Source organism: Psychrobacter cibarius (assembly GCF_904845955.1).
Classification (GTDB): domain Bacteria; phylum Pseudomonadota; class Gammaproteobacteria; order Pseudomonadales; family Moraxellaceae; genus Psychrobacter; species Psychrobacter cibarius_B.
The window spans coordinates 1-57,671 of the sequence record NZ_CAJGYX010000004.1 but is presented as its reverse complement, the minus strand read 5'-3'; the positions used below and the strand labels follow the sequence as shown (position 1 = coordinate 57,671).

At 43.0% G+C, this 57,671-nt stretch carries 46 protein-coding genes and 1 pseudogene (1 of these 47 running past the window's edge); 28 read left to right on the top strand and 19 right to left on the bottom strand.

All coding sequences use genetic code 11. The annotated features are described in order from the left end of the window. Together JMV76_RS09135 and JMV76_RS09130 are read left to right on the top strand one after the other, a co-directional pair. Positions 1 to 121 carry the end of a LysE family translocator gene (locus JMV76_RS09135; protein WP_201502465.1) on the top strand. 614 nt of this gene lie to the left of the window's left edge, so only the last 121 of its 735 coding nucleotides appear in the window; its start codon lies beyond the left edge, outside the window; the stop codon is at positions 119 to 121. A 131-nt stretch (positions 122 to 252) separates the two neighbouring features. Further along, entirely contained in the window at positions 253 to 795 is a 543-nt protein-coding gene (locus JMV76_RS09130; RefSeq protein ID WP_201502464.1) for a GNAT family N-acetyltransferase, read from the top strand. A gap of 141 nt (positions 796 to 936) precedes the next feature. Here the strand turns inward: JMV76_RS09130 and miaB are convergent, their stop codons facing one another. Further along, a complete protein-coding gene (gene miaB / locus JMV76_RS09125; RefSeq protein WP_201502463.1) occupies positions 937 to 2,427 on the bottom strand; it encodes a tRNA (N6-isopentenyl adenosine(37)-C2)-methylthiotransferase MiaB in 1,491 nt (496 codons plus the stop codon). 386 nt (positions 2,428 to 2,813) lie between these two features. Between miaB and JMV76_RS09120 the strand changes: the two genes are divergently transcribed. The 4 genes from JMV76_RS09120 to JMV76_RS09105 all read left to right on the top strand — a co-directional run bounded on the left by JMV76_RS09120 (position 2,814) and on the right by JMV76_RS09105 (position 8,116). Continuing rightward, positions 2,814 to 4,952, top strand: a complete 2,139-nt coding sequence (locus tag JMV76_RS09120; RefSeq protein WP_201502462.1) for a lytic transglycosylase domain-containing protein — start codon at positions 2,814 to 2,816, stop codon at positions 4,950 to 4,952. A gap of 720 nt (positions 4,953 to 5,672) precedes the next feature. Then, positions 5,673 to 6,314: a ribonuclease T2 gene (locus JMV76_RS09115; protein ID WP_201502461.1), complete on the top strand. Its 642-nt coding sequence runs from the start codon at positions 5,673 to 5,675 to the stop codon at positions 6,312 to 6,314. 370 nt (positions 6,315 to 6,684) lie between these two features. Next, positions 6,685 to 7,674: a malate dehydrogenase gene (locus JMV76_RS09110; RefSeq protein ID WP_201502460.1), complete on the top strand. Its 990-nt coding sequence runs from the start codon at positions 6,685 to 6,687 to the stop codon at positions 7,672 to 7,674. A 202-nt stretch (positions 7,675 to 7,876) separates the two neighbouring features. Beyond that, positions 7,877 to 8,116: a DUF2789 domain-containing protein gene (locus JMV76_RS09105; protein ID WP_201502459.1), complete on the top strand. Its 240-nt coding sequence runs from the start codon at positions 7,877 to 7,879 to the stop codon at positions 8,114 to 8,116. A 115-nt stretch (positions 8,117 to 8,231) separates the two neighbouring features. On the opposite strand, the gene ribF is transcribed toward JMV76_RS09105, so the two are convergent. Continuing rightward, positions 8,232 to 9,272 carry a riboflavin biosynthesis protein RibF gene (gene ribF / locus JMV76_RS09100; RefSeq protein ID WP_201502458.1) on the bottom strand — a complete coding sequence of 347 codons (1,041 nt, stop codon included), beginning with the start codon at positions 9,270 to 9,272 and terminating at the stop codon, positions 8,232 to 8,234. Between the two features lie 263 nt (positions 9,273 to 9,535). On the opposite strand from ribF, the gene JMV76_RS09095 reads away from it, so the two are divergent. Beyond that, on the top strand, positions 9,536 to 10,135 hold the full coding sequence (locus JMV76_RS09095; protein WP_201502457.1) for a GNAT family N-acetyltransferase: 600 nt from the start codon (positions 9,536 to 9,538) through the stop codon (positions 10,133 to 10,135). Positions 10,136 to 10,269: 134 nt separating this feature from the next. Here JMV76_RS09095 and JMV76_RS09090 read toward each other — a convergent pair whose 3' ends face one another. The 3 genes from JMV76_RS09090 to ampD all read right to left on the bottom strand — a co-directional run bounded on the left by JMV76_RS09090 (position 10,270) and on the right by ampD (position 13,318). Next, a complete protein-coding gene (locus JMV76_RS09090; protein ID WP_201502456.1) occupies positions 10,270 to 10,881 on the bottom strand; it encodes a hypothetical protein in 612 nt (203 codons plus the stop codon). A 111-nt stretch (positions 10,882 to 10,992) separates the two neighbouring features. Then, the gene (gene murJ / locus JMV76_RS09085; protein ID WP_201502455.1) at positions 10,993 to 12,543 is read right to left on the bottom strand and encodes a murein biosynthesis integral membrane protein MurJ; all 1,551 of its coding nucleotides are present in this window, start codon (positions 12,541 to 12,543) and stop codon (positions 10,993 to 10,995) included. Between the two features lie 187 nt (positions 12,544 to 12,730). Further along, positions 12,731 to 13,318, bottom strand: coding sequence for a 1,6-anhydro-N-acetylmuramyl-L-alanine amidase AmpD (gene ampD, locus JMV76_RS09080; protein WP_201502454.1), 588 nt, complete (start codon positions 13,316 to 13,318; stop codon positions 12,731 to 12,733). Between the two features lie 243 nt (positions 13,319 to 13,561). Here ampD and JMV76_RS09075 point away from each other — a divergent pair, with 243 nt between their 5' ends. The 12 genes from JMV76_RS09075 to lpxC all read left to right on the top strand — a co-directional run bounded on the left by JMV76_RS09075 (position 13,562) and on the right by lpxC (position 28,988). Beyond that, the gene (locus JMV76_RS09075) at positions 13,562 to 15,664 is read left to right on the top strand and encodes an Lnb N-terminal periplasmic domain-containing protein (protein WP_201502453.1); all 2,103 of its coding nucleotides are present in this window, start codon (positions 13,562 to 13,564) and stop codon (positions 15,662 to 15,664) included. Between the two features lie 83 nt (positions 15,665 to 15,747). Beyond that, positions 15,748 to 16,599: an NAD-dependent epimerase/dehydratase family protein gene (locus JMV76_RS09070; RefSeq protein WP_201502452.1), complete on the top strand. Its 852-nt coding sequence runs from the start codon at positions 15,748 to 15,750 to the stop codon at positions 16,597 to 16,599. 56 nt (positions 16,600 to 16,655) lie between these two features. Beyond that, on the top strand, positions 16,656 to 17,654 hold the full coding sequence (locus JMV76_RS09065; protein WP_201502451.1) for a hypothetical protein: 999 nt from the start codon (positions 16,656 to 16,658) through the stop codon (positions 17,652 to 17,654). A gap of 61 nt (positions 17,655 to 17,715) precedes the next feature. Beyond that, positions 17,716 to 18,438, top strand: coding sequence for an orotate phosphoribosyltransferase (pyrE, locus tag JMV76_RS09060; RefSeq protein ID WP_372886432.1), 723 nt, complete (start codon positions 17,716 to 17,718; stop codon positions 18,436 to 18,438). A 58-nt stretch (positions 18,439 to 18,496) separates the two neighbouring features. Further along, complete coding sequence (gene gshB, locus JMV76_RS09055) at positions 18,497 to 19,480, top strand: glutathione synthase (protein WP_201502450.1); 984 nt, start codon at positions 18,497 to 18,499, stop codon at positions 19,478 to 19,480. A gap of 338 nt (positions 19,481 to 19,818) precedes the next feature. Then, a complete protein-coding gene (gene murG / locus JMV76_RS09050) occupies positions 19,819 to 20,904 on the top strand; it encodes an undecaprenyldiphospho-muramoylpentapeptide beta-N-acetylglucosaminyltransferase (RefSeq protein ID WP_201502449.1) in 1,086 nt (361 codons plus the stop codon). Positions 20,905 to 20,987: 83 nt separating this feature from the next. Further along, positions 20,988 to 22,427, top strand: a complete 1,440-nt coding sequence (gene murC / locus JMV76_RS09045) for a UDP-N-acetylmuramate--L-alanine ligase (RefSeq protein ID WP_201502448.1) — start codon at positions 20,988 to 20,990, stop codon at positions 22,425 to 22,427. A gap of 26 nt (positions 22,428 to 22,453) precedes the next feature. Next, positions 22,454 to 23,461, top strand: a complete 1,008-nt coding sequence (locus JMV76_RS09040; RefSeq protein ID WP_201502447.1) for a D-alanine--D-alanine ligase — start codon at positions 22,454 to 22,456, stop codon at positions 23,459 to 23,461. Between the two features lie 544 nt (positions 23,462 to 24,005). Further along, entirely contained in the window at positions 24,006 to 24,800 is a 795-nt protein-coding gene (locus JMV76_RS09035) for a cell division protein FtsQ/DivIB (protein ID WP_201502446.1), read from the top strand. Positions 24,801 to 24,963: 163 nt separating this feature from the next. Continuing rightward, complete coding sequence (gene ftsA, locus JMV76_RS09030) at positions 24,964 to 26,256, top strand: cell division protein FtsA (protein ID WP_198329470.1); 1,293 nt, start codon at positions 24,964 to 24,966, stop codon at positions 26,254 to 26,256. A 235-nt stretch (positions 26,257 to 26,491) separates the two neighbouring features. Continuing rightward, entirely contained in the window at positions 26,492 to 27,697 is a 1,206-nt protein-coding gene (gene ftsZ, locus JMV76_RS09025) for a cell division protein FtsZ (protein ID WP_045454113.1), read from the top strand. A 373-nt stretch (positions 27,698 to 28,070) separates the two neighbouring features. Continuing rightward, positions 28,071 to 28,988 (top strand): UDP-3-O-acyl-N-acetylglucosamine deacetylase, encoded by a 918-nt coding sequence (gene lpxC, locus JMV76_RS09020; RefSeq protein WP_055124715.1) that lies wholly within the window; start codon positions 28,071 to 28,073, stop codon positions 28,986 to 28,988. A gap of 298 nt (positions 28,989 to 29,286) precedes the next feature. On the opposite strand, the gene JMV76_RS09015 is transcribed toward lpxC, so the two are convergent. Next, positions 29,287 to 29,802, bottom strand: a complete 516-nt coding sequence (locus JMV76_RS09015; RefSeq protein WP_045454117.1) for a hypothetical protein — start codon at positions 29,800 to 29,802, stop codon at positions 29,287 to 29,289. A gap of 262 nt (positions 29,803 to 30,064) precedes the next feature. Here JMV76_RS09015 and JMV76_RS09010 point away from each other — a divergent pair, with 262 nt between their 5' ends. Then, entirely contained in the window at positions 30,065 to 30,793 is a 729-nt protein-coding gene (locus JMV76_RS09010; RefSeq protein WP_045444182.1) for a CHAP domain-containing protein, read from the top strand. A 114-nt stretch (positions 30,794 to 30,907) separates the two neighbouring features. Here JMV76_RS09010 and JMV76_RS09005 read toward each other — a convergent pair whose 3' ends face one another. Both JMV76_RS09005 and JMV76_RS09000 read right to left on the bottom strand, forming a co-directional pair. Then, complete coding sequence (locus JMV76_RS09005; protein ID WP_201502445.1) at positions 30,908 to 31,636, bottom strand: hypothetical protein; 729 nt, start codon at positions 31,634 to 31,636, stop codon at positions 30,908 to 30,910. 223 nt (positions 31,637 to 31,859) lie between these two features. Next, positions 31,860 to 32,167: pseudogene (locus JMV76_RS09000) on the bottom strand (YhbY family RNA-binding protein). 343 nt (positions 32,168 to 32,510) lie between these two features. On the opposite strand from JMV76_RS09000, the gene JMV76_RS08995 reads away from it, so the two are divergent. The 7 genes from JMV76_RS08995 (at position 32,511) to JMV76_RS08965 (ending at position 40,187) form a co-directional block, all read left to right on the top strand. Next, complete coding sequence (locus JMV76_RS08995) at positions 32,511 to 33,143, top strand: RlmE family RNA methyltransferase (protein ID WP_045444188.1); 633 nt, start codon at positions 32,511 to 32,513, stop codon at positions 33,141 to 33,143. 401 nt (positions 33,144 to 33,544) lie between these two features. After that, the gene (gene ftsH, locus JMV76_RS08990; protein ID WP_055124711.1) at positions 33,545 to 35,440 is read left to right on the top strand and encodes an ATP-dependent zinc metalloprotease FtsH; all 1,896 of its coding nucleotides are present in this window, start codon (positions 33,545 to 33,547) and stop codon (positions 35,438 to 35,440) included. Positions 35,441 to 35,627: 187 nt separating this feature from the next. Beyond that, positions 35,628 to 36,524, top strand: coding sequence for a dihydropteroate synthase (gene folP, locus JMV76_RS08985; protein WP_201502444.1), 897 nt, complete (start codon positions 35,628 to 35,630; stop codon positions 36,522 to 36,524). A gap of 29 nt (positions 36,525 to 36,553) precedes the next feature. Beyond that, the gene (locus JMV76_RS08980) at positions 36,554 to 36,835 is read left to right on the top strand and encodes an FAD assembly factor SdhE (protein ID WP_201502443.1); all 282 of its coding nucleotides are present in this window, start codon (positions 36,554 to 36,556) and stop codon (positions 36,833 to 36,835) included. Between the two features lie 92 nt (positions 36,836 to 36,927). Next, entirely contained in the window at positions 36,928 to 37,371 is a 444-nt protein-coding gene (locus tag JMV76_RS08975; RefSeq protein WP_201502442.1) for a hypothetical protein, read from the top strand. Between the two features lie 302 nt (positions 37,372 to 37,673). Further along, the gene (locus tag JMV76_RS08970) at positions 37,674 to 38,423 is read left to right on the top strand and encodes a YidB family protein (protein ID WP_201502441.1); all 750 of its coding nucleotides are present in this window, start codon (positions 37,674 to 37,676) and stop codon (positions 38,421 to 38,423) included. 306 nt (positions 38,424 to 38,729) lie between these two features. Next, positions 38,730 to 40,187, top strand: a complete 1,458-nt coding sequence (locus JMV76_RS08965) for an anion permease (protein ID WP_201502440.1) — start codon at positions 38,730 to 38,732, stop codon at positions 40,185 to 40,187. Between the two features lie 64 nt (positions 40,188 to 40,251). Here the strand turns inward: JMV76_RS08965 and JMV76_RS08960 are convergent, their stop codons facing one another. The 3 genes from JMV76_RS08960 to trmB form a co-directional block, all read right to left on the bottom strand. Beyond that, the gene (locus JMV76_RS08960; protein ID WP_201502439.1) at positions 40,252 to 41,370 is read right to left on the bottom strand and encodes a regulatory protein RecX; all 1,119 of its coding nucleotides are present in this window, start codon (positions 41,368 to 41,370) and stop codon (positions 40,252 to 40,254) included. Positions 41,371 to 41,427: 57 nt separating this feature from the next. Continuing rightward, positions 41,428 to 42,480, bottom strand: a complete 1,053-nt coding sequence (gene recA, locus JMV76_RS08955) for a recombinase RecA (RefSeq protein ID WP_201502438.1) — start codon at positions 42,478 to 42,480, stop codon at positions 41,428 to 41,430. A 1,030-nt stretch (positions 42,481 to 43,510) separates the two neighbouring features. Further along, entirely contained in the window at positions 43,511 to 44,362 is an 852-nt protein-coding gene (gene trmB, locus JMV76_RS08950; protein WP_201502437.1) for a tRNA (guanosine(46)-N7)-methyltransferase TrmB, read from the bottom strand. A 300-nt stretch (positions 44,363 to 44,662) separates the two neighbouring features. Between trmB and JMV76_RS08945 the strand changes: the two genes are divergently transcribed. Next, positions 44,663 to 45,592 (top strand): pilin, encoded by a 930-nt coding sequence (locus tag JMV76_RS08945; RefSeq protein WP_201502436.1) that lies wholly within the window; start codon positions 44,663 to 44,665, stop codon positions 45,590 to 45,592. A gap of 73 nt (positions 45,593 to 45,665) precedes the next feature. Here JMV76_RS08945 and JMV76_RS08940 read toward each other — a convergent pair whose 3' ends face one another. The 8 genes from JMV76_RS08940 to gmk all read right to left on the bottom strand — a co-directional run bounded on the left by JMV76_RS08940 (position 45,666) and on the right by gmk (position 57,182). Further along, positions 45,666 to 47,552 (bottom strand): monovalent cation:proton antiporter-2 (CPA2) family protein, encoded by a 1,887-nt coding sequence (locus tag JMV76_RS08940; RefSeq protein ID WP_201502435.1) that lies wholly within the window; start codon positions 47,550 to 47,552, stop codon positions 45,666 to 45,668. A gap of 75 nt (positions 47,553 to 47,627) precedes the next feature. Further along, positions 47,628 to 48,332 (bottom strand): hypothetical protein, encoded by a 705-nt coding sequence (locus JMV76_RS08935; RefSeq protein ID WP_201502434.1) that lies wholly within the window; start codon positions 48,330 to 48,332, stop codon positions 47,628 to 47,630. Between the two features lie 579 nt (positions 48,333 to 48,911). Further along, a complete protein-coding gene (locus tag JMV76_RS08930) occupies positions 48,912 to 50,102 on the bottom strand; it encodes a cation diffusion facilitator family transporter (RefSeq protein WP_201502433.1) in 1,191 nt (396 codons plus the stop codon). Positions 50,103 to 50,320: 218 nt separating this feature from the next. Beyond that, positions 50,321 to 52,606: a primosomal protein N' gene (locus tag JMV76_RS08925; RefSeq protein ID WP_201502432.1), complete on the bottom strand. Its 2,286-nt coding sequence runs from the start codon at positions 52,604 to 52,606 to the stop codon at positions 50,321 to 50,323. Positions 52,607 to 52,855: 249 nt separating this feature from the next. After that, positions 52,856 to 53,236, bottom strand: a complete 381-nt coding sequence (locus JMV76_RS08920) for a RidA family protein (RefSeq protein ID WP_109589603.1) — start codon at positions 53,234 to 53,236, stop codon at positions 52,856 to 52,858. Positions 53,237 to 53,486: 250 nt separating this feature from the next. Then, positions 53,487 to 55,685: a RelA/SpoT family protein gene (locus tag JMV76_RS08915; RefSeq protein WP_045444214.1), complete on the bottom strand. Its 2,199-nt coding sequence runs from the start codon at positions 55,683 to 55,685 to the stop codon at positions 53,487 to 53,489. A gap of 412 nt (positions 55,686 to 56,097) precedes the next feature. Further along, positions 56,098 to 56,358, bottom strand: coding sequence for a DNA-directed RNA polymerase subunit omega (gene rpoZ / locus JMV76_RS08910; RefSeq protein WP_045444217.1), 261 nt, complete (start codon positions 56,356 to 56,358; stop codon positions 56,098 to 56,100). Positions 56,359 to 56,555: 197 nt separating this feature from the next. Beyond that, complete coding sequence (gmk, locus tag JMV76_RS08905) at positions 56,556 to 57,182, bottom strand: guanylate kinase (RefSeq protein ID WP_201502431.1); 627 nt, start codon at positions 57,180 to 57,182, stop codon at positions 56,556 to 56,558. Between the last annotated feature and the right edge of the window lie 489 nt (positions 57,183 to 57,671).

The window sequence follows — 57,671 nt, the reverse complement described above, 5'->3', positions numbered from 1 at the left end:
GCTGGCAAGTTGGCTCGATGTTGGCAATCGTTTAGCGTGGCTAAATCGTGGTTGCGGCGTTATATTTATCATTATTGCAGCCGCTTTATTGGTTGAAGTAATAAATGGTTTTGTGGTTTAAAAAACGAATCTAATGGGTTACGTTTTATCGGCGCTTTCTACGTGAGCTTGACAAAAGTAATTCACCCTGCACACTGAGACAGGTAGCTTAGTTTGATCTATTAGGTATTTTATGATTGGGCAGATGATCGTATGTTAAATATTGAGATAAAAATTTTAAGTGTTAATGAGCTTAACGATTTCAGAACTATCAGACTTTCAGCTCTAGAAAAATCTCCAAGAATATTTGGGTCTACATATGTAGCAGAAGTAGCAAAACCACCAATTTTTTTTGAAAATTGCTTATCAAGTTCAACTGTATTTGGCGCCTATCATAAAAATAAAATCATAGGTTTAGCCACCTTCACACAAGAGACTGGAATAAAGTTTTCTCATAAAGCGTATCTATCTAGTGTATTCATTGAACCTGAATTCCGAGAAAAAGGCATAGCAAGTCAATTGCTTAGGGAAGTTATGGAGTATAGTAAAAAATATGTGGAACAAATTTTACTTACTGTAGCTGATGATAATAAGCCTGCTATTAATTTCTATAAAAATTTTGGTTTTCAAGCTTATGGGTTAGAACCAATGGCATTGAAAGATAATGAGGAGTATATTAACGAGATCTTAATGAAGCTTTTTGTGTATAGCACTTTTATTGTGTTCATAAGTCAATATCTTAATATGCCCTTATAGCAATCATTTCGAAAGTTAAGTATCGTTTGCACTCTCTTTGAGAGCTTGATAAAACTAACGCACTTTATCAATAAAAAAAGCCGCTCACTATTTATAGTGAACGGCTTTTTCTTATTTTTACTCAGACTTAAAAATTAACAGTTACGCCAATACTTCGATTAGCTCACCTTTTACCATGTGCGGGCTGACGAAATCAGTAATACGTACGCTCACGAGTTTACCCAACATCTCATCCATTTTGTCTTCGTCATAAGGGAACATGACCGTACGAGTGTTATCCGCTGTGCCGATTAAGCAATCAGGATGGCGGTTGGCAACTTGTTCCACCAACACACGAGTCGTGGTTCCGACCATCTCGTGGGTTTTGGCAAGCGTTGAGTCAATGATGACTTTTTGAAATTCAGCCAAGCGTTCTTTTTTAGTTTTGAAACTCACGTCATCTGGCAACTCAGCGGCTGGCGTGCCCGGACGTTTAGAGTAAATAAAGCTGTAGGAGTGATCGAAATTTAATTCTTTTGCTAGATTTAAGGTATCTTGGAAATCTTGATCAGTCTCGCCAGGGAAGCCAATGATAAAGTCACTCGACAAGTGAATATCAGGGCGAATGGCTTTAAGCTTATTAATTTGATTGATATAGACATCAATCGTGTGATTGCGCTTCATCGCTGCCAAGATAGCGTTTGAGCCGCTTTGAACAGGCAAGTGCAAGTGTGATACCAGCTCTGGCAATTGTGCATAGGCATCAATGATGTCATCAGTGAACTCTAGCGGATGGCTGGTCGTATAGCGAATACGCTCGACACCATCGACATGCGAGACATAGTGCAACAGCTCAGCGAAACGGCAAATGCTGCCATCGTCTTTTTCACCGCGATAGCCGTTGACGTTTTGGCCCAACAGATTGATTTCACGTACGCCTTGCGCTGCTAAGCTATCAATCTCTGCCAAGACATCATCGAGTGGACGCGATAATTCTTCACCGCGGGTATAAGGAACGACGCAAAATGAGCAATACTTTGAACAGCCTTCCATGATAGAGACAAACGCTTTAAACCCTTCTACTCTTGGCTCAGGTAAAAAGTCGAATTTTTCAATACTTGGGAAGGATACGTCAACTGTGCCGATGCGATTTTTTGGTGCAATCTCACGCTGCTCATGTGATTGATCATACAGCTCTGGCAAACGGTGTAGTGTCTGTGGGCCAAATACCATATCGACGTAAGGCGCGCGCTTTTGAATGTTATCGCCTTCTTGAGAGGCCACGCAACCACCGACACCAATGACGAGGTCAGGGCGTTTTTCTTTTAGTTTGCGCCAGCGACCCAATTCTGAAAATACCTTTTCTTGCGCTTTTTCTCGGATAGAGCAAGTATTCATCAGCAATACATCAGCTTCGTCAATATCATGAGTCACTTCCATACCGTGTGAATCACCGAGCACGTCCAGCATTTTGCCAGAATCATAGACATTCATCTGACAGCCCTGCGTGGTAACAAAGACTTTCTTAGTCGCTGTTTTGACAGGTGCTTGGGCTGAACTTGATTCTTTGAGTGCAGTGACAGCAGGCGCAGTAGCGGTTGTTTCAGCGACAGCAGCGTCATCGATGCGGGGATTAAATACAGTAACACTCATAAGGATAAGTCCATGATTGACTAAAAATATAGCATGATAGGTGATTAACAGGTGGCGTATTTTATCACAACCCTATGACAATGTGAAAAATAGCAGGGTCAATTGTTGGTCGTTATGATCAATTATTTATAACAGTATCAATTGTTTACTGCTACTAGTAACGCGTTTGGCAAAAATTATGGCTTGCTATCACTTCTATGTTACACCGTGCTATCGTATTTATTAACAAAAGGTAAAGGTGATGGTTGAAAGTGCAACGAGTATAGTATGATGAATTCGACCATATTAGCGCGATTGATTAAATCGCGATTTACGCCGTTTTGGCATTGTTATTCTAAACATATTATTTAGCCAAATCATTTGGACACATTACAAAGAGAGTCAGTATGACAAAGCCGCAGGTTGCTCATAGCATCAAGGATAGAGAATCTATTAAGCAAAATGAAGATGCAAAACGAATGAAAGCAAGGACGCTACGAGTCAGTGCGTTAAGTTTGGTGACAGCAATGAGTGCGCTAGGATTGTCACAGGTGGCTTGTGCTGAGCTGACGTGGGGCGAAGAGGACAGTTATCAGCAAGAAGGCAGCTATCAACAAAACAGTGGCTATCAGTCGGACAATGGTGTGAGCTCATTTACAGCAGCGGCAATTGCGGCAGAACGCGGTGATGTCAGTGCCTTATACAATTATGAGCAAGCAATGAGCGGCGGTTTGTTTGCCATGTATCCAACTTATTGGCGGATGAATTTAGATCTTAATTCGCAAAGTTCGGCGGCAGTGTCACAGTTTGTGCGTCAATATCCAAATACGGTAATGGCAGTAAAGCTGGTGGCGGATTTTGCTGAGACTAAAGCAGGCTCCAATGATTACGCCTCAGTACGCCAAGTTGCGAATTTAATTACCAATGCGGATGCCAGTGAGCGCTGTGCGGTTGCGCTTGGTTTCAATAATGGTGGCGATACTATGCGGGCTATGGCAGCCAAGTCTGAGGTTTGGCTGACGACCAAAAAGCAGCCAGCCTTGTGTGACCAGCTCGCGATGGAGATGAATAATAACGCGCTGATTAGCAATCAGGATCGCGCGGCGCGACTCAAGCGTATGCTACGTAAAGGCAAAACGGGTGACATTATGGCATTGTCATCACGTTTAGGAACGCCCATTGTTTATTCAGCATTGAGTGAGATTCAACTGAATCCGTCTGCTTTTTTTAGCCGTTTTAGTCGAGAGCCTGCCAGTCAAAACAATCAATACCTATATCTATATGCCATGGGACGCGTTGCTGACAAGTCTTACCGCGAAGCTGCATTACAGTTAGATTTCGATGTTAAGCAAGACAATCAGCGTTCAGTTAAATTGTTGAATGCCGAGACTCGTCGCTATGCGTATCGCATCCTTGGGGTGCAACGTATGAATCATAATACGGATGATGGTTTTAATGCTGAGGCGGTTGACTGGTTCCGCAATAGTCTAGACGAAGATTTTAATTTTGAAGAAGCCGAAGATTATGCCATGGCAGCGATTCGTTTTAGCCGCTGGGATGATGTGGTCGAAGCCATCTCAAAAATGGAGGCTGAAACTCAAAAAAGTGATCAGTGGCAATATTGGCTGGCTCGCGCTTACGAGCAATCAAGCGATGCTAACAAGCGTAATACTGCTAAAAAAATGTATCAAAACTTGGCAAAAAATAATGACTATTATGGCTTAATGGCAAAGGATAAAGTGGGTCAGCGCTTTGATGCCAGTCGTTTGGGTGGTAATAACTTACCAAATATCAGTACCGCTGATCGCGCACGTGTCATGCAAGATGCCAACTTTGCGCGTGCTTTTGCTCTATATAATGCTGACGCCAGCCGTGCCTATGCCAATCGTGAATGGAACTGGGCGGTAAAGCAAGCGCGCGACAAGCGTGATGATAACTTGATTATTGCCGCTGCTCGTCAAGCCTATGATATGGGCTGGCTCGACCGAGCAATTTATGCCGTTGATAATACTGATAGAGTAGACAGCTTAGCGTTATCACATCCGATGCCGCATCAAGATGCAGTCGTACGTTATAGTCAGTCTGCTGGTATCGATCCTGCTTGGGCTTATGGCATTATGCGTCAAGAAAGTCGTTTTGTTGCATCAGCACGCTCAAACGTTGGGGCTAGTGGACTGATGCAAGTCATGCCTGATACGGCGAAATATATTGCTCGTAACTTAGGTGAGACCTATAGCGCCAGCCGTGCCAATAGTGGCGATACCAATATTCGTTACGGCACATGGTATATGGGTGATATTTTCGGTAAATTAAACCGTCAACCTGTGTTGGCAACGGCTGGTTATAATGCGGGACCGAACAATGCCAAGCGTTGGCAACCAGTATATGGTTCGCTCGCAGCCGACCAGTACGTCGAGTCGATTGCCTTTCCTGAAACCCGTAATTACGTTAAGCACGTGATGGAAAATGCCACCATTTATAGCAGTCTATTAGGTCGTAGTCAGCCTATTAGCCAGCGCATGGGCACGATACCTGCCGCGCTCTAAAATGCTAGGGCGTGTCTTCAATTCACTCGATAGTCCTCTAAATGGGCTAAAAATGGCTAAATCTTGCCAAACATCGTCAAATAGCTGGTTAATATCCCGATATTATCTGCACTATTTTCCTTGTTTGACGGCAATTTATCTCATTTTTATCACCATTTTTGAAATGAAGACACGCCCTAATGTATAAACCAAAAAAACCATTCGTGAGCAATCATTAATGGTTTTTTCATGTCACTTTATGTCACTTTTGATCGTGCAATTAAAGCTAGTTTTGTCTTGACGCGATGTCTAATTCGACGCCCAACCTCGCTGATGATGACATGCTAACGTTGCGATATTTTTGTACTATTGATGCTATCATTAGCTTATGTTTACGTTTCTGCTATAGATTAAAAAAAACGTTTTGCTACCATTACATCAATTAGTGTCTTTTATACGTGCTTATAATAAGTGCTTATCAATCGACGCCCACATTGCACACATTTTTGTTAGCTCTATTCTTAGTTTTATCAGTGTTCATACGTCGAACACTATGAGCTAAACGATAGCCCATGTTTTTATCATTGCTAGATGCCTTCAGCCCCTATGATCAAAAAATATTTCAATCTGTCCCTGTTATCCAAAGTTAGGCATCAGTCATCTATTCAGCAGATGCAGGTGCGCTCGCCATCTAATCTAACGCCAGATTTAAACCAATCAAGCTCGATAACCAATACATCTATGGATAAACTAAATACGATGCTAAGTATCGGTGCATTAGTGATGTTGCAAGGCATTATGATGATGCCGGTACATGCCGCGAGCGCTGTTAAGAACGGACAGCGTGTGTTGATGATTGAGATGACGCCAGCATTGTGTAGCATACAGCCGACGCGTGCCCGTATGCGTCAATGCTTGGAAGGTTATTCGTTGACAGTATCAGGTTTAGATATGGGCTATGGTGAGCGCTGCGGACGTGGTAGTGAGCCACGGTTGACACCGTTACAGTTAAAAGTCGTCAACCGTATCATGCCTGATACGACAGTACGTAGCCAAGCTTGGCAGCGTTATGGGGCATGTAGTCCACTCAGTGCCAGTAGTTATTTTCGCCAGATTACCAATTACGCTGGCGCATTAAAGCTGCCTAATGAGCTTAATACAGGTAATAGCTATACGGTTTCTAAATCTCGATTTATAAGTCAAATGACTCAACTCAATAGCGGTATGTCCTCAAACAGTATTGATCTGATTTGCCAAGCGGGTAGTCGTCGTCAATCAACATTGACGGATATCCATATTTGTTATGAAGGGAGCGAATTTGGCACATGTCATAATGTTGTGAATAATTGTGGCAGTAAGTTTGTCATTTCGGGTGGAAAATAGTTTTTTAGCCCATTTAAATGTTTATTGTTTGAATTGAGGACACGCCCTAATAATATTCGCTTATCTTAAGTGTTATATCACTGTATGTAACGCTTCTCAATGCTGTTATCAGCTGCCTTTGATTGCTTTCTAGCGCTGTATCCATATAGGTTTACAGTAGGTATAAAAATCCTCCCGTATAAAATGTAACAATATAATCGGTGGTCGGCGTCTTATTGTCTCTAGACGATTTGCTGAACGAAGTGCTACACTAGCTCTCGGTTTATGACTGCTATATTCAGTAGGTAAGTCGCTATTTACAACGATAGTCATCAATTAGAACCATCAATCAGAATCATGAATTATCTAATCTATAATTAGGGAGTATTCAATGTCAATGAAACAGCCTTTACGTGTTGCCGTCACTGGTGCAGCTGGTAATATCAGCTATGCTATGTTATTTCGTATTGCATCTGGCGAGATGCTAGGTAAAGATCAGCCAGTTATTTTGCAATTGCTTGAAATCGCTCCAGCACTTGACGCCCTAAAGGGTGTGGTCATGGAATTAGAAGATTGTGCATTCCCTTTATTAGCAGGTGTTGTGCAGACTGATGATGCGACCGTTGCATTCAAAGATGTTGACTATGCTCTGCTAGTCGGTTCACGTCCTCGTGGTCCAGGTATGGAACGTAAAGATTTGCTAGAAGCCAACGCTGCGATTTTCTCAGCACAAGGTAAAGCGCTGAATGACGTTGCAAGCCGTGACGTAAAAGTATTGGTTGTCGGTAACCCTGCCAACACCAACGCCCTTATCGCTCAGCGTAATGCACCAGATCTTGATCCACGTAACTTCACTGCGATGACTCGTCTAGATCACAACCGTGCCATGGCACAGTTGGCTGGCAAAACTGACAGCACAGTAAATGACGTGAAAAAAATGATCATCTGGGGTAACCATTCATCAACGCAGTATCCTGATCTGACTGCTGCTACTGTCAACGGTAAGCCTGCGTTGGATTTGGTTGATCGCGAATGGTACGAAGCGACTTATATCCCAGAAGTACAACAACGTGGCGCTGCAATCATTAAAGCACGCGGTGCATCATCTGCCGCTTCTGCTGCCAACGCGGCCATTGCACACGTACGTACGTGGGCATTGGGTACTGATGAGAATGATTGGGTATCAATGGGCGTTTATTCAAACGGCGAATACGGTATCGCAAAAGGCTTGATCTACTCATTCCCATGCACATGTACTAACGGCGACTGGTCTATCGTAGATGGCGTTGATGTGTCATCAGATTTCTCTAAAGAGAAAATGGCAGCGACTGAGCAAGAGCTTAGCGAAGAGCGTGATGCGGTCGCTCATTTACTACCATAAGTTAGTGTTTTGCATTACTCGTTCTTAGTTAAAAAAGCCCTCTAATGTAGAGGGCTTTTTTGTGTCTTGTCTGCCTATCAAAATACAATTGATAACGTTAGATACACGTTGATTAACAGCTATTAAAATAAAGCTTGCTACAATAAATGTATCAATTTAGATAATAAACACAAAGACACTCGTACCATTTAAGGAGAGAAATATGTTGGGTGAACCAGAATACAATATGAATGAATTATTTGCACAGTTGGGACTTGATAGCTCAGATGCAGCGATTGATAGTTTTATTGAAAAGAATCAGTTGGATAAAGAAGAGAAGTTGATAGAAGCGAGCATTTGGACAGACAATCAACGTGCTTTTCTACAAGAAGAATGGGAAAAAGATGCGGAATGGGTAGAGGTCATCGATGACTTAAACGTACGTATGCATCCAGATGCTTAGAAAAAAGAACTATTAAAAAACGAATTATTAAATAAAAACCCACTAACGTTATAAACGCTGTGGGTTTTTTTATAAATTATAAATATCGACGCCTGCATTTAAGCTTACTAGCAATCTAACTGGACTGCTGCTCTCGCCACTCAATTAATGCTTTTACATCATTATGGATGCCTGTTTTTAATGCTTCTAAGCCATCATAATGTCGTTCACCATGTAAATAACGCAAAAATCGAACCTGTAAAGTCAATCCATATAAATCGGCATTTAATTCTGGGAAATGCACTTCCAAACGCCAATCATGTTGTTTATCGACAGAGGGTCTAGTGCCGATATTGGCTGTCCCAAAGAGGCTATTGGAACGTAATCCTGAGATACCTGATTTGCCATCTATAGCAAGTGCCGATAAGCCATCAGCAATCACTTGCCCATCCTCGTCGAGGCTGACGACATCAACAGCAAAGATACCATGCAGGGCAGGTTTTAAACGCTGTAGGTCAATATTCGCAGTAGGAAAGTCCATGGTGCGACCTATTTTATCGCCACCAACGACCATTCCTGTAATCGCATAATCGCGACCAAGTAGCGCATTAGCAGCGTCAATATCACCAGCCAATAGTAAGTCTCGAACGCGAGTAGAGCTGATACGTGCCGCTTTACCACTATCATCGATGACGGTATGTAGGTTGGTCACATCTAAGCCATAATTCCGTAAAAACTGACTGTCACCAGTACGGTCATGACCAAATTTGAAGTCATCACCTAACACCAACGCTTTGACATTTAAGCGCAGGGCTAAAAGATCGGCAAATGCTTGGGCGGATAGCGATCGAAACTCTGCATCAAATCCTGCCACAATCAAGGTCTCAACGCCATATTCTGCTAACAAAGCTTGTTTTTCAGCGAGATTGGTGAGGCGAGCAGGCGCGGTGGCTGGCGCAAAAAATTCACGAGGCTGTGGCTCAAATATCATGACAGCAGAACCAAGATTTTGTGCATGGGCAATATCACGGACTTGTTCAAGCATCGCTTGATGACCAAGATGGACACCATCGAAGTTACCGATAGTAAGCACACAGGGCGCTAAATCTACTGGGCTAGTATTTGCAGTCAAATTACTTGGTGAGGCAATCAGTTGCTCAAGAAAATAGGTGTTCATAAATTTTCAGCTATGATAGATAAAACCAGATAAAAAACACACCCGTACCAAAATCAATGTGTTTAAAATCAGCCATTATAAAGTAAAATGACCACACTAACATCCTATAGTCTACTGACAATAAAAGTATGGCGCTATCCGCTCTGTCATCTTAAAATACCGTGATGTTTGTCCACATACTTTTGTAATGACCCTCTGTATAGATGGATCATCTTGCAACAATTATCACTCATAGACTATTAATTAATAATTACGGAGACCTTATGTCCGTTGCTGCCTTGAATGCTGTATCAACTGTTTTATTAGAACACTATCTCACTGATGAGTTTGTCGTGCAGCGTGCAAGTAGAGATGACTTGTCAAAGATTTTGGCGATTTACAATCAAACTATTGCAGGTAAGCAAGCCACTGCCAATCTTACCCCAGTGAGTTGTGAAGAGCGTGCAGATTGGTTTGATGAGCATATAAACAGTCCGACGCGTCCTATTTATGTGGTAAAAGCGATGCATAAGACCACGCAGAATGCAGCGAAAACAGAGACAGCAGCAATCGTTGCATGGGGCAGCTTTAGCGATTTATATGCACGACCGGCTTATCATATCAGCACTGAGATTAGTATCTACTTGCATCAGGATTATCACGGTCAAGGATTGGGCAGCTTATTGACCTGCTGGATGTTGACACAAGCGCCAAGCCTAGGCATTCATAATGTGATCGCACTTATTTTTGCGCATAATCAGCCAAGCTTAGGATTGTTCCGTAAGCTTGGTTTTGAGCAATGGGGATATATGCCAAAAGTGTGTGATATGCAAGGCTTTATCGCTGATGTTGTGATGCTTGGCAAGCCAGTGTCGTCAGATTAATATTAAATTTTGATTGGTATCAAATAGAGATTGGTATCAAATAACATTATTGAAGATAAGATAGCTCAAGTTCGAGTGACTTAAGCTAAAATAACTTAAGCTAAAGTGATTTTAAATGAGGACAGAAAGGCGTCTTATCCTAGGATCTTCCATTGACCTTCTATCTTCTGCAGCTCATAAGTCAACGGTGCAGGCGCACTTTGTCCTTTTAGCATCAGCTCCCCAATGATGGTGGCACGGGTTTTATCATCGTTGTATTGAGTATCGGTGATAGTGACGCCATCGACGGTTTGCTGAAAGGCATACTGGGTTTTAGCCAGCTCTTCTTCGAAGTTTGCCATATCTACTTTATAATATTTAACGGCTTCCTTTACCTCGCCATAATACAAGCCATCTAATGCTCGTTTGACAGTATCTTCTGGTGTGCCAGCTTGGGTCGTATTGGTTACGAGGCTCTTTTTCTTGGTCGCAGAAGTGACTGGGTTGATATTATCACTATCAATCGCCGTTTCATCGTTACCACTGTCAGCCGCCTGCTCACTTTCCACAGCTAATGTTTGATTAGTAGTATCGTTTTCAGCATCAATGCTTTCATCAGAGCTGCCTTCAGCGATGGCTGCCGTATCTTCGGCACTATTAGCTGTCTTATCGTTATCGCTACAAGCACTTAAAAGCAGTCCAGTGCTAAGGACACCAGCGGTCAGTATGGTTGGTAAGCGTAGTAAGGTTACTCGTTTGGTTATCATTATTAGCCCTCAGATTTCATTTATTCGTTAATGGCTAATTATGGCAACTATCCGCATCATTCACTATCCATTCTCTTACTAAGCTTGTTTTGGTTTCGTAAGTGAAGCTGCTTAACCATGCTTTAGCTGGCGAGGACGGAAACCAGTGGCTAGTAATACCACGCCATAAACCAGTGCTCCCACGGCACACATAATGAGCAAAGCGGCGATACGTCGCCATTGAGCATCATCGCTAGGGAAATAAGGCAGCATGACATAAAGTACGCCAATCATAGCGCTAGTCGCAATCGCAAACTGGGTGAATAGTTTTTTCCAATGGCTGCCAAAGCGGAAAATATCACGTTTATGTAAGAAGTAATATAATAAGCCGGCGTTAACAAAGGCCGCGCCCGTGGTTGCTAAGGCCAAGCCGCCATGTAGTGGAATCTCTAAGAAATAAAATATACCGATGAAAATGACACTAAAAATCATGTTAGCAAAGACAGAAATGATACCGATTTTTACGGGTGTTCTGGTATCTTGACGGGCAAAAAAAGCAGGGGCAAAGATTTTAATAAGCATAAAGCCTAAAATACCACCAGCCATACTACGTAATGCGAGCGAACTCATCTGCGCATCGCGTAAGGTAAATTCACCGCGCAAAAACAGTGCTTGCATCAGTACATCGGCAAGTATAAACAACGCTGCTGATGCCGGAACACCGACTAAAATGATTAAGCGTGCCGCCCAATCGATGGTTTTTTTAAAACTAACATCGTCTTTTTGCGCCTCACTTTTTGATAAACTGGGCAAAATGACTGTACCGATTGCCACGCCAATCAGTCCTAACGGCAGCTCACTCATACGCTCTGCGGCATACAGCCAAGAGACCGAGCCGCCAATCATCAATGACGCAAAAATGGTATTGAGCAGCAGATTAATCTGAGTGACAGAGACGCCAAAGATTGCAGGCAGCATGAGTTTTAAAATACGGCGAACGCCTTCATGCTGAAAATCGATCTTGGGTGCGACCAGCAGCTTTTGTTGCCATAGCTGCGGTAGCTGTAGTAAGAATTGCAACAATCCTGCGATAGCGACCGCGTAGCCTAGCGCCATGATAGGAACATCGAACATAGGGGCAAAAATTAGCGCGCCACCAATCATACATAGGTTCAATAACACGGGTGCAAAAGCAGGCGCAGCAAAGCGTCCGTAGCTTTGTAAAATGCCACTGGCAAAGGCGGTCATAGAAATAAATAGCAAATAAGGAAAGGTCAGACGCAGTAATTCAGCGGTAATAGCAAACTTACCTGGTTGATCCGCAAAACCAGGCGCGAATAAAGTCACGACCCACGGTGCCATTAAAATAACAACCACAGTAAGCATCGACAAAATTAACAACAGAGCGCCTGAAGTACGACTGACTAAGATTTGTACCTGCTGCAAACTATATTTTTCTTTGTATTCGGACAGTACAGGGACAAAGGCTTGACTAAAGGCACCTTCTGCAAATAAACGCCGCAAAAAGTTTGGGATTTTGAAGGCGACTAAAAAGGCATCCATCAGACCACCAGCGCCAAAGACGCCTAACAATACGACATCGCGTACCAGACCTAAGATACGAGACAGCATGGTCATACTACTGACCACCATGGTTGAACGAAATAACCGACTTTTTGCCATGAGAACCTATTGTGCTAATTTGTTTAATGAAGGTTGTTTACTGATGGTTGTCTACTAAGTTGCTGCTATCAAAAAGCTGACGGATTATAGCATTTTCATAATCGAGATAAATGGATTGGATGTGGAATATGCTGTGTACAGTTAATAGAGCTTGTAACAGGACTGACAAAATAATTATCCATATGACTTAACCCTCAAGAATGTTGGCGACCATCTCACGCAATTTTGCCCATTCAAAATAATCACCAGGATCTGTTTTGCGACCAGGGGCAATATCGCTATGACCTGTCAGATGACGACGAGTTTTGGGATAGGCGGCATAAATGGCACAGACTATTTTTGCAAGTACCTCATATTGTTCGGCGGTGAAGGACACAAAATCAGACCCTTCAAGCTCAATACCGATGCTATAATCATTACATTCAGGGCGACCCAAGTAGCTAGAGCGTCCAGCATGCCACGCGCGCTCATTAAAATTGACAAACTGAGTCATCGTGCCATCACGCTCGATAAATAAGTGAGCCGAAACCTCCGCGCCTTTAATCGTTTGAAAATAGGGATGCGCCGCCCAGTCTAGCTGATTGGTAAATAATGCTTTAACGTAATGGATGCCGTCAGCATCAGATGCTCCGAACTCGTTCGGCGGTAGGCTGATATTATGAATAACAATAGTATCAATACTCATATCTCTTGGTCGCAGATTGCAGTTTGGTGATGCAAGGTATGTGGCTGCAGATAATCTGCCATCGTTAATCGTTATTGGTGTTATGGACATAATATTCTCTTTTATCATGATATTAATAAGTGGGTATTGACCGCTGGTTGCTAGCCATTTTTATCAATCAATAGCCATTCTGATAATAGCTACCTTGATAACAGCCACTTTGACTAAGATATTTCAATGATCTAGCTCGTATATGGTTTTTGAGATTATTTCAGTGGACGATCCAATCAGCATTATCAACCAGCCATCAATCACGCTATCGGCGTATGAACAATAACGTGCGAGGTTTACCCCATGTCTCTAAAGCCTAATTTTTTATCTTTAGATTGTACCCTAACTACTATGAGTCAACGAGCGCGTTTACCACTTGCTATTGCAGGATTGCTACTCTCTGCACAAACACAAGCTTTTTTACCAACCCCAGCATCATTAGTAACGACAGGGGCATTAGCGCCTACGCCTCAAGTTGTTGCAATCGTTAGTAATACGCCAAATAATGACGCTCCAGAAGATACCCAAGGGCTAGAAAAAAGTAACGCTGAGCAATTATTAGCCAAGTGGCGTGAACAAGCAGCAACACAAAATTTAGCCCAAGATACGACATGGCGACGTTTATTATATTTCTTTGATGATCAAAAGAATTTGATTGGTAAGAAAAAAGACACCAGCATGGTTGATGAGGCCGACTTTTTTTTAAGTGGGAATGGTCGGCAAGACTCGAATGCCGAGCTTGATGCGTTACTCGTCGCCCTCGCTAATGAGGTAGCGACAACGAATAATCGTACTGTAAAAAAAAATACTGCCAACAGTTCGGTATTATGCCGTTTTCCAGCGCGTGTACAATGGTTGACCGATATATTGAACATTGATAAAACGACGCTACAAGTTGACTGTCCGGAGTTGAATGAATGGATGCAGAAGATTGCTCCCGAGCAGCTATCTATCATGTTTGCCCAAGAGTATTTAGACAACCCTTTATCGGCCTTTGCTCATACGTTATTGCGTATCGACTCAAAAGCCAGTGTGGCTGATCCGAGCCAAATTCATCATGCGGTTGCGTTGAATTATACGGTTGGTGGTAATCCAAAAGACAATTTTGTGGTGTATGCCATCAAGTCAATGACTGGTCGCTATGATAATTTAATAGAAATCGATCCTTATCCGGCAAGGCTGGCCAAGTATCTGCAAGAAGACGAACGTGACGCATGGACGTATCAATTGGATTTGACTCCAGCGGAAGTGCAGCAGATTATGTTGCACGTTTGGGAAACCAAAGATTTAAAATTGCCGTATTACTTCACCACAGATAACTGTGCGTCTGAGATTTTACGCTTAATTGATGTGGTGCGTCCGCAGCAGCACTTATTGAGTCAGCTGCCTTATGCGGTTATTCCTTCAGATGTCGTGCAGTTGCTTGATGATGAAGGCTTACTTGCCAGCACCAACTATACCCCTGCTGATAGCACTTTACGCCAAGCGCAGTTAAACAAGGTTAAAGAGCAGCGCGAGCAATTCGGCTATCACAACAGCGCAAAACAGACGATTAATGAGGTTAAATCTGCCCAACTCAATACGGTTTCGAGCATGTCAGCTGATGGACAGACGTTATTGCAGCCTAATATAGCAGTATCAGATAACAATCCAATAGACAGACATCCGCTGCAACTGGCTCATATGGGACTAGGGCAGCGCGGTGATAATAACTATATCGATTTGGGCTTACGAGCGGGCTATCATGATATTCTCGATCGTCCCTCAGGATTCCCACAGTTTTTTGACTTAGAAGGCGCATCTGCGACTTTGCGCCTGTACGACACCGATAATGACAAAGCCAATCAGCCAAACAGTGTGGTTTTGCAAAATGTGACATTAATTCGTGGGCGCTCATTTAATCCGGTCAATTCTGCCAAAAAAGGTAAAACCTGGGGCGCAAGTATTGAGGCGACACGCGTGAACGACGGCTCCCAGCAAGATGGTAGCGATCATTTAGTCGGCAGTTTGGGTTATGAGACGGGTTGGTCGTGGGCATTTGGTACGCCTCGCACAGGTACAGGCGAGATGCCGCCGCAGCTATGCTATACCTTTTTGTCCGGCACAGCGCAAGCAGGACGCGGTATCAATAAAGGCTTTCGCGTTGGTGCTGGCGTGAATGCAGGCTGTCGTTATCAGATTAACAATCAGTTACGTGCGCAGGCTGAATTGCAACTGCCATATTGGTATCATGGCAGCAGCGATGAGTCTAATGTCCGTGGTCATTATTGGCAGCCGATATCGACATTAGGGCTGCAGTATGATATCGATAAAAAACAAGCGTTACGTATCAATGCCAACTACGAATGGCAAGATCGTGTTGATGCCAATGAAGACGTACAGCTGTCGTACAGGCGCTATTTTTAACATTTATTACTAAAAAGATGTATAGGTTATTAAAAAGATGTATAAGCAGTCATTAGAAATGGCGTTCGAATAAAGGATAAATGATGAGTACGCAAAATTTATTGATTATTGGTCAAGGTGATATTGGTTTGCCAGTCAGCAACCAGCTGGCACAGGACGGCTTGAATGTCACAGGTTTGGCTCGTGGTGAGCGCCATCAGTACTCTTTGGATGATCACGCTGAATTTATGCAAGCCGATGCATTGATTCTGACGGCTGAGCAGCTGCGAGATTTTACGGCGATAGCAATTATCGTTACCCCCGATGATTATTCGACCAGTGGCTATCATAATAGCTACTTAGCAATTAGCCAGCATTTGGCAACGCTTGCGGACAAACTCACCAACCTTTCACGCATTGTTTTTATTTCGTCAACGGGTGTTTATGGGCAAGATAATGGCGAATGGATTGATGACAATACCGCGCCTGTGACGCCAGAGCGTGAAGCCTCGCAAGTGATATTGCAAGCAGAACAAACACTCCAACAAGGCTTTGGTGATAAAGCCATTATCATTCGTCCAAGCGGTATTTATGGCCGCGCGCGTATCATGCGTCTGCGTAAAGCCCGCGAGCCACAAAAGGAAGCAGTGGCAGCCGCGCATTGGAGTAATCGGATTATGGATCGCGATTTGGTCGCTATCATCGCTAACGTACTGACTATCGATGCGCCCAAGCCCCTTTATATTGCTACTGATTATGCGCCAGTCACGACTTTTGAGTTGGGCGTTTGGTTAAGTCAGCAGATCAATGAAACGCCTCCTGCTCTTGACGATAAAAAAATAGCGGTTACGGGAAAACGCTTGCACAGTAATATTCCATTAGCTTGGTTGGCATATCCTGATTGGCAAGTCGGTTACCGTGATATTTTGCGTCATCAAGAACAATATCAAGAGTAATATTCCAGTTTGATTTAATTAGAATTGTTTTATATTTTATAGCCTATGGAGATTTCATGACCCAGCCTTCCACTTCTGACACTCATTTACCCAGTGCTGATATTACAGCAGTAGGCGGTACAATTTCAGAAGGCAATGCTGAGCAGTCGTCTATTTTGCCAGATAGTACCCAACCTGCGATTGTACATCCTAATTTTGACCCGAGTCGCTTGGCACTTGATCCTGCCAGACCCTTGAGCGATATTCCAGAACCTGCTAGGCGCTTAAATGGTCAATTGCAACGACTCTATGGTCGCTCTGCGCGTTTTTACCAGCCTAAAGAACACAGCTTGTCAAAATGGTCGCTGATTGCTTCAGAAGTACTGGGCGAGCATCTGTCATTACTGCGGGCAGCAGAGCTTGTCGAGTTTCCAGACAGTTTTTATCACAATCACAGCGCGCAACCATTATTATCATCATTAAATGGTATGACTTTGCTCGACATGGCCGATATTCAGCAGGCGCTTCGTGCTTATCCAAAACTGCATCGTTACGGTTTTATACTGAATGGCTCTTCTGTAAGCACCGATACGAGCGTTAGTAGTAATGCTGAAAACACACAGGCTTCTTTACGTGTATTGACCAAACGGTATAACCCAGATGAGTTGCTCAATAGTGTTTACGCCGAAGATTGGCAGGTGGTGTTGCAGCCGCAACAATTTGAGACAGGTGAGGGCAGTTTGGCTACTGACATTATGGCGTGTAGCGTTGCTGTTCATGCATTGAGGCAGTGCGAGACACGCAAAAGTATCAATCACCGCTATAGCGCCGCGCAAATCTGTCAGCACATACGCAGTTATCTGCTGAGTCAAATCATTTGTGAGCCATCGCAGCGTCATCCATACCGTCAAATACGCATTTTCACAGGACATGTTATTGTTGCCGCGTATCATTTAGGGTGGGAGATGCAAGTGAGTGGTGACGGTCAGTGTTATTTTAATCTCTCATCGCGCAGTGGCCTATTGACTCGTTATCCTAACATGCAGGATTACGACATCAATGGTTGGTCAAGCTGATCAATAGTGCGTACAATAACGCCAATTTTTTGCTCTTCTTTTTGTCAATAGGAACGCTTCCATGCTTAATGCCTCAATGCCTAATGCGCAACACCCTTCTTTCTCCTCACATCAATTTATCCAACTGGCTTTAGACAATCAAGTTCTCAAATTTGGCGAGTTTGTCCTCAAGTCTGGTCGCATCAGTCCGTATTTTTTTAATGCAGGCTTGCTGGCGTCGGGTGAGATGTTGTCGTTGCTCGCGTGTGGTTATGCTGATGCCTTGGCTGAGCAAATGGCTGCTAGTCATAACGGTACAGATGAGCAGGAGCTGGTGATATTTGGGGCAGCGTATAAAGGTATTCCTTTTGTGGCAGCAACCGCGCAAGCCTTATGGATTCATCATGGTATCAATGCTAAGTGGGGCTATAATCGTAAAGAAGCCAAAACTCATGGCGAAGGTGGCAACTTAGTAGGCGCTGACGTTAGTGGTAAAGCAGTCTGGGTACTAGATGATGTCATTACCGCTGGTACGGCGATGCGTGAAGTGGTTGAGATTTTAGAGCAAGCGGGCGCTAGCGTTGCTGGTATTATCGTTGCCCTTGACCGTAAAGAAAAAGGTCAGGCTGAGCATTCTGCCATTCAAGAGTTGGCGTCGACATTAGAGGTACCAGTGCGCGCGCTCGTCGATATCGATGATTTAATCAGTTATTTGGCAGATGACCATGGCGTACAAAGCGGTCAGCATAAAGATGCGACCCAACTTGCCAAGATGCAACATTATCGCGCGCAGTACGGCGTATAGTTGGGCACTGAGTTCGAAGCTGTTCTACATTAATAATATAACGTAAGTGAGCTTTATTATGAGCCAAGAAAATCAAAAAAAATCGTTAAACATACTCGTTATTATGGATCCTATCGAGCAAGTTAATTATAAAAAAGACACGACCCTTGCGATGATGTGGTCGGCACAAGACCGTGGGCACAGCCTTGGCTATTGTCAGATCCATGATTTGTGGTTGGATCGTGGGCAACTGATGGTTGATACGCAGTCAGTGACCGTCAAGCGTGATCCTAAAGATTTTTATACACTAGGGGATAAAGCGACAGCGCCAATCAGCAACTATGACGTGGTGTTGATGCGTAAAGATCCGCCGTTTGACATGCGTTTTATTTATGCCACTTATATGCTTGATTATGCCAAAGCTGCAGGTGTACTAGTGGTCAATGACCCACAAGCGATACGTGATTGTAATGAAAAGCTCTTTGCCACGTGGTTTAGCGATTATATGAGCCCAACGATTGTGACCAGTAAACAGGCGCATATTCGCAAGTTTATCGCTGAGCAGCAAGACGTCATTGTTAAGCCATTAGATGGTATGGGCGGTACGGGGATTTTCCGTTTGACTGCCGATAGTCCAAATATCGGTGTCACGCTTGAGGTTTTAACCGAGCTTGAAACCTTGCCGATTATGGCACAGCGTTATTTACCAGAGATTAAGGAAGGTGATAAGCGCGTGTTGATCGTTGATGGTGAAGTGGTCGATTATAGCTTGGCGCGTATTCCTACCAAAGGCGAGACCCGTGGTAATCTTGCGGCGGGTGGTAGCGGTGTTGCGATGCCGCTCACCGATGTCGAACGTCAAGTGGCAGAAGTCGTGGCACCTATTGTTAAAGAAAAAGGTCTCATGTTCGTCGGGCTCGATTTAATCGGCGGTCGTATTACCGAGATTAATGTCACCAGCCCAACGTGTGTACGTGAGATTGATGATCAATGCGGTACAGATATTGCGACCGATTTTATCATCGCCATTGAGAATAAAGTAGCAGTTTGCGCAACGCTGTAAGGATCGAGTGATTTATCACTAAGCTATGCGCACAATACTTAAAAAACAGTGTGCTAAGATAGATTGATAAACAGCATCTTTTCATAGCGCATGAAAAGGCGATAAAACGTCATTTATAAACGATGCTTTTATGATTTTTCGATAGTATTTATAAAAGCCAAGTCGTGATTGCTCGCGGCTTGGATTTTTGTTATTGACTGTGCATAAAGTGCTATATATCAGCCAACGATTTACACTATACTATGCGAGATTTTATAGGGTCATTATTGGCTGATGACTAAGATGATCATAGGATAATAAGTCCTTCATATAAATAAAGAAAAGATAGGCAGGCGTTCATGAAAGCACCGCATATATTAATGATGGCCGCGGGTACTGGCGGGCATGTGTTCCCAGCGCTGGCAGTGGCTGAGGAATTGACTCAGCGTGGTGCGGTTATTCATTGGCTAGGAACGCCAAATGGTATGGAAAATGGCTTGGTTGCACCGACTGGTTATCCTTTTCATGCGATTGAGATGCAGGGTTTACGCGGTAAAGGAATCGGGCGTTTATTGAAGTTGCCAGTGACTTTATTGTCAGCGACGATGGCAGTTATAAAGGTGATTCGTAGTAATCAAATTGACATAGTTGTCGGTTTCGGTGGTTATGTGACAGCGCCTGGCGGTATCGCTGCACGTCTGACCAATACGCCTCTGATTATCCATGAACAAAATGCCATTGCAGGCATGAGTAATCGCTACCTATCCAAGATTGCAACCAAGGTGCTGCAAGCATTTGAGGATACCTTTGCCAATAGTGTACAGGATGCTAAGCTTGAAACGGTTGGTAACCCAGTACGCAATGCCATCACTGGTGTCTCTGAACCGACGGTGCGTTATGATGTTAATGACAACTCGCCGCTCAAATTGTTGGTGGTGGGTGGCTCACTTGGTGCACAAGCCTTAAACGACACTGTGCCAAAAGCGCTGGCATTGCTCAACCAGCCTTTTGAAGTGCGTCATCAATGCGGGCGTAACAATGAGGCTGCCACACAAGCGGCTTACGATGAGCAAGATTTGAATATGCACAAATTTGTGGTCCAGCCTTTTATCGACGATATGGCCGCCGCTTATAATTGGGCAGATGTTATTGTTTGCCGAGCAGGCGCATTGACGGTTACGGAAATCCAGAATGTCGGTATTGCCGCAATTTTTGTACCGCTGCCGCATGCGGTAGATGACCATCAGACTGCTAATGCCCGCACTTTAACCTCACACGATGCGGCGATTTTGTTACCGCAGTCTGAGTTGACAGCACAGCGTTTGAGCAACGAGCTTGCTGCCCTTAATCGAGAGAAGTGCCTAGCGATGGCCAAAAAAGGCCATGCCCTTGCCAATCGAAGTGCGAGCAAGCAAGTTGCTGATATTATCTGGCAAATGCTGTAGCCTATATTCTTATAGCTGACTGTTTTTATTACCAATTATTTTGATACACTAAATTTTATTAGCCTTTGATAAAGAGAAGCCCTATGTCTAACCCTGCGAAAGCTCTACCTAAGCGTTTGATTGAAATACCAGAAATGCGCCGTATTCAGCATTTGCATTTTGTCGGTATTGGTGGCTCGGGGATGTGCGGTATCGCGGAGGTAATGAACAATCAAGGTTATCAAGTAAGTGGTTCTGATATTGCTGAGAGCTTAGTGACCAAACGTTTGGCACAGATTGGTATTGATATTGCGATCGGTCATGATTCGAAGAACATCGCCAATGCTGATGTCATCGTTGTATCGTCAGCGATTGATCGCAGCAACCCTGAAGTAAAAGCGGCATTAGAAGCACGTTTGCCAGTGGTACGCCGTGCCGATATGCTGGGCGAGTTGATGCGTTATCGTCACGGTATCGCTGTTGCTGGTGCTCACGGCAAAACCACCACGACCAGTTTGTTGACTACTATGATGGCAGAAGGGCAACTCGATCCTACCTACGTGATTGGCGGTAAGCTGAATGCATCTGGTAAAAATGCTGCACTGGGTAGCAGTCGTTTCTTGGTGGCAGAAGCCGATGAGTCTGATGCGTCGTTTTTATCGTTACATCCGATGGCCGCGATTGTCACCAATATCGATCAAGACCATATGGAAACGTATGAGAATAGCTTTGATAAATTAAAAGCCGCTTATATTCAGTTTTTACAAAACATGCCGTTTTATGGCTTAGCCGTGGTGTGCGGTGATGATCCAGAATTGTATGCCATGATTGATGATATTGGTCGTCCCGTACTGACCTTTGGTCTTGAGCCTTTTAATGATGTGCAAGGTGTTGATTTGGTGACGGAAGGCACGAAAACTCACTTCACGGTACTGCGCCGTGACCGTGAACCTTTACGTTTGACCCTCAACATTCCTGGTACTCACAACGTTTACAATGCGCTTGCCGCTATCACCATGGCGACCGATGAAGGGGTGGATGACGAAGCGATCAAACGCGCTCTGCAAAAATTTGAAGGCGTTGGTCGCCGTTTTGAGCAGCATGCCTCTGTCAATCTTGATGATGGTAATGTTTTATTGATTGACGATTATGGTCATCACCCAAAAGAAGTCGATGCCACCATTAAAGCGGCGCGTCAAAGTTTCCCTGAACGTCGTTTGGTAATGATGTTTCAGCCGCACCGTTATAGTCGTACCCGAGATTGCTTCGATGATTTTGTTGAAGTACTCTCCAGCGTTGACGAATTATTATTATTAGACGTATATTCAGCAGGTGAAAGCCCAATTACTGGCGCTGATACCAAGTCATTGGCACGTAGTATTCGGTTGCGCGGTGAAGTTGAACCGACGATTATTGACAAGGACAATTTAGCTCCTGTCATGCAGCGTTTATTAAAAGCCAATGACATGCTCATTACTCAAGGTGCAGGTAATGTAGGGCAGATCGCTGTCGACTTGGCTGCCAATAACCTTTACATTAAGTAAGCTAAAAAATTCTAGGAACGATCTTCATGACGACTGATACTAAAGAAAATACCAGCACTCAAAATTCAGATAATTTAGAGAGCAATGATGCCACTCTAAACACGACGACCAGTGATGCAAAAGATGCCAGACAGTTTGGTAAAGTGGCGGTTGTCTATGGTGGTAGTAGCAATGAACGCAGCGTGTCGTTAGACAGTGGCGCTGCCGTATTGCAGGCGCTACAAAACCAAGGCGTTGACGCCACTCATTTCGATCCTAAGCATCAAGACATCACAGAGTTACGCGAGTATGACCGTGTGTTTAACGTGTTGCATGGTCGCGGCGGCGAAGATGGTTTGTTGCAAGGTGCGCTGCAATGGTTTGATATTCCGCAGACGGGTTCAGGCATTCTGGCATCAGCGCTGGGTATGGATAAGGTTCGTACCAAGCAATTGTGGCAGGGTTGTGGGTTAGCAACCGCGCCATTTTCATTGTTAACAGCTGAGACTGACTGGCAGCAAGTGGTCAACATGCTAGGTCTACCACTTATTATCAAGCCCGTTCATGAAGGCTCCAGTATTGGTATGACTAAGGTCAACAATCTGGACGAGTTGCCAGCGGCTTATGCAACGGCAGTACAGTGCGGTGACGCGGTCATGGCTGAGCGCTGGATTACCGGTCGCGAGTTCACAATCGTCATTATCGACGATGAAGCCTATCCAGTCATTCGTCTTGAACCTGCTGATATTACCAACTTCTACGATTTTGAAGCCAAGTACAATCGTAATGATACCAGCTACTACATTCCCTGTGGTCTGAGCGCTGCTGACGAAAAGCATTTACAAGATCTGAGCCTTTCAGCGTTCCGTGCCGTTGATGCTAAAGGCTGGGGACGCATCGATGCTATGCAAGATGAAGCAGGTCACTTCTGGTTGCTTGAAATCAATACAGTGCCAGGCATGACCAGCCATAGCTTGGTTCCGATGGCAGCCAAGGCTCGAGGCATGGACTTTGATGCATTGTGCTGGCATATTTTAGCGCAGACATTAGAGTGACTGGTATAGCAGTTATTGCTTAAACAGTGATTTAGCAATGCTACTTTTTAACATTGCTCATTTTTTAGCATTGTTCATAATGCTATTGATATTTATTGAGACAGTTGTCATTGATAGGCTGTCTTAATAAACCAGTGATAAAACTTATGAATGATTAGATTTGAATTTTTCTTATAGCCTGAGAATACTACTAGACGAGAACGGGTTAATGTATCACTAGAGCTGCTATACCACAGCGTCATGTAAACTTGTGTAAATTCGTTGTCACTAGTAGGGGTTAAGCTATTGTTTAACCATAAAATACGTTAATATTGTAATTATAGGTCTGTTTTAGTGATATTTCTGTTTTCTATGAATTTAGCCCATAAGTTATTCATAAACTAAGAAAAATGTTACGTTTAAATGAGCATAATGTCATCCTATAAATCGTTTTAGTAAAATATTTTGATAATATGTCAACTTAATAGGCTTCTGCAAAAATATGCAGAGTTACATTTATAAATAGCATGATCAGTTTTATGCAAATATAGGGACAAAGGTCGTTATGGCTCAAACTGTCAACGAGGTAACTGACTTGATGAGTGATAAAACCCGTCGCCCAAACTCTAAGTTCCAAGTACCGACTTCGCTCAAATATTTTTTTATGGTATTGGTACTAGGGTTGCTCGTACTGATATTGATAATGGGTGGAAAATCGTTGCGTGATGCACCGCCAGCTTCTATCCATGTGAATAATCAGGGTTTAACAGTTACCCAGTATCGCGCATTGCAACAGGTTATGAATCAACAAAAGGTAAGCAGCTTTTTTACCTCTGATTTGCAAGCGTTAAGAGATATTACGACGGGTCTGGCTTGGGTTGATCAGGTCAGCATTTCTCGTGATTGGCAACGGGGCATAGTCGTTACCGCATTACCTAAGCAGGCGGTTGCTAATTTTGGTACAGAGCGTTTGGTGGATGCAAAAGGTACGGTTTTTGTCCCTGCTGATAGTAAAGATCTGACGCAAGAACGCTTCGCCACCTTACAAGGTGAGATAACGCAAGCCCCAGTTATCATGCAGCAGATGCAGCAAGTTAACGACTGGTATGCGCCACTTGGTATGCAAGTCGAAGATATTATCCTGTCACCAAGAATGACTTGGCTGATTCGTTTTGACAATGGACTGCGTGTGATTGTTGATAACGAGAATACTGCGCAAAAGCTGCTGAGTTTAAGTCAGCTGCTCGGCAATCAGTTAAGTGAGCGTCGAGGCGAAATACAGTCTGTAGATTTGCGCTATAAAAATGGTTTTACCATTGCTTGGGATATGGCACAGCCAAGAATCGATGAAGCAGAATAACAATAGATAGCATAAGCAAAAACTGGTTAGCATTTTAGTTTGAGCTATTTTGGTAGTTTGTAGCACAGAATATACAACATCATAGCGTGTTGATAACGCTTTTTTTAATGATCTAATGGAGACGTCATTTGGTCTCCTGTTTAGCGATAATTTGTCTGGTACCATGAAAAATACTGAAAATCTGGTTGTTGTCCATCTAAGTGCCACGGCAGTCTATGTCGTCATTGGTAACGTTGTCTCTGCAAAAGACATCCGTATTTTGGGCGTGGGACAAGTCAAAAATAGCGATTTTTACCAAGGTCAAATAAAACACCGTGAACGTCTACAAGGTGCTATTAAGCAAGCCATTCAAGAAGCAGAAGATACTGCCAATTGCCGCGTGCATAGTGTGTGGTTGACCTTAGCGACACCGGAGTTATCGAGCAAAAATAGTGCAGGCGAGGTACGTGTAGAAGATGAGGCGGTACGTGCCAAAGATATGGTGCAGGCGTTGTCTAATGCCAAGTCACGCGATCTGTCATCAGACTACTATCTAATGCATTGCTGTCAGCAGGGTATCTATGTTGATGATCAAGATTTCATGGTGGATGATGCGATCGAAATGATGGCGCATAATATTACTGTGATGTATCACATGATGATGATGCCCGTTGCTAGTCGTCAGAATATCCAAAAATTACTGCAAAGCTGTGATGTTGGTATTGACCACATTGTATTTGATGCAGTGACGAGTGCTGAATATAGTTTGATGAGTGACGAGCGCCAGCAAGGGGTCTGTTTGGTAGATATTGGTGCTAGTACGACCAGTATTTGCGTTTATAAAGAAAACAAGCTCATATTTACCCATTGTATCGCGACAGGCAGCCACGAAGTGACGATGGATATCTCAGCTGATTTTGGTATCTCCATGATTGAAGCTGAAAAGCTGAAAAAAACCCATGGTACTGTCGATGTCAATAGTGTCGATCCCAGCTCGTTCTTTATCTTTAAACCACAAGGAACAGGTGACGAGATTAATATTGGTATCTATAATCTAGCCCGCATTATTGAAGCGCGCTATGTGCAGATATTTACGGAAGTTGCTCGTCAATTGCATGAGGCTGATCTCATCGGCTATATCGACAAAGGTATCGTACTCACAGGTGGCGGTACGGCGATTAAAGGTATGATACCCTTTACCAAAAAATTGCTCAAAATGCCCGTAGTATTAACCAACACTCATCCTGCTATTAGTGCTCATAATCATTTTGATAATGATGAGTCATTTAAGCAGCTAAACAGTCAAGTGAATGATCGTGCTTATCAAACGGCATTTGGTACACTATTATATAGTCAAAGCGAGCAGTTTCGCCGTAGTGAAAAAAGCGAGCCTGAAGCGATTCAAAAAAATCGAGTCACTGGTGTTTTTCAAAGTGCAGGGCAGCGTTTTGCTAGTGTACTCAAAAAGATATTATAATCTGTTAGCAAAACATACTTATATTAAGCAGCATATGAGTATGCAGCTATATAATAGGCAAGAATACGAAAAGTAACACCCTGTACTATACTGGCATATTTTGGCTAGCACAATTATCTAAGCCATTGCCCTGTTTTATTTAAATACAATTATATATAGTAAGTCGATAGCGCGCCATATAAGTGTGTTACCAAGTATCGACCATCACGCTATCTGCAACTGGAGAAACCTTTTTATGTCAAAATACACCATGCCAGATGATAACCAGCCTCAAAATAACGGCCAAGCAAGCTTCACTGTATTCGGTGTTGGTGGTGGTGGCGGTAATGCGGTTGAACATATGGTACAACAAGGGATTAGAGGTGTAACGTTCGTCTGTGCTAATACGGATAAACAAGCGCTTGATCGTTTAACTGCACCGCATAAATTGCAACTTGGCGCAAAAACGAATCGCGGTTTGGGCGCAGGGGCGAACCCAGAAGTTGGGCGTGAAGCAGCAGAGAGCGAAGAAGAAGCCATCCGTGCATTACTCGAACATTCAGACATGGTGTTCATTACTGCTGGTATGGGCGGTGGTACGGGTACGGGTGCAGCGCCTGTGGTTGCTCGTATTGCTAAAGAAATGGAAGTGTTGACAGTTGCCGTCGTCACTACGCCATTTAAGTTTGAAGGTGGCAAACGTATCAAGGCTGCTAAAGCTGGTATTGAGCAATTGACTAATTTCGTTGATTCTATCATTACGATTCCGAATGATAAGTTGATGAGTGTCTACGGCAATATCTCTATGCAAGATGCCTTCAAAAAAGCGGATGATGTGTTATTACATGCGGTTCAAGGTATTGCTGAAACTATCGCTAGTGAAGGTATGATCAATATCGACTTTAACGATATCCGCACTGCTATGACTGCCAAAGGTCATGCGATGATGGGTATTGGCCGTGCTAGCGGCGATGATCGTGCGCGTCAAGCAACTGAGAAAGCCATCAGATCACCCTTACTTGATGACTTGCGTTTAGAAAATGCAAAAGGTCTGTTGGTTAACGTGATTTCTTCTGAATCACTCTCATTAGATGAGATGAGCAAAATCAGTGTTATTGTCGAAGAAATTACAGATATTGACGATGCACATATTTTCTATGGTTCAGTGATTGATGAAAAAATGGGTGATGACTTACATGTCACTGTTATTGCAACGGGTCTGACTTTAGATGAAAACGCTGGACAAGAGCCAGAAGTAGTCGAGGCACCAGTTCCTTCTGTCAATAGCACTCAGCCTGTTGACCCTAACGTGCATACCAGTGCTTTAAACAGCCAGAAGCAATCGCAAGCTCAGATGTATCAAGAAACGGCTAGTGCTACTCGCTCAAGCGCGCCTCAAGAGCAGGCGAAAACCAAAACCAATAGCATTCAAGACTATCTAAAACGTCAACAAAATAAATAATATTTTCAGATTTTTAGATCCAAAACAAGCCAGTACTAAGTTGCTGGCTTTTTTGTGCCTATAGAAAATGTCCATATATTAGCAAACTGATTCAGCTATGAGCGCGCTCTATTTATAAGAGTCGCCTCTCGATGCGAAAATAATCATTAATAAATAGGCGTATAAAACAATTTATGATTGTAACATTTGGCTGTTATTTCCCTGTTTTAACAGAGGCAATGTGATCAATAAGACATGAGAACCATCAAAATTTATTGACGATAAGTGTTATCAATCAAGGAGATAAGGAAATTAGCGAGTTTTAACTATGGCGAACTAGGGGCGGGTAATGATACACTATGGCAATTGTAACAAAATATGTGAGAAGACAGCCATGAACCAAAGAACCATAAAAACTGCGATTGCTGTTACAGGTATTGGTCTCCATAGTGGTCAGCCTGTTGACTTAGAGTTTCATCCGCAACCTATTGATACGGGTATTGTTTTCGAGCGTTCTGATATCGAAGGCAGCCAGCCGATTCCAGCCAGTGCTTTTTTGGTGCAAGACACTATGATGTCGTCAAACCTAGTGTTTGGTGGCACACGTGTGGGGACGGTCGAGCATTTGCTTAGTGCCATTGCAGGACTTGGCGTGGATAACCTTTTAATCCGTGTATCGGCCTCAGAGATACCGATTATGGATGGTAGTGCCGCTCCTTTTGTAGCGTTGCTGCTTGACGCAGGATTCTGCGAGCAAGACGCTTTAAAGAAGTTTATAAAAATCGTCAGACCTGTAAGAGTAAAAGTGGATGATAAATGGGCAGAACTGCGTCCTTATGAAGGGTTTGAGCTGAATTTTGAGATTGATTTTGATCATCCTGCTATCGACAAAGATTTTCAGCATGCACAGTTGCAGTTTTCGACGCAAAACTTCATTGAGCAATTGAGTTCAGCCCGTACTTTTGGGTTTTTACGAGACATAGAAGCCTTACGTCAGAATAATTTGGCGTTAGGAGGCAGTATGGATAATGCTATCGTTATTGATGAGGCAAATATTCTTAACGAAGAAGGCTTGCGTTTTAATGATGAGTTCGTTCGCCATAAAATTTTGGATGCTTTAGGTGATTTATATCTGATTGGCTATCCGATTTTGGGTCGCTTTAATGCTTATAAATCTGGTCACGCGTTAAACAATTTATTGGTACGTGAGATACTATCTGACCATAATAATTTTGAAATTGTAACTTTTGATGACAATGTAACGTGCCCAATTCAGTATTTACCCCTCGAAGGTTTGACTGTTGAAGGATGAATACAGGAATATACACGAAGTATCGAAACATTTACGCAATATTACATAATCCGGCAGTAATTACATTCTAATAATATTCGTTTTTTTGAATGTATTGTTTAGATTATTTTAACAATTCTGCTCTAGAGTAGAGAATATCAAAGCTGTGGATAGTTTTTCAATCATCTGTTGGTGACGTTCATAATGTGAACGGAGCTAGCAGGTGATTTTTTTTGTTTGCGTCATTACAAAATCGCAGCGTTATCAGCTGATTTTTACGATTTTGTTTACACAACTTTACATAGTAACATTAATAATTTCAATGATTTGCCAGACGTAAAAGTGCTTTTTTGAGATTTTCATCAGTGGTGACATGCTCTGCGGCCTGTGATATAGTCCGCTTTGTGTTTTGGCTAAGAGCCTGATTTTCATTGGCTTTACTAGATTTTGACAAAGTTGCTGATACTGCTAATAGTTGTTTAGATGAATGATTATCAGCTGAATTTTTAGCTACGACGACGCGAATTTGCTTGAGTTGTTTAAATGTAATTGACTGCTCTGTTAAGACTTGCAAATAAGCGCTCTGCAAATAGCGAATATGATTGGCAGCAGTCATTGAGCCCACACTGAGTATTAATTGCTCGGAGGTGAGGCCTACGACCCAACAGGTATTAAGAATTTCTTCAGGTAGACAATCTACCAATAGCTCTTTTACCTCATTGGTCGCTTCTATGTATAGCCGCATATTGTCAGCAAGCGTTCGGGGTAGTGCGCTACCAGCAAAAGCTTGATGGTCGATAAGTTGGGCAAGCCGATTTGGCTGTTTTTTTGACATCGTGATGACTCATCTAATAGGTGACAAAATCGATATTCATAATTGACATGCTAAAAGCAATTGATACTGAACGATTTGCGAGACAGTGAACTAAGCGGAATATGGTATTAACAGATAATACCAGCATTAGTCACTACAGAAGAAATAGCGGGCTGTTTTAATAAGGATTTTATCATGTTTTGTAATGATCATCTCCTCTAAACTAATTGATGCTTTGTCACGGATGACGAGCGGTCTTGTATTAACAATAGGTAGTAAATTTATGAAACAAGCTTTATTAATTTTGTCAGTATTGGGAATGGGTATAGCACAGACAAGTGGTGCTGTCGAAACAACCTTTCAACCAAATAATACCTTGAGTCATACCATCACTAACATCTCTGCTTCTGCGAACTACGGTTCTAGCCGCAATATCTATAGCACTAACAGTGGTGCTCATGTATATAGCAATGATGAGATCAGTCAAGCCATTGATAATTTAAGTGCGCATGCCAAGCAAAAAGAATACCAGCTTGCTTCGCTTACCAGTCGTTTGTCTTATGAGCAGCGTCAGCAGCAATCAAGCCGCGCTCCTGATCGCAATTCTGCTCCTGCTATCGCAGCGGCAAGTGCATCGCGAGTAGCACTGTCTAGAAGCTCTGGCTACTGTGCTCGCTATGTACGTAAAGCGCTACAATCAGCAGGTTACGAATTTACGCCTAACCCTTCAGCTTATCAGTATGCCTCTCGCGGCACACTTGCTCAAGCAGGTTTTACCAAGATCAGTAATGATATGCAGCCACAAGTGGGTGACGTCGTTGTCTATAATCGTACGTCAAACCGTCCACATGGTCATATCCAGATCTTTGATGGTAACGATTGGGTATCTGATTTCCGCCAAAACAGCATTAGCCCATACAGTGGCACTTACAGCTATACGACATGGCGTGATTCGCAATATGTCGATGATGCATCAGACCGCGGTATTTACCTCGCGATGGCTGACAAATAGTAGCCAGTTAGATGTAACCTAAGTTAAAAGTTTTCTCCAAATCCAGTAATGCTCTTTATAGCGTTGCTGGTTTTTTTTGCGCTTTGAGTTGTGATGCTTAAGTTAAAAGTAGAGTTAAAGCTCAAATCTCGACCAGTGGCTACGATTGTGAAAGTCAGGCAGGGAGGCGTGGTTTGGGGCAAAATATAAAGCAATCTCACCAAACCATAAAATAACGCAAGGATTTATATGCTCAATCACAGTATTAGCGATGACGTACTGCTGATTCGGTAGTTGGGTCATCGACACCCCAAAGCTGCGCTCATAATGATGAGGTTTATTTGCGACTGATGGATCATTAAATAAAGGATTCTCAACGTACCTTAATGTTGGCTTTACATTGTTTATCCAATTAATAGACGCGCGCGCTTGTCCATCAGCTGCATATAAGGGTGTTGGTGGTAAGGTCGCAGGATTACGATAGCTCTCAAATTGATATAGCGCGTAACGACCGTCTGGATTGGCATTAATCTCGATATAGGGCGTTGCCTTTTGGGCATCCGTTAGATTTTCATCATTTATCAGACGACCAGCGATAAAACACTCAAGGCAAGTCTCTTCCCACAAGTAATCATCGAATTTTACTTGTGCTTGCTGCCACATTGACCAGTTTAGCTGCTTTGCTAGCAGTTGGTTGGGCAGGGTGAGTTGATAGGTTAGCCTTAAGTGGAGTGATGGCTGTTGAATGACCTGAGCACTCACATTTATACAGATGCGTTGCAACTCATCTACTGTTACACCCAGTTGCTGCGCATCATTTACTATGGTTTCGGTGGCCACACAGAGATTGAATGATTGATTCATAAGTTAAGACCCGACAATAAAAATATAGAAGTAACCATAAGAAAAGTTGTACCGACTAAGCGAGCTAATATTACACGCTAAGTAAATCTAAAACGAGCAGACAACATAAAAGCCGCGAGCAAGATGCATCGCGGCTTTTACATTTATCGTCGCCATTTGGCTATGATTTGAGTTGATATGGCATACCATACCATCACTCAAACCAGCTGGTCATCACATATTATTATGCATGACGTGCTAAGTTAGACAATTTTGGGTTGGCGTTTGGATTTTTACGTAGTAACAATGCCATACGACCAATAGAATGAACAAAGACGCGTTAGCCGCTTTGGCAAGTTCAGCACCGATGACATCGCGTTCTTCTTTTGTGCCAGCAGGCAGTTTTACTTTGATGAGCTCATGATCTGATAGAGCGCGATCAATCTCTTCAGTAATGGTTGGGGTAATACCTTTATTGCCAATCATGACGATAGGTTTGAGGTCGTGACCAATGCCTCTTAGGCGTTTGATGGTAGCGTTATCGAGTTGCATAGAATTCCTAGGTGTTGGTAAAAATAAAAGACAGTGCTATTAAGAGCAGTTGACGACCATTATAGATAATCTGTGGTCATCTTGCATGAGATCAGCAGGATTTTGCACGATTTTACGTGGTGAAAATGTTAAACTGAATGTTTGGGCACATTATAAACGCTACTGTCTGATAAATCAGTGTTTTAACCAATAGAATTTCGCCAGTCTAAGACTGCAAATGTATAAAAATCTTGATTGATAGCATATTCGAATGAATTTAACCCATATCGAAAGTGTTTCATAAATCTTTTAGCTACTTCAGTAATATGTATGAATGTTTTGCAAAGCAATAGGAGCAGGTATTTTGGCCACGCGTATCGAAAATAAAAAACTGTCAAAGAGTAGTAGCGCTTGGATGAAAGAGCATATTGACGATCATTATGTGCAAAAAGCGCAAAAAGATGGCTATCGTGCCCGTGCCGCCTATAAGTTATTAGAAATTAATGAAAAGACCAATATTATTAAAAAAGGCATGACGGTTGTAGATTTGGGCAGTGCTCCAGGCAGTTGGTCTCAAGTGGCAGGTCAGCTAGTAGGCGAAAAAGGTATTTTGATTGCCTCTGATATTCTGCCGATGGATACATTGCCTGATGTGACCTTTATTCAAGGCGACTTTCGCGAAGCAGAAGTGTTTGATGCGATCATGGCAGAGGTTGGTGATAGACAGGTCGATGTAGTGCTGTCCGATATGGCACCAAATACGGCAGGAAACAGCGCAATCGATCAGCCACGTATGATGTATTTATGCGAGCTGGCAGTGGACTTCGCGCTTGCAACCTTACCAGAAGGTGGCGCACTTATTATGAAAGTGTTTCAAGGTGAAGGCACACAAGAATTACGCAAGCAGATGCAGCAGGATTTTAGTAAAATCCGTAGTATCAAGCCAGGTGCATCACGACCACGGTCAAAAGAGATGTTTTGGATAGCGATTAAATAATCATAACGTCGTTATGTCACAGCCATTGTAAGCGAGATAATGTGTCACCATAACATAGTCTCATGAGCGTATTGAACCCGCTACAATCGTTAACTGAATAATAGCGAAACCTGCTTGAATTATGCAGGTTAGCACCACATATCATGGTATATTAACTTTGTTTCAAGCATATGTTTTAGGCAAAGTCGTCTGACAATAAGCGCCTGATGTGCTCATCTACGATAGATATATAGGTCATTGATATTTATAACTTGTGGAAACAGTCCCCATGCAGCATTTGAGTTGTGTGAGTCTGACTCATAAATTTTGGCTATGAATATATCTACTAAAAAATGAGCGATACGTTTATAGACGTCACGTGTTTAATAAACACACCAATAAGTAAGGGATGGGAATAACTAGTGAGCGACATGGTAAAAAATACCTTATTGTGGCTGGTGGTAATCGGCGTTTTGGTGCTGGTGTTTAGCGGCTTTGATCAATCATCCGAGCCGGATAGCCTTAACTACTCTGAGTTTGTGACCGCCGTGTCAGAAAACCAAGTAGCCAGCGTTGAAATCGATGGCGAGCAAATCACCGGCGAAAAGAAAAATGGTTCATCTTTTGAGACCATTCGACCAGCTGTGTCAGATGACGAGCTCATGCCATTGCTGCGTGAGAACCAAGTCGAAGTCCAAGGGACTGCCCCAAAACGCCAAAGCGTCTTGATGCAATTACTGATAGCCAGTTTCCCAATTCTATTGATTATTGGTCTGTTTTTATTCTTCATGCGTAACATGCAAGGCGGCGCTGGCGGTAAAGGCGGCGGCCCTATGAGCTTTGGTAAGTCAAAAGCTAAAATGCTGACTGAAGACCAAATCAAGGTGAACTTTGAAGATGTGGCTGGTTGTGAAGAGGCCAAAGAAGAAGTGGTTGAAGTGGTCGAGTTTTTACGCGACCCTGATAAATTTACCAAGCTTGGTGCGACGATTCCACGTGGTATCTTAATGGTAGGTCCTCCAGGTACCGGTAAAACCTTGTTAGCCAGAGCCATTGCTGGTGAAGCTAAAGTGCCGTTCTTCTCAATCTCAGGTTCTGATTTTGTTGAGATGTTTGTCGGTGTCGGTGCCTCACGTGTACGCGATATGTTCGAACAGGCTAAAAAGAGCGCGCCTTGTATCATCTTTATTGATGAAATTGATGCGGTCGGTCGTCATCGTGGCTCTGGTATGGGCGGCGGTAATGATGAGCGTGAGCAGACACTGAACCAATTATTGGTCGAAATGGATGGTTTTGAAGGCAATGAAGGCGTAATCGTCATTGCAGCGACCAACCGTGCGGATGTGCTTGATAAAGCGCTATTGCGTCCAGGTCGTTTTGACCGTCAGGTACAAGTGGGATTACCAGATATTAAAGGCCGTGAGCAAATTCTTAAAGTGCATTTGAGAAAGCTGCCGAATACTATCGGTGTGGATGCCAATGCATTGGCTCGCGGTACACCAGGTTTCAGTGGTGCGCAGCTGGCCAACCTTGTCAACGAAGCGGCATTGTTTGCAGCACGTCGCAACAAGACCAGCGTTGATATGAATGACTTTGAAGATGCAAAAGACAAGCTATATATGGGTCCTGAGCGTAAATCAATGGTCATCCGTGAAGAGGAGCGCCGTGCTACTGCTTATCATGAAGCAGGTCACGCCTTAGTCGCTGAGCTACTACCAGGTACCGATCCTGTGCATAAAGTAACGATCATGCCGCGTGGTTTTGCGCTTGGGGTTACTTGGCAGTTGCCAGAGCATGACCAAACCAGTATGTATAAATCAAAAATGCTGAGCGATATTGCTATCTTGTTCGGCGGTCGTATCGCTGAAGAAGTCTTTATCAATCAAATGTCGACGGGTGCTTCTAATGACTTCGAACGTGCAACCAAGATGGCTCGCGCCATGGTGACGAAGTACGGTATGTCTGACGCACTTGGTATTATGGTTTATGAAGACGAAGACAGCTCGCAAGGCTATTTTGGCTCTAGCAGTCGTACGATTTCAGAAGCCACGCAGCAAAAGGTCGATGAAGAAGTTCGCCGTATGTTAGAGGAGCAATATGATATCGCGCGTGAATTGATTGAAGGCAATCAAGAAAAAATGCATGCGATGGTAGATGCTCTAATGAAGTGGGAAACTATTGACCGTGATCAGTTGCAAGATATCTTAGCAGGTGAAGACCCACGTCCACCTAGAGTTTATCAGCACAACGAAGTCAACTTATCGAAAAATGATATCAAAACAACCAACTCAACACCGCCACCGTTACCAGCGATGTAATTGTTAATTGTTTCATATCCAATAGAAAAAGCCCTTTATCATAAAGGGCTTTTTTGTTATCCATATTTTGTGAAGGGTTTAGTACAGAATAGAGTTTACTGGTATCATAAGCACAACGCATAACAAGCACAGTGCATAACAAGCAGTCTGCAATAATTAGAATGTTTTAATGAGAGATAATTTGGTTATGTCCTTATTTCAGCCCTTACCCAGCTATAAGATATCAAGTCGTGATAAAACACTAGATTTATCGCAGCCCCATATTATGGGTATTCTTAATGTCACACCCGATTCGTTTTCAGACGGTGGACAGTTCAATGCGGTAGATAAAGCAGTTGCTCATTGCCAGCAGATGATAAAAGAAGGTGCGACTATTATCGACATTGGCGGTGAGTCTACTCGTCCAAATGCCAACGTTGTGTCGACGGATGAAGAGATAGAACGTGTCGTGCCAGTTATTCAAGCCATTAGGCTGCAATGTAGTGACAGCACTTGGCTATCCATTGATACCAGTAATCCAGAGGTTATGAAAGCAGCTTTTGACGCTGGTGCTGATATTTGGAATGATGTACGCGCACTCAAACGCGAAGGTGCAGCAGTACTAGCGGCGGAGCTTGATATACCCATCATGCTGATGCACATGCGCGGCGAGCCAACAACGATGAATAATTTGGCACAATATGACGATGTCATTAGTGACGTAAGGGCTGAGCTATTATCGCGTATTGACGAAGTAACAAAAATCGGTGTTAAGCGTGAGAAAATTATTATCGACCCAGGCTTTGGTTTTGCTAAAAATTATGAGCATCATTGCGCACTATTAAGCCAGCTTGGCAGGCTACAATCGCTTGGTTTTCCGATGATGTTTGGCATTTCACGCAAGCGTTTTTTAGCGGAAGTATTGAGCAAGAGTGGCGTCGAAGCCGTTGCAACGACTAAAGCGCAAGAACGTGATGTGGTAGGTACGGCAGCTGGTATCTTTGCCCTACAGCAAGGCGCTGGCATTATACGCACCCATAATGTGGCGATGATGCAGCAAGCAGTCGCCTTATGGTGTCAATTATCTGCGCATAATTATCCTTAATCCCAATTTAAAATAATGAGAGTACTTTTATGACCACCTCGATTCAGCCAGAACCAACCAATGAACAGCGTCGCATTATCTATCAAGCACGCCGCGGATTAAAAGAGTTAGACTTTTATATTGACCTTTATGTTAAAGAAATTTACTTAACGGCAGAGCCTGCTGAACAACAGACGTTTGCAGAAATGCTGACTCATGAAGACCCTGATTTGTTGGATTATTTCACCAATCAAAATCGTCCAGAAAATGAAGAAATATGGGCGCTAGTCAATAAAATTAAGACATGGCGTCATACCAAAGATTTGACTTAAAAACTGATTTAGATATAAAAAATGGTTGTCCAGAGCTGGTTTAGCTAGGCCTAAGTAATATAATGGTCTGCCGTTTTTTTTGGTGATAAAATATGACCTTGGCAAATTCGTTGCGTATTGATACGGCTATTCGGCCTGCCAGCTATTTGCGTTTGCTGCTTTATAGTGGGTTGACCGTCGTCATGGTTGTACTGGCATGGCTTGCTTCTTTACTGTTATGGCAATATGTGCTTATTTTAATCGTTACCGCCGCGGTGATTATTTATTTAACATTATCACGACCCATACTGCTGCACCTGAGCCAAACACCACTTAGTCATCGTATTGATCAATATTGGCAGCTACTGCTCCGTACGGGTCGCGGTGATGAGCTATGGCAGGCACAATTAATCAATGTCTCTGGATATCGATGGGCGATAAGCTTTGAATTCAATGTTATAGAGCCTTATCAGCGCTCTTTATCAGTGACCATCTTTCGAGATCAAGTGAGCCCTGAACAATGGCGAGAGTTGAATGTTTTGGCTAGATTGTATTGAATATTCATAAATGGTGCTTATCAGTCCCATTGCCGAATGTTCAATATGCCTAACATAAACACCGAAAATACGAGTTAAGGTAGTATTTTTTTATAGTGTCCAATGGGGGATTTTTTTCAAGAATTTACGAACGCCTACATGTCATAACAAAATACCTATCTGGATAGCGAAATAGATTTGTTATATTGCAAGAGAATTGTGAATCGCATAAGTAAATCGAGTTGTTACTTAATCTATTAAATTAGCAGCGAAGTTTTTAGCGGTTTATAGATAATAAATAATATGACAAAAAGGAATCGAGAATGAGCTTATTAGGGAATTTGGTTAGTCAGGTGGCCCGTCGTGCGATGGATCCTGAAGATGCGCAGCGTAATCCTGTAAATCAACGCATTGATCCACGTCGTACAGGTGGTCTTGGGGATATATTGGGTAGCGTGCTAGGCGGTGCTAGTCAAACTGGTGGCTATAATCTACGCCAGTATGATCGTCAGCCAGACAATGGTTTTGGCTTAGATGATATCCTCGGTGGGTTAACAGGCGGTGGACTCACTGGTGGTAATCAACGTGGCGGCGTCAATTCTAATGCTGGTGCTGGTGGTTTGGGCGATATTTTAGGCAGCGTATTGGGTGGTCAAGCCATGGGTGGTCAAACGAGAAAATCTGGATTCGGTGGTAAAGGTATGCTAATCGCTGCACTTATGCCAATGGTACTAAGCTGGATCAAACGCAATGGCGGCTTGAGTGGTGCATTATCGAAAATCACAGGTATGGGTTATGAAAACCAAGCACGTTCTTGGATGAGTAACCAACAAGACAATGACAACCTTGATCCAAATGATATCAGTCAGTTATTCGATGAAAATGAGATTCAGCAGGTTGCAGCACATACTGGGGCTAATGACGTAGAAGTCCGTCAAGGTCTTGCTGAATTGCTGCCAGAAGTAATGAATCAGCTGACACCAAGTGGCAATTTGGATAATGAATCTGAAGCCAATGAAGAGATTGATCAAATCATCAATCAATTATCTAGTCGATTAGGTGCGTTAAAATAAACTTATTTTTTAAAGAAAGTTGCAATCGTTAATGCCAAAAAGTTAATACTATAAAAAGAGTACGTTATCCAACGTGCTCTTTTTTATGGCTGTTAGTTTAACCCTACTATTGGTACTCAATTACTGAATATTTACTCTTTGTTCTAAACAGATATGTTAAAAATGGTGAATAATAGAAAAATAATTCTATAAATCTTATAAGATGGTCATATGATTCATTGAGTCTTTTGTCGCAGTGGCTACTTTGATGATCCTTTATATAATATGACTGCGTGATGGTATAAGCATTTATAAGGATAGTTAATCATGCCATTTAAGCCTATTCAAGCAGCGGTTGCCATTTTGGTCGGCTTGATCATTTGGTTTGTGATACCAGTGCCTACTGGCGTTACGCCTGAAGCATGGCACATGCTGGCGTTATTCATCGCCACTATTGTCGCCATCATCGGCAAAGTATTACCCATTGGTGCCATTGCTATCATTGCCGTCACCCTAGTCGCACTGACAGGCGTGACTAGTGATAGCCCAGCACAAGCCATTAGCGATGCACTATCAAGCTACTCAAGTCCGTTGATTTGGCTAATTGGTATTGCAGTCATGATATCGCGTGGCTTGATAAAAACGGGTTTGGGTCGACGTATTGCCTATTATTTTATTTCTATTTTTGGTAAAAAAACCATCGGCGTGGCTTATTCTTTGACTGCGGCTGAATTGATGATAGCACCCATTACGCCCTCTAATACGGCACGTGGCGGCGGTATTATTCATCCTATTATGAAGTCTATCGCGCAAAGCTTTCACTCAACACCTGAGGAAGGCACCCAAAATAAGATTGGTCGATATTTGGCGATGGTGAACTATCATGCCAACCCGATTACCTCTGGAATGTTTATCACGGCTACTGCGCCCAACCCTCTGGTTGTAGATTTGGTGAATAAAGCCACGGGCGGTGATATTCAGCTGTCATGGACCACTTGGGCAGTGGCGATGTTTGTACCTGGCATGCTATGTCTGCTTGTGATGCCGTTAGTCATTTATATAATTTATCCACCTGATGTTAAAATCACGCCCGATGCAAAAGGTTTTGCCAAGGAAAATTTAGCAGAAATGGGAAAAATAAGTAGCCAAGAAAAAATCATGCTCGGAGTATTTGCTCTGATGCTGTTATTGTGGGCGAATATTCCCGCATTGATGTTAGGTGAGCAATATAGCGTTGATGCTACCACCACAGCATTTATTGGTTTGACGACCTTAATATTGACTGGGGTACTGACTTGGGACGATATTTTAAAAGAGAAGTCAGCATGGGATACCATTATTTGGTTTGGCGCCCTTATTATGATGGCCGCTTATCTTAATAAGCTTGGACTGATAAGCTGGTTTTCTGGCAATATCGAATCGATGATTGGCACGACTGGGCTTGGCTGGATAGGCGCTGTGACTATTTTGACCCTAGTGTACTTATATATTCATTACTTCTTTGCTAGTACCACGGCTCATATTACTGCACTATTTGCAGCATTTTATGCGGTGGGTTTAAGCTTGGGCGCACCGCCGATGTTATATGCGCTGATCTTAGCCGCAGCGGGCAACATCATGATGACGCTTACGCATTATGCAACCGGTACTGCGCCAGTCATTTTTAACTCTGGTTATGTGACGTTAAGAGAGTGGTGGAGTATTGGCGCGATTATGAGTGTGGTCAATTTGGTCATCTGGATCGGTGCTGGTTTGATTTGGTGGAAAGTACTCGGCTATTATTAATAGATCGCTCAAGTCATATTGTCTTATGTACAGATGGGTGTTTTTAAAAAAAGGTGAGGGTGGCTTAAAAGCGCTCATCTAATGTGTCTAATGTATAATTGAGCGCGGCAAAACAGATATCGCTCTGAAAGCCTCGATATTGCAAAAACCGTAGCTGCTTTGCTTTGTCTTTTTGTTCAGTGGGTATGTCATCGCCGTACTTCTTAGTGCGCGCTGTGACCGCCAGTTTGAGCCAATCGACACCATCCACCAGATTATCTGCACTATCATCTACAAACTCCCTAAACTCTTCTGACTCTGCATTTGCCATATCGATTAACTCATCGATATTACTGGGCATGGTAATTTTTTTACGATAAAACTCTTGCTTGATACGCCCACGTCCCCGACCTTTACGGATACTTTCACGAATGAGCATGAGCGTCGTGCGATAATCACTTTGGTAGCCTTTTTCCTCAAATTCATCGAGTAGCGCATCAATTTTATCTGGGGCTTGCTCCTTATCAATAAGCTTTTGCTTAAGCTCAGCCTTGCCGTACTCACGGCGCGATAAATAATAAAAAGCTAACCAACGTAAACGACTTTCGGCTTTGATCTCATCTATTTCTGCTTGTCGTTGTTCAGGCGTGCGCAAATAGGCTTTAAGAGCAGCGGGTAGGTTATCCATCTGACTGTCGACTGTGCTATGCACAGAAGTGTTGGTAATCGCAGCATCGGTTGTATACTGTGATTCTTTGTTAAACTCATTATCAGTAGCTGCACTATCGTCTGGTTCACCATGAATATTTTGTTTAACTTCAGCCAGCATCTCTTTGATACTTTGCGCTTCTGGTTGCTGATAAGCAGGCACGTCACTAGGCTCAGGGCTAAAGTTAGCCGCTGGGTGAAAACGCTTTTTACGTTTCTTGGTTTGAGCAGAATTTTTATTGGTAGAAGAGTGAGCCTCAACGGATTCTACTGAAAAGTCAGCATCGTCAGATAATGAATGGTCTTCATGATAGTAAGTTGAATGTTTGCGCGTCTTAGTTGTTTTTTTAGGATTGCCTTGATAGGAATGCTGAGAAAATTTGGAGGATTCAGAGTGTTTGGAAGATTTGGACGGTTTTTTTGATTTGATAGTAGGACTACTCGCTGAATCGGCATCGGATTCAGCGAGTATTTCAGCTAAGGTTTTAATGTTCATAACAATTTAATTTTCATAACAAGTCATGATTATTGATAACGATTAATCATTGCGCCGTTATTGTACAGGTTCAGAAACCAACGCTTCATTGGCTTTACCTTCGGCTTTGGTCTCTTTCTTTGATCCAAGCTTTTCTTCACGGATTTTAGCTTCGATTTCTTGCGCAATCGCAGGGTTTTCTTTTAAGAACAGCACAGAATTGGCTTTACCTTGACCAATTTTTTCGTCGCCATAGCTATACCAAGAGCCTGCTTTGCCAACAGCTCCAATTTCAACACCCAAGTCAATCACTTCGGCTAAGTGGTTGGTACCTTCACCATAAGTAATTTCAAACTCTGCTTGGCGGAAAGGAGGTGCCATTTTGTTTTTGATGACTTTGACACGGGTTTGGTTACCGATGATTTCATCACCATTTTTGACCGCACCGATGCGGCGGATATCCATACGCACTGAGGCGTAGAATTTGAGCGCGTTACCACCAGTCGTGGTCTCAGGGCTACCAAACATCACACCAATTTTCATACGAATTTGATTGGTAAATACCACCATACAGTTAGAGCGTTTGGCGTTACCTGTGATTTTACGTAGGGCTTGGCTCATAAGACGTGCTTGCAAACCCATATGTGAGTCGCCCATCTCGCCTTCAATCTCCGCACGTGGCGTTAGAGCGGCGACTGAGTCAATGACGATCATATCGATAGCACCAGAGCGCACCAACATGTCGGTAATTTCAAGTGCTTGCTCACCATTATCAGGCTGAGAAAGCAATAGCTCGTCAGTGTTTACACCAAGCTTACGCGCATAAACAGGGTCAAGCGCATGCTCAGCATCGATAAAGGCGCAGGTGCCGCCTTGTTTTTGACATTCTGCAATCGCCTGTAGCGTCATGGTCGTTTTACCTGAGCTTTCTGGGCCATAAATCTCTACGATACGGCCTTTTGGTAGACCACCAATGCCAAGTGCAATATCCAGACCCAACGAACCTGTTGATACTACATCGACATCCATAATAGCTGAGTCGTCACCTAAATGCATGATGGTATTCTTACCAAACTGCTTTTCGATTTGACCGAGTGCTGCTTTAAGGGCTTTGGCTTTATTGTCGTCCATACTGGATTCCTTGTCTTCAATCATTGGTTAAAACTATAAATTTGGTATGATAAATAAAATGTTTGTAGCTACGAAGGTTAACGGATCAATAGTGCTGATGGCTATCTAAATAATAGGCAGCGTTCGTTCAATGTCTATCTAAGATGAATGGGGTAGAGTATCGATGATGTAGACAGTAATATTAGATATATCACTCTACTATACAGTAAAATCAAATAACGATAAAAGTAAAATTAAGTTCATAATCAGCGCCAACAGATGTAATTTATAGGTAACATTATGCTCGTTGAGCCTTGACTGTTTTCTAAAGTGCAGTTGATTAGATAAGGTGATTATAACAAAAACCAAGGAGCATATAGAAGGTTAGATGATGCTAAACGACACTAACTGTCGCATTGTATATAAGTGATAACTTGTGTAATCTAGTTGCTGAATATATCCTAATTTTGGATAGGATAATGTCGCCCTTTGTCAATAGCATTAAAAGTTGTCCACAAGAAATAAAGCGTCTAAATTTAGCTTTTGTGAAACATCGGTGAGGATTAATTTAATTTAAAAATATATTGAAAATAAATTACAGTATTATAAAATACGTCATAACTTACTGATTTAAAAGGTTTTTTAAATTGTATAAAAAATGAACGATTTTACCTCATCCTTTGAGCTATCTAGGGAAATTGTTGTCAAGTGCGTACTTATGCACAGGGTTATCCACAGCTTATGGGGAGAACTCATGAATCCCTTATACTATCAATGTTTGAGTAGGTAGGTGACCTGTGAGTGTGGCGCTGCAATATATTTTTTACCCCTATATATAGCGCTATTGATTTAAAAATTCTATGAAAATAGACGATGTTTCACATATTAAAAAAAATTTATTATTTTTAATAAAAATACTTGTAGCTTGTATATTAAGGGTTGTAGCTGAAAAAAATCAAATAATATTGTCATTAGATAATTTGCAAGCACAAAAAAGCGGCTAAATAATTTAGCCGCTATGCAGAAGTCACCGAAGATAAGTGAGCCAAATCTAGTCTTTGATATAGATTAAATCCCAAACGCCATGTCCACTATTTATACCGCGGCGCTCAAATTTGGTCATTGGACGAAAGTCAGGGCGGTCGGTGAAGTGACCTGCGCCTGCTTGAGTGGTTAAACCAGTAAAACCATCTAAAACTTCAACCATCCAAAAGGCATAATGCTCCCAGTCGGTTGCGGTATGGAACCAGCCGCCTTGCTTTAGACTACGAGTCACAATCGCCATGCGTTCAGCACTGACGAAGCGGCGTTTGTGATGGCGCTTTTTTTGCCATGGGTCAGGGAAGTAAAGCTGGATGCGATCAATATGGTTTTCTGGTAGTTGCTTGAGCAATTGGATGGCATCACCGTTGATGATTTTGACATTAGTCAAATTTTGAGTACCTGCCATATAGGCGCATTTACCGATACCTGGCTCGTGCACTTCGACGCCGACGAAATTGCGGCTAGGTTCTGCTGCTGCCATTTCAATAAACGAATCACCCAGTCCAAAACCGATCTCTAAAGTAAGCGGTGCTTCACTACCGTTAGGGCTATCAGCGAATAGCGTTCGTAGATTGTCAATACCATCAAGATTGCCATCACCGAAACTGTTATTGACCAGATACTCAGCAAATTCTGGCGCGGTTAGTGCCAGTTCGGCATTTTTATTCATGTGCGTACGTCGTTTCATAAAAGTATTGACGATACGTAGATGTTTGCTTTCTTCAGGCTTACTCTCATTACTAATACTGGCTTCAATGTCAGTATTAGTATTGCTTTCGGTGTTAGTGCTGAGGACTTTTTGCTCATCAGTAGTATTCGTACTATCGATGTTATCATTAATATCAGGATGTGGACTCATAGGATTGACAAGGCTTAATAAAATGGGTGATGTATGCTTATTATAAGTTAAATCTATACAGCTGTGAACGGACAATAATTTTTTAATATTGTTATCGTTCATTCAGCATAAAAAAGTGAAAGCGCTGATCTTGTTTGACGTATCACATATAGATTGGCATTCGGCTGCCTTGACTTTCTTTTACATTGAATTAACGGTATTTATCTGTCGTTTTACTGTTCTGCACATCAGTTTTGGCGTTATCATACAACATGCGTAATGGATTTAAATTTTTCTTCATCGTTAATAGGGGTCATCACTATGCTATTTATCGAGACGGATTCGCCACCCCCTTTTTACCAAGAACAGCTGACTCCTGCTAAGCGTACACAACTCGATAAATGGTTCATCGGTCATCGTAGCCAGCACTATTATCTGAAACGTTTTGAGCAGTTCGATGCGCAAGGTTATCTATCGCCAAAATGGCATTGGGCAGCATTTTTCGTAACCTTTCCTTGGCTCCTCTATCGTAAACGCTATATGGATGCGATTGTCTATAGCGTGGCAGGCTGGTCGTTTATCCAGCTCAATGTGGCACTGGTATTGGTTGCGTTTGAATTTTTGGCGATGTCTTTTATCCCTGATGCTTACCAAATGGCGACACGCATAGGTATTGCCGCGCTCATTTGGTTATTTTGGTCGTTTATGGTGGCACGTTGGACGGATGCGTATTATTACCGCATGGCGCGACGTGAAATTGCAGATGCTATCGATGATTATCCGCGTGATGAAGCAGCGCAAAAGGCGCATCTGCGCCGAGAAGGTGGGGTCAGTCTATTTGGGCTAGGATTGGGGTTTGGTATTTTTGCCTTTGCTTTAATGGTCATTAAGATACAGTTTTTACCAATTATTGCCAAGCCAAAAGCCAATGAAGTGCTGTTCGATGCGTATGATACAGCCAAAACGGCACAAAATAGTGTAGCACTGATTTATCAACAGACAGGGCAATGTCCGATTCATTTGCCTATTGATACAGGCACTCAGCAGATACGAATTGATATCGATAAAAAGGCCGCTGGCGTAGTAGAGACGGATTGTGCAGTCATTGCGACCATGCAAAATATTCAGTTCCCTATCCGCTACCTAAATCAGCAGACACTGGTTTTTTACCATGTGCCAGACAGTGATACTTGGAGCTGTATGAGTTCACTAAATAAGAAACTGGCACCGGCAAGCTGTATGCCTGATTAGGGCATGTTTAATGATTTAACGATGACACTGACTATTTGTGAATCATCAAACACGCTTTAAAATATATAAATATTTAGGTGTTAGAGTCAGTTGCAACATCGTCCTTTTTATCAACGGGTGTTGCTTTACTTTTTAGCGCGTCATAAAAATCTGTTAAGTCCATTTTTCGGGCTTTATCAATGTCTTCATCAAACAAGCTTTCTAGCTCTGCCATCGCTGATTGTGCGGATTCAATCATGCTGGCTTCATCATCATAGATCGCTTGCTGACGTTCAATCAAGTCATCGTCGTAATCACGGAAAGTTTGCACCGTCTCGCGCGCTTTTTCTGGTGAGATGCCAAGCAGTTGTAGCGACTCACGCGACATATCCAAGGATGATAGGTAAGTCTCACGCCAAATATGACGCACACCGACCTCACGTAACCGATAATAATGCTGACGGTCACGTGCCCGTGCCAAGACAATCAAGTCTGGATAGTTTTTACGCAAGTATTGAGCCGTGGTGATAGAGCGCTCTAAATCATCGATGGCTAAAATAAACACACGGGCTTTTTTGATACCAGCCGCGCGCAATATCTCAGGGTTTTTTGGGTCGCCGTAATAGACTTGGTTACCAAATTTACGAACGAAATCGACACGATTTGCTGAGCGTTCAATGGCGGTAAATTCGATGTTATGCATGCGTAGTACACGACCGATAATCTGACCGACGCGCCCAAAGCCAGCAATAATGACTTGATGTTCATGATCGGGAATGGCATCGTATTCCAGGCTGGGTTTGCTTTTGGCAAATAAAGGCTCACCGATTTTCTCAAGTAACAAAAATGCCAGTGGTGTGAGCGCCATGGAGATAGTAACGATAAGGTTCAAGGTGTTGGCAAGCTCAGGTCGTAAGACATTTTGAGCAGTAGCGACACTGAATAAAACAAAAGCAAATTCACCACCTTGAGCGAGCGTCACACCCAGTCTGATACTGGTTGGCCAGCGATTGCCTGATATCTTTGCAATGGCGGTAATGACACCAAATTTGATAGCCATCAATGCCATTGCACAGCCGATGATAAAGATAGGTTTTGCCAAGATAAGTTTGACATCAGTCAGCATACCGACCGACATAAAAAATAAGCCAAGTAGCAATCCTTTAAACGGCTCAATACTGGCTTCTAACTCATGGCGATACTCAGAATCTGCGAGCAGTACCCCTGTCAAAAAAGCACCTAATGCCATCGATAAACCAATTTGACCCATCAAAATCGATACACCCATCACGATAAATAGCGCAACGGCGGTCAGCAGTTCTGATGCGCCACTAGAGGCTACAAACTTAAAGAAGGGACGAACGACATAACGACTAGCAAAAATCAGTCCAGCAAAAACCGCAAAAACTTTGCCAAAATAAATCAAATCATAACTTTGTTCGCGCACCCCTGATAGGAAAGGAATAACGGCTAGCAAAGGGATAACCGCAATATCTTGGAATAATAAAATCGTGAACGCTTCACGACCGTGGGTGCTAGAAAGCTGCTGTTTTTCCGTCAGTATTTGTAGTACAAAAGCTGTGGACGACAAGGCAAGGCCAAAACCGACGATAAAAGCAGTATCGAGCTGCAAGCCAAAAATTTGATGTAACAGCCCCATTAATAATGTGCCAGTCAGACCAACTTGCAAACCACCGAGGACAAATATCGAACGCCGCAGTGCCCATAATCGTGAGGGTTGCAGCTCAAGCCCGATAATGAATAGCAGCATGACCACGCCAAACTCAGAGAAGTGCAACAAGCTCTCAGCATCGCCTGCGACGTCTCGACCACTTGGCCCCAATATCAATCCTGTAATGAGATAACCTAAGACCGTCGCAATGCCAAAACGTTTACCAAGGGGTACAAAGAGCAGGGCTGCTCCTAAGAAGATTGTAGCTTGTAACATTAAATTTGGTGAGCCGGTGGCGGCAGCGAACATCTGGAATCCTTAGCAGTCATGATAAAATAAGCGTTACAATATGGGCATAGCAAAAATAAAAAATCTTAGCATACGTTATTTTTTACGATAAATCTTCCACACACCATTATCGGCAAGTGGATTGTTATAAGCATCGTTACGGCGCTTACGCGGGGTCTGGCGACTGTCTACGATTTTGAAATCGGGCAGCGCATGGACGATAAGTCCCGTTCGATAAAAACGCACGCGTTCAGGCTCCAGCATCTCGCCCTTGCTATCACGGCAAAATACATAGGCGCGCAAATCAATAAATTCACGATGCGCCACCAAACGCGCCTCATCATCATTATCAAATACTGCACTCATACGCGCAATTTCATCAGCACTATAGTCACCACACTTATCAGTAAGCGCACCGACCGAACCGAAGCTTTTGGATTCTTTTGCACGGGTCTTGGTCAAATGTAGCCTTTGAACATGATAGATAAATTGCGGTATCTCAAGGCTGGCTGGTAGCGGCAGATGATCGGGTGGTAGATTGGCAGCAGGATAAAACGCCATGGCGCGCTCAAGCAGATTATGCCAACGCTGCTGATAGGCTTGGACTTCGGCGATATTGCCTTCATAAATTGGCATATCACGAATTTGACGCAAAATATCAGGCGGAAACTGCTCATCTCGAAAGCTAGCAATGTCTTCTTGCAGCGTCGATAACAATGCTTTGGCATGCTTTTTACCCTCTGCTGAGATAGGGTCATCAATGTAGCTTGGAGCAACAAAAGGAGCTGAGCGTCTCGACATGGCAGAAAATAATCCATTAGTGGTAAATTGGGTGTTTCAGCTTTAAGTATACAGAATTTATATGAAAAATATGGCGGCGAGGCTAAATTTTCCATCATTTTTAACATGCCATTACAATGCTAAAAATTGGCGTGATATCAGCTTATTTAAAATAAAGCCTGTTTATGTCGGTGCATAAGAAGTTATATTCATGCATGATGATTCGTCCACTGATAGTAAGTTGCGCGGATTATTGAAGACTTTTAGCAAAATAATTTTAAGGATTTTCGGGGCAGGACTGACGCGGTTATTTGGATTTTGGTTGCTGCATTTGTCAAATATGGCACCCGCTTATTTGACACCTATCATGACTGACGCATGAGATTTTTGGATTCGAATCATATTCTTATCGTTGGGGTTGGGTATTTGGTCAATAACAACGCTTTGGCTCATTTGGTGCATATGGCGTTATGGTTGCCACCACTTGATAAAACGTCGCTAATCAATCATAGACGACGTTTAAATTGATATTTGAATGAAGAATGATCTTTTCAATGTTTAATGTCTGACTTTCAAAGTCTGATTTTCAATGCCTCATGCTTAATGATTGTGACCAATATGATTATTACCCTCTGTTTGTTGTTCTGAGATGTCGCAGACCAGCGCATCGCTATGTGCCTCAGTTTGCGGATGTGATGCGCTTTCCACCTGAATGGTCGCATGATGGATGCCGAGCTCAAGCAAGCTTTGTTCTAAATTGGCAATCAATATGCTGGATTCATGAATACTCATCTCGCCATCGACAACGACGTGACAAGACAAGGCGTTTAGACCACTGGTAATACTCCAAACATGCAAATCATGAACTTCTTGTACTTGTGGATGGGTAAGCAGTTTTTTTTCTACATCCACCAAGGATATGCCTTCTGGCGTGCCTTCCATCAAAATATGTACGGAATCACGCACAACGCGGTAACCACTAAATAATATCAGTATCGCGACAATCACCGAGGCTGCCCCATCCGCCCAAACCCAGCCGAAGCTCATCATCAAAAGCGCGGCAATAATAGCGGCAACCGAACCCATTAAGTCACTCAATACATGCAGGTAAGCACTTTGCATATTAAGATTGACCGGTGCTTTACTCGCATTTTTTCCTTGAGTGTCTTCATAACTGTCTTTGTGACTACCAGCATGACTGTGACCATGCGCATCTCCACCGCGACTGCCTCGATGCATCAGCCAAGCGACCAGAATATTGACCAACATACCGATAGTAGCAACGATAAGCATGCCTTGGGTAGCAATTTCAGGCGGTGTATTGAAGCGCTTAATCGCCTCATAAAAAATCATTAGCGCAATAATGACTAGTGTCGCACCATTGACTGTTGCGACTAAAATCTCAAAGCGTTTATAACCAAACGTCTTTTGATGAGTGGCTGCTTTTTCTCCAATTTTAAATGCCATTAACGTCGCGCCAAGTGCGATTGCATCACTTAGCATGTGACCTGCATCAGATAATAGCGCCAAACTGCCAGTCAGCCAGCCACCGATGGCTTCAATAAACATATAGCCTGTGATAATGATAAAGCTAAACAGCAAGGTGCGCTGATAGCCCTTGGTATCTCGCGGGGCTGTTGTTTGCTCTAAGTGTTCATCGTGATCGTGAGTGGCTTGATTGTCATGAGTGTAGTTGCTCTCATCATCTTTATGCAGATGGTTAGCCACATTAACAGTATCATTCTGATGAGAATGGTTGCCTTGTTCAGCGTTTGATTTATTTTGACTCATGACAACACTCAGAATGACAGAAGAGGAAATTTGATTGCTTATAAGGCTGGGCTTGCTGTTCGCAAACTAGCCAGATATAAAGAATTTAGCATATTTAATAAACGCTTGCTGTATCTAGGCAGTAAACGATGAATTTCCTATTTTGAATAACGTTCTTTATTGACGGCGAGCTATAGAAGAGTAATTGGGCTTAAAGAGTGATGGTTAGGCGTTGGCGGCTACCAACCAACAGGGTCGATATCCAAAGTGAGTTTAAGGTACTTGGCACTTGGCAAGGTCAATACGGGCTGCCACCATTGGTTTAATACATGGTGTAATTGTTGTCGATTTTTGCCTAAAAGTAGCAGTTGTACGTGGTAACGGCTATTCTTTTTGCTCATTGGTGCATCGATAGGTCCTAGTACGGCGAGATTATGTCCATTTGGTAGAATGGCAATGGCATCTTTAAGGGCTTGGCTCGTGGCAGCAAGGGTTTTACCTTCACAGCGTATCAGGACAGCATGACTATGCGGCGGTAAACCCATCATTTTACGCTCTTGCAATAGCTCGCGAGCAAAAGACAAATAACCATCTTTGACCAGTTTTAATAGTAATTCATTATCTGGTTGCAGCGTTTGAATGAGTACACGACCAGATTTATCACCGCGACCGGCACGTCCTGCTACTTGAATCATTAATTGCGCGGTATGTTCCGGCGAGCGAAAGTCGGCGGATAAAAAACCACGATCGGCGTTTGGCAAGCAGACAAGCGTAACATTGGGGAAATGATGACCTTTGGCGACCATCTGCGTGCCAACCAAGATGGCAGGATTGCCTTGATTGATACGCTGATAGATATTCTCCCAACTGTCTTTACGTCTGGTGGTATCGCGATCGATTTGGATAATGGGGTAAAGCTCTTTGCTGGTTTGCGGATTGGCAAAAATCGCATGCAGGTTTTCGCTGAGCCTTGTCGTGCCCATCCCTTTGGCATCCAAATTTTGACTGCCACAATCAGGGCAAACTTTTGGAATATAAGCTTGCCAGTCGCAGTGGTGGCATTTTAGATAGGAGCTACTATAAGCGTTGTGTTGGGACTGGCTGTTATAATGAACGGTTAGATGCGCGTCGCAGCGTGGACAATCTGCCTGCCAACCGCAAGCTTCGCATAGCAAAACTGGTGCATAGCCGCGACGGTTTAAAAATATTAATACTTGATCGCCCGCTTCTAGCGTTTGCCGTATTGCCCCAATAAGCGCATCGGTCAGCCCAGTATCATAGCGCGCGCCGTCGTCCGTCGTTTGTTGATGAGTACTTTGCAGGCGCGCATCAATCAGCTGCATGGTTGCAAGCTTCGCATTACCGGGACGAGTTTGCAGTTGGCACTCCACCAGCTTACCGTCATCGACCAGTTTTAGATGCTCAAGAGATGGCGTCGCCGTACCCAGTACGACAGGAATATTGGCTTGTAGTCCGCGATAAAGTGCCACGTCAGCGGCATGATAGCGCAAGGTATCTTGCTGCTTATAAGAACCATCATGCGCTTCATCAACGACAATTAAGCCCAAATCTGCAAAAGGATATAGCACCGCTGAGCGCGTGCCAATAATGATTTGAGCGTGACCGGTACGGCAATCTTGCCAACCTTGTAAGCGATGGGTGTTATTCATACCTGAATGCAATAAGACAATGTGAGCGGCAAAGCGACTGGCGAAACGCGCACGCGTTTGCGGTGTCAATCCAATCTCTGGTACCAAAATTAATACCTGCTTGCCAGCTTCCAATACGGCTTGCATTGCTTGCAGATAGACTTCTGTCTTGCCACTACCAGTGATGCCATTTAATAAAAATCCCGTGTAGCGATTGGCTTCATGAGCCGCAATAATGGCGGTAACGGCGAGTTGTTGCTCGTCATTGAGATCAAGGGGCATTTTTGCTAATTTAACAGGCGCAGGTGATTGTTTGGGCTGAATATATCGCTCGATTAAACCTTTGTCTTCAAGCGCCTTTAAAAAACTCCTCTCCATGCCCTCTAGTAATAAAATATCTTCACTCGCGCCGCGCTCGCCATGCAGCTTAAGCATATCAAATTGTTGTTTTTGTTTTTTGGCGTTGGCACGAAAGTCAGTGTCGCTTACCTGTGGCAAAATTCGCCAATGGGTAATCAGTAAATCCAGCGGCTTACCTTGACGAACGAGCGTTGGCAGCATGACTGCTAAAACGTCACCAAGCGGGTAGTGATAATAACGCGCCAGCCAATGTGCCAGCTTTAGCATACTTGTCTCTAAAATAGGCTCAGCATCCAAGCATTTATTGATAGGTTTTAGCTTATTAAGTGGCACGCTGCTATTTGCTTCTGGAATATGAGCGACGACGATACCGATTAAAGTTTGACGACCAAAGGATACTTCGACACGGCAGCCAATATGAGGTAAAGAAGGGCTTGATAAGGCGTTGATATCTGCTGGTACGCTATAGTCAAATACCCGATAAAGGGGCACGGGTAGAGCAACTTGTACCAACATAGAATGCGTTCCTAGTTTTCAGGTAAATGGTTTTTGGATAAACAGTTTTTAGGTAAATGGACTTTAGATAACCAGCTTTTAGATAACTAGATCGTAATATTGGTAAGAATAATAGCAGTAAGCCCAAATAGTGATATTTGGGCTTACTCTGGCCTTACCTTTTAGCAGTGGCTTTTTTGACGTAACGACTTGAGAATTAAGTACGTCTATGTATTAAGCCTTACCATATACATGATGATACGGCTTAAGTTACTCAATATATAAAATTGACTCAATCTCGACCACACCGCCTTTAGGTAACGCCGCTACTTGGACAGCTGCACGAGCAGGATATGGCTCGCTCAAATTGGCAACGAATACTTCGTTTAAAACAGCAAAATCACTCAAATCTGTTAATGACACGTTAAATTTAACCACGTCATTTAAGCTGCCACCAGCCGCTTCACAGATGGCTTTGATGTTTTCGAACACTTGCTCAGCCTGTGCTTTAAAACCTTCTTTTAATTCCATGGTATCAGGGTCAAAACCCAACTGTCCTGAAATATAGACGGTGTGACCAACTTTGACGGCTTGTGAATAAGTACCAACGGCAGCAGGGGCTTTATCAGTTTGAATGGTTTGACGAGTCATATTATATCCTTTTTATCTTTTTCTGGTTTAGTAGGTAAGGGCGCATTATTCATCATTTACATTTTGGTTTTCACCGTGCAAATGATGACACGCTCTATGTTTATTTGTTAAAAATCAAAAAACACAGTTTATCATTATTTCAGGTCTTTCTAAAATTTTCTAAATCCATTATTCAATGTTCTATTGAGTGGGTGTTGGTGGCAATGTATCACGCGCACTACACCATACGCACTACACCTTGTTACCAGCACTACAGCTGATACAGCCTAATGATATTAGGGAAACCTAGCAAGGAGCGTAGCTCGCGAATGCCTTGAGCTAGATGATTGCGACTGCGAACGATGATATGGATGATGGTGTCACTACTGCGCACGTCTACTTTTTCTACCCCGATATTTAATTGGCGTAAATGATAGATTACTTCAGTAATTTGTTCGTCGCTGAGGGCAATAGATAGTTTTAAATAGGCTGGAAAGCGAATCTTTCCGGTATTTTTTATGTCATGTTCGCCAGCGTCACCTTGTTTTACGGCCTTGTCATTACGCCAGCGCAGTTGTATAACCTGATAAGGATTGTCTTTACGAATATCGTCAAGTGAAAAGCACTTGTGTCGATGAACAACCAGACCATGACGGGACAAGTGACCGACGATAGGATCACCATAAATAGGATGACAACAATTGGCAAAATCAAGCTCAACCCCAGACGCATTGACTATCAGCTGCTGTGGTTGGGTCATATCATCGCTGTGTTCTTGTGCTTGTAAATCATTAACTTCATCGCTAAACAAGCGAGTTACCACCAGCTGTGGTAATAACGTACCAGAGCTTATTTGCTCGAATAGTTCGGATTTTTCGGTCAAGCCACGCCATTCAGTGAGGTTTTTCCAATCACTATCGGTTAAGTCATCGAGACTTTTTTGATAGGTTTTTAGCGCCCGATCTAAGGCTTGTTGACCATGGTGTTGCTTATCAGCAGGAGACAAGTCTTTAAACCAACGCAAAATCTCTTCACGCGCTTTATTGGTCACGACAAATCCTAGCCATTCTGCTTTTGGTTCTGAGTGGCTATTGACTTCTATTTCAACCAGCTGCCCATTCTTAACGACTGTGCCAAGTTTGGCTTTTTTGCCATCGATATTGGCGCCAACGGCTACATTGCCGACCATCGGTCCGACAGCGTAAGCAAAGTCTAGTGCGGTTGCGCCTTGTGGTAGCTCATAAGCGCGACCCTTTGGACTATAGCAGATGATTTTACTGGAGTGTAGGTAATCCATCAGCTCATTAATGGTAGAGACTGCCGCTGAAAAGTCTGGGCTATTTTCATCTAAGCTGTCTTCATCGACCAAGTCTTTCATATTGCGTAATGAGGCTTGGATAACCGATTGGCTAACGTCTGAGGCATGCTCTGCACCAATGACACCAAGCCGCGCTGCGCTTTGCATTTGCTTGGTCAAAATCGTCACTTTGACGACATCGTTATCGCGCTCATAGATAAGCGTGAGTGATTGATTGCCACCCGGTAGCGGACGACGAATATTATCAGCGATATGAGAGTCATCAATCTGGTATTTTTTAATTAAGTAATAGGCCAGCTTGTCACAGGCTTCGACATTATCGAGGACAATCTCAAAGGCATAATGACGGAGTAGAGCATTGATTTCACCGCGATTGCGGAAAAACTGACGGTAGATGACCACGCGATTGTCTAAAACTTTAACCAGACCATTCAACCCCAAATTATTGAGGACAATACTCAAGTAGCGATGGATGGCCTCTCTTTGAAAGTTACGCCCAAGCCCGTGCTGTAGTAGCTTGTCAGACAGTTTGTTGTACATGTCAGAATCAAGGTTACGGTAACAGAGCACCTCGATATAATCGGCAATATCATTAAGACCCATTAGCCGCGCAAACGGCACATAAAAATCCAACGTTTCTTGTGCTGTGGTGCGTTGTTTTTCGGGGCGTACTGCATCCAGTGTCGACATATTATGTAAGCGGTCAGCAAGTTTAATAATCAATACACGTGGGTCGGCAAGGGTGGCTGTCAAAATTTTATGAAAGGTGGCTGCTTTGTTTTGCTGTTTATTGTGTGAGGACGACTTTAGCTTAGTCACACCGTCGACCAGTCTCGCCACTATTTTGCCATAGCGCTGCTCAATCTGCTCATCGCTCACCTCGGTGTCTTCGACCGTATCATGCAAAATCGCTGCAATAATCGTATCTCGATCCAAACGAAAACCTGCCAGTATCTCGGCCACCGCAATCGGGTGGGTGATATAAGGCTCTCCTGATTTACGCTTATCTTTGATGTGCGCAATATCACCGAACTCACAGGCATCAATAATATCACGGCGTTCAGCAGCAGTGAGGTAACCTACTGAGCGCAGTAAATTATATTGAGCCTCATCGACTAAATGATGGCTGAGTTTGGGTAAGGTTTGACTCATAAAGTAACGATCCTATTTTCCATTACCTGTTTGCCTGACTGTCTATCGGGTAAATGGTGACTGAATAAATGCTGGAATACTATAAATATAAAAAATCTCGAGAAAAAAGATAAAAATAGGTAGACCATCCTCTAATTAATCGTAAATCGCATTCAATGTCAACTGCTAAGCGAACAGGTGCTATAAAAATTTAGAAATTCTAACTCAATGGTAGGTTTTCAGGTATAAATGGTGACTAAAACAGTCAAAGCAATATCACAGCAATCAGCCATTACAACCAAAAAACCACAGCCTATGCTGTGGTCTCTCGTCAATATGTCATCACTGTGTGGATTTGTCTTATAAGGCAGTGGTTAGCTTTATAGGCTTCATACGACAAATCTTCAATGCTGTATCTTAACAATACAGTGTCTTAAAAACCATGATCGCCTGACAGTGCCAAATCTAATGAACTGGTGGCAAAGTTGTGCTCTGGCTGATTTAGGATATCGCGAGTGATTTTACCAGCAGCGATTTCACGCAATGCCAATACCGTAGGCTTGTCATTATCCACATCAACCAATGGTTCTGCGATACCTTTAGCCAATTGACGTGCACGTTTGCTTGCCACTAAAATCAGTTCAAAGCGATTATCAACATTATCCAAACAATCTTCAATCGTCACTCGTGCCATATGTAGCTACCTCGGTTGTTTTTATTAGTCACGGAGCTTGCCCGCCACTCAATAAAAATAATATCAAAATATAAAGGGGGATAGCGAGACATTATAGCATTTTTTGCCCAGCCGCGTAGTTGCTTTTTGCGTGTCTATTAACGTATCTATTAATAAGCGCTCATCGACTGAGTTGACAGTAGTATTTCGCTCTTGCTTTACTCTTCTACTTTATTGCTAAGTAAATTGCTGATGGTGCGATGATACCGCTGCTGTTGACGCTTAAGCGTCTGCCTGTCTGCCACGATAATGGCTTTTAGCTCAGTCAAAGCGACCTCAAAATTGTCATTAATAATCACAAAATCAAAATGGACATATTGCGCCATCTCAGTCACTGCGCCAGCCAGACGTTGCTCTATTACCTCCATAGTATCTTGCCCACGCGTCGATAGACGCTGACGTAAAGTGGCAATACTTGGCGGTAAAATAAAAATCATAATGGCGTCAGTAAAGATTTTTTTGACTTGTAGTGCGCCCTGCCAATCAATCTCTAAAATAACATCGACGCCTGCTTCTAACTGCGTCCGCACGCTTTGCTCCGAGGTGCCATAGTAATTACCAAAGACCTCAGCATGTTCTAAAAACTTGTTTTCACCGATGGCAGTCACAAATTTTTCGATGTCGGTAAAATGATAATGATGACCATCAATCTCGCCGGGACGTGGCGTGCGCGTGGTGTGTGATACGCTGACGGTTAAGTCATTAGTCGTGGCAAGTAGCTGCTTTACCAGTGAGGTTTTGCCCGTACCTGAGGCGGCAGTAATAATAAATAATGAACCTGTCATACAATGTGTCCTAATGGAGTGTGTGCTAGTCAAATCTGTGCGAGTAAAAGAGCCAAAGCTGTTTTAGTAAACAATTCAAAACTGGTAAAAAGAAAAATCGCCATCATGTATGGCGATAGACATTGTCATCGATGCACTATTATAAACTGCTTTTGTGGCTTTTATTTTAATTAAAGCCGCCTTTGACCAGTCGTTATCATCGAAGCGATGTAAAGATGGCATAGGATGACACAGTATAAATCACGTTTTTGGTGCATTGAGTGCAGTTAACGCTGCCACTATGGATAAATACTTTGAACGTATGAATATGTGTGTGCTTCTAGTTAAAACAGGCTCTAGTACCGTGCTATTTTCAAAGGCAATAAAAGTAAATTATGCTAAAGTAGCGTAATGAATTCATCCCAATTTTTGAATTAAAGCTTTTGACAGTAATGTTGTGTATTTAAGCTTTAATAATAAATTATCTAATGATAGGCCCTCTTATGCAAA

Coding starts and splice junctions, on each gene's coding strand:
- JMV76_RS09130 (WP_201502464.1), top strand. CDS start 253: ATGTTAAATATTGAGATAAAAATTTTAAGTGTTAATGAGCTTAACGAT.
- recA (WP_201502438.1), bottom strand. CDS start 42,480: ATGGACGACAATAAAGCCAAAGCCCTTAAAGCAGCACTCGGTCAAATC.
- JMV76_RS09105 (WP_201502459.1), top strand. CDS start 7,877: ATGTTGGGTGAACCAGAATACAATATGAATGAATTATTTGCACAGTTG.
- JMV76_RS09110 (WP_201502460.1), top strand. CDS start 6,685: ATGTCAATGAAACAGCCTTTACGTGTTGCCGTCACTGGTGCAGCTGGT.
- JMV76_RS08925 (WP_201502432.1), bottom strand. CDS start 52,606: ATGTTGGTACAAGTTGCTCTACCCGTGCCCCTTTATCGGGTATTTGAC.
- ribF (WP_201502458.1), bottom strand. CDS start 9,272: ATGAACACCTATTTTCTTGAGCAACTGATTGCCTCACCAAGTAATTTG.
- JMV76_RS09065 (WP_201502451.1), top strand. CDS start 16,656: ATGACCCAGCCTTCCACTTCTGACACTCATTTACCCAGTGCTGATATT.
- miaB (WP_201502463.1), bottom strand. CDS start 2,427: ATGAGTGTTACTGTATTTAATCCCCGCATCGATGACGCTGCTGTCGCT.
- gmk (WP_201502431.1), bottom strand. CDS start 57,182: ATGACAGGTTCATTATTTATTATTACTGCCGCCTCAGGTACGGGCAAA.
- murJ (WP_201502455.1), bottom strand. CDS start 12,543: ATGGCAAAAAGTCGGTTATTTCGTTCAACCATGGTGGTCAGTAGTATG.
- JMV76_RS09035 (WP_201502446.1), top strand. CDS start 24,006: ATGGCTCAAACTGTCAACGAGGTAACTGACTTGATGAGTGATAAAACC.
- JMV76_RS09015 (WP_045454117.1), bottom strand. CDS start 29,802: ATGTCAAAAAAACAGCCAAATCGGCTTGCCCAACTTATCGACCATCAA.
- JMV76_RS08935 (WP_201502434.1), bottom strand. CDS start 48,332: ATGTCGAGACGCTCAGCTCCTTTTGTTGCTCCAAGCTACATTGATGAC.
- lpxC (WP_055124715.1), top strand. CDS start 28,071: ATGAACCAAAGAACCATAAAAACTGCGATTGCTGTTACAGGTATTGGT.
- JMV76_RS08975 (WP_201502442.1), top strand. CDS start 36,928: ATGACCTTGGCAAATTCGTTGCGTATTGATACGGCTATTCGGCCTGCC.
- JMV76_RS08940 (WP_201502435.1), bottom strand. CDS start 47,552: ATGTTCGCTGCCGCCACCGGCTCACCAAATTTAATGTTACAAGCTACA.
- JMV76_RS09005 (WP_201502445.1), bottom strand. CDS start 31,636: ATGAATCAATCATTCAATCTCTGTGTGGCCACCGAAACCATAGTAAAT.
- JMV76_RS08970 (WP_201502441.1), top strand. CDS start 37,674: ATGAGCTTATTAGGGAATTTGGTTAGTCAGGTGGCCCGTCGTGCGATG.
- ampD (WP_201502454.1), bottom strand. CDS start 13,318: ATGTCCATAACACCAATAACGATTAACGATGGCAGATTATCTGCAGCC.
- JMV76_RS09010 (WP_045444182.1), top strand. CDS start 30,065: ATGAAACAAGCTTTATTAATTTTGTCAGTATTGGGAATGGGTATAGCA.
- JMV76_RS08920 (WP_109589603.1), bottom strand. CDS start 53,236: ATGACTCGTCAAACCATTCAAACTGATAAAGCCCCTGCTGCCGTTGGT.
- folP (WP_201502444.1), top strand. CDS start 35,628: ATGTCCTTATTTCAGCCCTTACCCAGCTATAAGATATCAAGTCGTGAT.
- ftsZ (WP_045454113.1), top strand. CDS start 26,492: ATGTCAAAATACACCATGCCAGATGATAACCAGCCTCAAAATAACGGC.
- JMV76_RS08930 (WP_201502433.1), bottom strand. CDS start 50,102: ATGAGTCAAAATAAATCAAACGCTGAACAAGGCAACCATTCTCATCAG.
- JMV76_RS09120 (WP_201502462.1), top strand. CDS start 2,814: ATGACAAAGCCGCAGGTTGCTCATAGCATCAAGGATAGAGAATCTATT.
- rpoZ (WP_045444217.1), bottom strand. CDS start 56,358: ATGGCACGAGTGACGATTGAAGATTGTTTGGATAATGTTGATAATCGC.
- JMV76_RS08965 (WP_201502440.1), top strand. CDS start 38,730: ATGCCATTTAAGCCTATTCAAGCAGCGGTTGCCATTTTGGTCGGCTTG.
- JMV76_RS09095 (WP_201502457.1), top strand. CDS start 9,536: ATGTCCGTTGCTGCCTTGAATGCTGTATCAACTGTTTTATTAGAACAC.
- JMV76_RS09040 (WP_201502447.1), top strand. CDS start 22,454: ATGACGACTGATACTAAAGAAAATACCAGCACTCAAAATTCAGATAAT.
- murG (WP_201502449.1), top strand. CDS start 19,819: ATGAAAGCACCGCATATATTAATGATGGCCGCGGGTACTGGCGGGCAT.
- murC (WP_201502448.1), top strand. CDS start 20,988: ATGTCTAACCCTGCGAAAGCTCTACCTAAGCGTTTGATTGAAATACCA.
- JMV76_RS08960 (WP_201502439.1), bottom strand. CDS start 41,370: ATGAACATTAAAACCTTAGCTGAAATACTCGCTGAATCCGATGCCGAT.
- gshB (WP_201502450.1), top strand. CDS start 18,497: ATGAGCCAAGAAAATCAAAAAAAATCGTTAAACATACTCGTTATTATG.
- trmB (WP_201502437.1), bottom strand. CDS start 44,362: ATGAGTCCACATCCTGATATTAATGATAACATCGATAGTACGAATACT.
- JMV76_RS08945 (WP_201502436.1), top strand. CDS start 44,663: ATGCTATTTATCGAGACGGATTCGCCACCCCCTTTTTACCAAGAACAG.
- JMV76_RS08980 (WP_201502443.1), top strand. CDS start 36,554: ATGACCACCTCGATTCAGCCAGAACCAACCAATGAACAGCGTCGCATT.
- pyrE (WP_372886432.1), top strand. CDS start 17,716: ATGCTTAATGCCTCAATGCCTAATGCGCAACACCCTTCTTTCTCCTCA.
- JMV76_RS09090 (WP_201502456.1), bottom strand. CDS start 10,881: ATGATAACCAAACGAGTAACCTTACTACGCTTACCAACCATACTGACC.
- JMV76_RS09075 (WP_201502453.1), top strand. CDS start 13,562: ATGTCTCTAAAGCCTAATTTTTTATCTTTAGATTGTACCCTAACTACT.
- JMV76_RS09115 (WP_201502461.1), top strand. CDS start 5,673: ATGGATAAACTAAATACGATGCTAAGTATCGGTGCATTAGTGATGTTG.
- JMV76_RS08915 (WP_045444214.1), bottom strand. CDS start 55,685: ATGAGTCAAACCTTACCCAAACTCAGCCATCATTTAGTCGATGAGGCT.
- JMV76_RS09070 (WP_201502452.1), top strand. CDS start 15,748: ATGAGTACGCAAAATTTATTGATTATTGGTCAAGGTGATATTGGTTTG.
- ftsA (WP_198329470.1), top strand. CDS start 24,964: ATGAAAAATACTGAAAATCTGGTTGTTGTCCATCTAAGTGCCACGGCA.